Origin of the sequence: Streptomyces barkulensis (genome assembly GCF_002843305.1) — a bacterium.
Taxonomy (GTDB): domain Bacteria; phylum Actinomycetota; class Actinomycetes; order Streptomycetales; family Streptomycetaceae; genus Streptomyces; species Streptomyces barkulensis.
On sequence record NZ_PGSG01000091.1, the window covers coordinates 1 to 56,268 of the forward strand.

A 56,268-nucleotide genomic window follows, 5' to 3' on the forward strand; every position below is an offset into this window, starting at 1 on the left:
GAGCTGGGCCCCGGCGAGGCCCTGGTGGCGGTCATGGCCTCCTCGGTGAACTACAACTCGGTGTGGACCTCGATCTTCGAACCGGTGCCCACCTTCGGCTTCCTGGAGCGCTACGGCCGCACCTCGGAGCTGGCCAAGCGCCACGACCTGCCGTACCACATCATCGGCTCCGACCTGGCCGGCGTGGTGCTGCGCACCGGCCCCGGCGTCAACGCCTGGCAGCCCGGCGCCGAGGTCGTCGCCCACTGCCTGTCGGTGGAACTGGAGAACGCCGACGGCCACAACGACACCATGCTCGACCCCGAACAGCGCATCTGGGGCTTCGAGACCAACTTCGGCGGCCTGGCCGAGATCGCCCTGGTCAAATCCAACCAGCTCATGCCCAAGCCCGCCCACCTGTCCTGGGAGGAAGCCGCCGCCCCCGGCCTGGTCAACTCCACCGCCTACCGGCAACTGGTCTCCCGCAACGGCGCCGCCATGAAACAGGGCGACAACGTCCTCATCTGGGGCGCGAGCGGCGGCCTGGGCTCCTACGCCACCCAGATGGCCCTGGCCGGCGGCGCCCACCCCATCTGCGTGGTCTCCTCCCCTCAGAAGGCCGACATCTGCCGCGCCATGGGCGCCGAGTCGATCATCGACCGCAACGCCGAGGACTACCGCTTCTGGAAGGACGAGCACACCCAGGACCCCCGCGAATGGAAGCGCTTCGGCAAGCGCATCCGCGAACTCACCGGCGGCGAGGACGTGGACATCGTCTTCGAGCACCCGGGCCGCGAGACCTTCGGCGCCTCCGTCTACGTCACCCGCAAGGGCGGCACCATCACCACCTGCGCCTCAACTTCCGGCTACATGCACAGCTACGACAACCGCTACCTGTGGATGAGCCTCAAGCGCATCATCGGCTCCCACTTCGCCAACTACCGCGAGGCCTGGGAGGCCAACCGCCTGATCGCCAAGGGCAAGATCCACCCCACCCTGTCCAGGACGTACTCCCTGGCCGAGACCGGCCAGGCCGCCCACGACGTGCACCGCAACGCCCACCAGGGCAAGGTCGGCGTGCTGTGCCTGGCCCCCCAGGAGGGCATGGGCGTGCGCGACACCGAGACGCGGGCCGAGCACCTCGACGCCATCAACCGCTTCCGGAACGTGTAGAGGTCATCCCCATGGCTGAGCGCCAGAAAGACCGTCCGTGGCTGATGCGGACGTACGCCGGGCACTCCACGGCCGAGGCGTCCAACGAGCTGTACCGGCGCAACCTCGCCAAGGGGCAGACCGGCCTGTCGGTCGCCTTCGACCTGCCCACCCAGACCGGCTACGACCCCGACCACGTCCTCGCCCGCGGCGAGGTCGGCCGGGTCGGGGTCCCGGTCTGCCACCTCGGTGACATGCGCCGGCTGTTCCAGGACATCCCCCTGGAGCGGATGAACACCTCGATGACCATCAACGCCACCGCCATGTGGCTGCTGGCGCTGTACCAGGTGGTCGCCGAGGAACAGGGTGCGGACATCTCCGGGCTGTCGGGGACGACGCAGAACGACATCGTCAAGGAGTACCTCTCGCGCGGGACGCACGTCTTCCCGCCGGGGCCCTCCCTGCGTCTGACCACCGACACGATCGCCTACACCGTGGCGCACATGCCCAGGTGGAACCCGATCAACATCTGCAGCTACCACCTGCAGGAGGCCGGGGCCACCCCGGTGCAGGAGATCGCCTACGCCATGTCCACCGCCATCGCGGTGCTGGACGCGGTGCGCGACTCCGGGCAGGTCCCCGCCGAGCGGATGGGCGACGTCGTCGGGCGCATCTCCTTCTTCGTCAACGCGGGCGTCCGCTTCGTCGAGGAGATGTGCAAGATGCGGGCCTTCACCCGCATCTGGGACAAGATCACCCGCGAGCGGTACGGGATCGAGAACCCCAGGCACCGCCGCTTCCGCTACGGCGTCCAGGTCAACTCCCTGGGGCTGACCGAGGCGCAGCCGGAGAACAACGTCCAGCGCATCGTGCTGGAGATGCTGGCGGTCACCCTCTCCAAGGACGCCCGCGCCCGCGCCGTGCAGCTGCCGGCCTGGAACGAGGCGCTCGGCCTGCCCAGGCCCTGGGACCAGCAGTGGTCGCTGCGCATCCAGCAGGTCCTCGCCCACGAGAGCGACCTGCTGGAGTACGACGACCTGTTCGCCGGGTCGCACGTGGTCGAGGCCAGGACCGCCGAGCTGGCCGAGGGCGCGCTCGCCGAGATCGAGCGCATCCAGGAGATGGGCGGCGCGATGGCGGCGGTGGAGTCCGGCTACCTGAAGTCGCGGCTGGTCGCCTCGCACGCCGAGCGCCGGGCCCGCATCGAGTCCGGCGAGGAGAGGATCGTCGGGGTCAACTGCTTCGAGTCCACCGAGCCCAACCCGCTCACCGCCGACCTGGACACGGCCATCATGACCGTGGACCCGGCGGTGGAGCGCAACGTCGTCACCGCCCTCCAGCGGTGGCGCGGCGAGCGGGACGAGGACCGCGCCCACCGGGCGCTCGCCGAGCTGAAGCGGGCCGCGGCGGGCAGGGACAACCTGATGCCGGCCACCCTGGAGTGCGCCCGGGCCGGAGTGACCACCGGCGAGTGGGCCTGGGCCCTGCGCGACGTCTTCGGCGAGTACCGGGCCCCCACCGGCGTGAGCTCCGCGCCCGTGGCGACCCCCGCCGAGGAGGGCTCACAGCTGGCCGAGGTCCGCCGGAAGGTGGCGGCCACCGCCGCCGAGCTGGGCTCGGGCAAGCTGCGCCTGCTGGTGGGCAAGCCCGGTCTGGACGGGCACAGCAACGGGGCCGAGCAGATCGCCGTACGGGCCCGCGACGCGGGCTTCGAGGTGGTCTACCAGGGCATCCGGCTCACCCCCGAGCAGATCGTCTCGGCGGCCGTCGCCGAGGACGTGCACTGCGTGGGGCTGTCGATCCTCTCCGGCTCGCACGCCGAGCTGGTGCCCGACGTGCTGGACCGGCTGCACCGGGCCGGCGTCGACGACGTGCCCGTCATCGTCGGCGGCATCATCCCGAACGCGGACGCCGAGGCGCTGCGTACCGCCGGGGTGGCGGCGGTCTTCACCCCGAAGGACTTCGGCATCACGGAGATCATCGGCCGTATCGTCGACGAGATCCGTACCGCGAACAAGCTCGATCCCCTGGAGGTCCCCGCATGACCACGCCCGTCAACCGGCTGCGCCCCCGCCGCTCCTGCCTCGCGGTCCCGGGCAGCAACCCCCGCTTCCTGGAGAAGGCCCAGGGCCTGGCCGCCGACCAGGTCTTCCTGGACCTGGAGGACGCCTGCGCCCCGCTGGCCAAGCCCGAGGCCCGGCACACCATCGTGAAGTTCCTCAACGAGGGCGACTGGACGGGCAAGACCCGGGTGGTGCGCGTCAACGACTGGACCACCCACTGGACGTACCGCGACGTGATCACGGTCGTCGAGGGCGCGGGCCCCAACCTGGACTGCATCATGCTGCCGAAGGTGCAGGACGCCGCCCAGGTCAGGGCGCTGGACATGCTGCTGACGCAGATCGAGACCACGATGGGCTTCGAGGTCGGCCGCATCGGCATCGAGGCGCAGATCGAGAACGCCAAGGGCCTGGTGAACATCGACGAGATCGCCGCCGCCTCGCCCCGGCTGGAGACCATCATCTTCGGCCCGGCCGACTTCATGGCCTCCATCAACATGAAGTCCCTGGTCGTGGGCGAGCAGCCGCCCGGCTACCCGGCCGACGCCTACCACTACATCCTGATGCGGATCCTGATGGCCGCCCGCACCCACAACCTGCAGGCCATCGACGGCCCCTACCTGCAGATCAAGAACGTGGACGGCTTCCGGGCCGTCGCCGAGCGCGCCGCGGCCCTCGGCTTCGACGGCAAGTGGGTGCTGCACCCCGGCCAGGTCGAGGCGGCCAACGAGGTCTTCTCCCCCTCCCAGGAGGACTACGACCACGCGGAGCTGATCCTGGACGCCTACGAGTACTTCACCTCCGAGGCGGGCGGCAAGAAGGGCTCGGCGATGCTCGGCGACGAGATGATCGACGAGGCCAGCCGCAAGATGGCGCTGGTCATCGCGGGCAAGGGCCGGGCCGCCGGCATGGAGCGGACCTCGAAGTTCGAGCCGCCGGCCGCCTGAGCCCCACCACCGCGGGCCGCTCCCGGCTCCCCGCCCCTCCTCCCGCGCCGCCCTCCCGGGGCGGGGGAAGGGGCCGGGGAGGGGGGCGGCCCGGTCCGGTACCCCCTCCTTCCACCACACCACGGAGAGTCACACCATGCAGTTCGGCCGCACCTACGAGGAGTTCGAGGTCGGGGACGTCTACCGGCACTGGCCCGGCAAGACGGTCACGGAGTACGACGACCACCTGTTCTGCCTGCTGACCATGAACCACCACCCGCTCCACATGGACACCAACTACGCCGAGAAGACGACGGACTTCGGCAGGAACGTGGTGGTCGGCAACTACATCTACTCGCTGCTGCTGGGCATGTCCGTGCCGGACGTCTCCGGCAAGGCGATCGCCAACCTGGAGATCGAGTCGCTGCGGCACGTGGCGCCGACCTTCCACGGCGACACCGTCTACGGCGAGACCACCGTCCTGGACAAGACGCCGTCGCGCTCGAAGTCCGACCGCGGCATCGTCCACGTCGAGACCAAGGGCTACAAGCAGGACGGCACCCTGGTGTGCGTCTTCCGCCGCAAGGTGATGGTGCCCACCGCCGAGTACACCGAGGCGCGCGGAGGTGAGCAGCCCGGCCGCCCCGAGCTGCGCACGGACGGGCGGGACTCCGGAAAGGGAGGCAAGTGACATGGGGCGCCTGGCGCAGACCGAGGGCCTGACGGACATCCAGCGGGAGATCGTCTCCACCGTCCGCGACTTCGTCGACAAGGAGATCATCCCGGTCGCCACCGAGCTGGAGCACCGGGACGAGTACCCGACCCAGATCGTGGAGGGCCTCAAGGAGCTGGGGATCTTCGGTCTGATGATCCCGGAGGAGTACGGCGGTCTCGGGGAGTCGCTGCTCACCTACGCCCTGTGCGTGGAGGAGATCGCCCGCGGCTGGATGAGCGTGTCCGGCATCATCAACACGCACTTCATCGTCGCGTACATGCTCAAGCAGCACGGCACTCGCGAGCAGAAGGAGTACTTCCTGCCGAGGATGGCGGCCGGCGAGGTCCGCGGCGCCTTCTCGATGTCCGAGCCGGGCCTGGGCTCGGACGTGTCGGCCATCACCACCAAGGGTGTGCGCGACGGCGACGAGTACGTCCTGACCGGCCAGAAGATGTGGCTGACCAACGGCGGCACCTCCTCGCTGGTGGCGGTGCTGTGCCGCACCGACGAGGGCCACCCCGAGGGCACCGCGCCGCACAGGTCGATGACCACCTTCCTGGTCGAGAAGGAGCCGGGATTCGGCGAGGTCAAGCCGGGTCTGACGATCCCCGGCAAGATCGACAAGATGGGCTACAAGGGCGTCGACACCACCGAGCTGATCCTGGACGGCCTGCGCGTCCCGGAGAACCGGGTCCTGGGGGGCGCGACCGGCCGCGGCTTCTACCAGATGATGGACGGCGTCGAGGTCGGCCGGGTGAACGTGGCCGCGCGCGGCTGCGGAGTCGCCCAGCGCGCCTTCGAGCTGGGCGTCTCCTACGCCCAGCAGCGGCACACCTTCGGCAAGCCGATCGCCCAGCACCAGGCAATTCAGTTCAAGTTGGCCGAAATGGCCACCAAGGTGGAGGCCGCGCACGCCCTGATGGTCGGCGCCGCACGGAAGAAGGACTCCGGGCAGCGCAACGACCTGGAGGCGGGGATGGCCAAATACCTCGCCTCGGAGTACTGCAAGGAGGTCGTGGAGGACGCGTTCCGCATCCACGGCGGTTACGGTTTCTCCAAGGAGTACGAGATCGAACGGCTGTACCGTGAGGCCCCGATGCTCCTGATCGGCGAGGGCACCGCCGAGATCCAGAAGATGATCGTGGGACGCCGACTCCTGGAGGAGTACAAGATCCAGGGGTAGAATGCCTCATTCGGGGTGTTTTCCCTCCAGGGGGACGACACCCCGAACCGAGGCCTTCCGGGGAGCCCGCGGTCCCGACAGGTGCTCTGGCTTGCCCAGTTGCCACCGGTAACCGATAGCATCCCGGGAAAGCCGCCGTCCCCCGTGTTTACGCGGCACCCTCCGCTACGAAGGTCATCCATGCCCCACAGCCCATCCTCTGCACAACGCGGCCGCGTCCGTCTCGCGCGCGGAGCGTCGCCGTGGCTCCTCCCGACCGTCGCCACCGCCGCCCTCAGCCTGGCCCGCGCCAGGCGCTCGAGAGGCGCCGCGGTGGCGGCAGTGCCCGCCACCGCCCTGGCGGCGGGCATGCTGTGGTTCTTCCGCGACCCCGAGCGAGAGATCGCCCAGGGTCGCGTCATCTCCCCGGCCGACGGCGTGGTACAGAGCATCATGCCGTGGAAGGACGGGCGCACCCGCGTCGCGATCTTCATGAGCCCGCTGAACGTCCACGTCAACCGCGCCCCGCTGGCGGGCACGGTGACGTCCGTCGAGCATGTGCCCGGCGGCTTCGTTCCGGCGTTCAACAAGGAGAGCGAGAACAACGAGCGGGTCGTCTGGCACTTCGACACCGAGCTGGGCGACATCGAGATGGTCCAGATCGCCGGCGCCGTGGCCCGGCGGATCGTTCCGTACACCGAGCAGGGCGCCAAGGTCGAGCAGGGTGAGCGGATCGGTCTGATCCGCTTCGGCTCCCGCGTCGACCTCTACCTCCCGGAGGGCGTCGAGGTCGACGTCGAGGTCGGCCAGCCCACGACCGCGGGGGTGACTCGCCTTGACCGTGATTGACCCCAAGACCCAGTGGGTCCCCGAGGCCGGCCCGGAGGACGACGGCGACGAGATGGGCGACATGCCGCTGTCCATGCGGCTGTCGATAGCCGACGCGCTCACCCTGGGCAACGCCACCTGCGGCTTCCTGGCGGTGTACTTCACCACCACCGGCGTCCTGATCCCGCATCTGACGGGCAACGGCGACGGCGGCATGGCCCGGCACAGCGCCGCGACCGCCGTGATGCTGATGCTGCTGGCCTCGGTCTTCGACCTCTTCGACGGGCTCGTGGCCCGCAAGCTGCGCAGCTCGGCGATGGGCGCGGAGCTGGACAACCTCTCCGACCTGATCAGCTTCGGGCTGGCGCCGGCGTACTTCGTGCTGGTCTGGGGGATGGTGGCCAACGACGCGCACCAGGGGGTCTCGGCGCTCGCCGGGATCGTGGTGGTGCTGGCGGTGGTGCTGCGGCTCGCCCGGTTCTCCTGCGTCACCCTGCCCAACGGGGTGTTCCAGGGCATGCCCAGCCCCTTCGGGGCGCTGACGGTCGTCTCGATCGTGCTGCTGGAGCTGCCGTTCGTCCCGACGCTGCTGGCCATCGTCGGGGTGGCCTGGCTGATGGTGAGCCGGGTGGAGTACCCCAAGCCGCGCGGGCTGCTGGCCGTGGCGATGCTCGGCTGGATCGTGCTGAGCATGGGTCTGCTGACGGCCTGGGCCTTCGACGCCCCCGGTGGTGAGCTGCTGCTGCAGACCGGCTGCGCGCTGCAGCTGGTGCTGGGCGCGGTGATCCCGCTGTTCGCCACCGCGCGCCGGGTCAACACCTTCCGCGACAACCGCCGTGAGGCACGGGCGGCGGCCCAGCCCTAGCCGGCGGCGGCCGGTTCGCACCTCGGGCGCCGGACGGATTCCATGGAATCCGTCCGGCGCCCGAGTTTTTCCCGCCTTCTCCTCCTGGTCCGCGTCTTCCCGGTCCGCGCCGGGATACACCAGCGGATCTGTCGAGAGACACCGGCGGGTCGTGCCGGGGTCCGGCACGACCCGCCGGAAGGGACAGGGCGCCGCGGGAGCGCTCCGGGCAGGGCGCGGGCACGGTGCCGGCGGGCGAGCGGGACACGGTGCGGGCGGCCCCGCGCCGTGGAACGCCTCGGGGCCCGGACTCGTACGAGCCCGGGCCCCGTCCTCATCGTCCCGCCGCCCCCGTCACGGCGGGCACGGAAGCCTGGTCAGCCCGCGGTCACTCCTCGAAGGAGAACGCCTGCGCGTTCTCGGAGGTCCCCGCCTCGCGGTGCACCTTCAGTCCGCCCTTGGTCTTCCCGTCCGGCTTGAGGATGAAGGTCTCCCGCGTGGAGGGCAGGTTCGGGTCGGTGAAGTCGTGCCGGATACCGAAGCCCCCGTCGTGGTCCTCCATGGACGTCAGCGCCTTGACCACACCCTCCCGGGTGAGGTCCTTGTCGTCGCACGCCTGCTTCAGCGCCGCGCCGAAGACGGAGGCGGCGCTCCAGCCCGCGGCCACGCCGTTGTCGAGGATGTCGTCGGGGTAGGCCTTGGCGTACTCCCGGGCCAGCCTGGCCGGCTCCGGCTCCTCGGATCCGATGGGCAGGGTCGAGGCGGCAACGTAGTAGTCCTTCTGCAGGACCGGGCCGGCCTGGGTCTTCAGCAGCTGCGGCGCGAACGCCGAGTTGTTGCCGATGATCGGCACGTTCAGACCGCCGGCGGCCGACACACCGACCAGGGAGGCGGCCTGGCGCGGCCCGGCGCTGATCACGATGGCCTTCACACCGGCCTTCTTGAACGCCGCCACCTGGGCGGACATGTCCTCGTCGGTCGGCTTGATCTTCTGCTCCACCAGGGTCAGCCCGGCCTTCTCGGCCGCGTACTGGGCGCCCTCCAGGGCGTTCTCGCCGTAGTCGCCCTCGAAGTAGACGTGGCCGATCTTGTCGCCCTCGGCGATCTTCCCCTCCTTCAGCAGGAAGTCGATCGCGTTGACCGTCTCCACGTCGTAGGTGGCTCCGATGACCCGGATGTACTCGCTGCCCAGCAGGTCGGCGGACCAGGCCTGCGGCAGCACCAGCACCTTGTGCTGACCGTCGATGCGCTCCTTGACCGCGCTGACGAACGGCGAGCCGAGGAACTGCACGAAGCCCACCACCTTGGGCTGCAGCTCGGTGTAGGCGGGGATGGCCTTGCCCGCGTCGTAGCCGTGGTCGCGGACGGTCAGCTCCAGCTTCCGCCCGCAGATCCCGCCGTCGTCGTTGATCTTGTCGATGTAGAGCTGCTGGGCCTGGGTGACGCTCTTGCCCAGGGAGGCGTAGACACCGGTCATGTCGGTGAGGGCGCCGATCCGGATGGTGTCGTCCGTCACGCCCTTGTCGGTCCGCACGCCGTCGGCGCCGGTGCCGCCGGAGTCGCCGCCGCCCGCCTTGGAGCTGCACCCGGTGGCGATGAGGGCGAGGGCGGTCGCGGCGACCACCGCGGCGGCGCGCGCCGTGTGCTTCTTCTGCGTCTTCACAGTCTTCATGCCTCGTCTTTCTTGGTGTGACCGCGGCGGGCGGCGAGCCGCACCAGGCCGCCCGGCAGGAACAGCACGATCGCCACGATCGCGGCGCCGTACAGGTAGCGGGACATCTCGCCCGGTGCGACCCCGCCCGTTCCGGGGGCGGAGACCAGGGGCAGTGCCTCGCTGTAGCGGGTGAGGATCTGGGGCAGCAGGGTGACGAACACCGCCCCCGTGACGGCTCCGGAGACCGAGCCCAGACCGCCGATGACGATCATGGCCAGGTACTCCAGGGCCAGGACGATGCCGAAGTACTCGGGCACGGTCTGCTGGAAGACCAGCGCCAGCAGCACCCCGGCCAGGCCCGCGTACATCGAGGACAGGACGAACACCCCCGCCCGCTGGCGGGCCACCGGCACGCCCATCACCCCGGCCGCGATCCGGTGGTCGCGGATGGCGTTCAGCGCCCGGCCGGGGCGGTCGCGCAGCACGCCGTGCGCGAAGAAGGCGCACACCGCCAGCAGGACCAGCCCGGCGTACCAGAGCTTCTCCATCGACTGGAACGGCACGGCGGCGACCACGGTCTCGGTGTCGTCGAAGGTGACGCCCAGCAGCGACAGCGGCGGGACCGGGCGGCCGTTGTAGCCGCCGGTCAGGTCGTGTGCGTTGAGCAGCACGTGCTGGCCGACGAAGACCAGTGCCAGGGTGGCGATGCCCAGGTAGGCGCCCCGCAGCCGTCCGGCGATCGGGCTGAACAGCCCGCCCGCCGCACCGGCCAGGGCCACCGCGCCGGTCACGGCCAGCCAGCCGGGCAGGCCCAGGCCGGTCAGCTCCCCGCCGGTGTCGCCGGCCAGTACGCAGTAGCCGTACGCGCCGACGGCGAGGAAGAAGGAGTGGCCCAGGGAGAGCTGGCCGGTGGCGCCGGTCAGCAGGTTCAGCCCGATCGCGCCGATGGCGGCGGCCATGGCCAGCAGCCCGGCCTGGAGCCAGAAGCGGTCGAGGTAGAAGGGCAGGGCGAGCAGCAGCAGGCCCGCCGCGGCCACCGTGTAAGCGGCGGCGCGGCGCGGCGGCCGGACGCGGGCGCGTGCGCGGCGGCCTCGCCCGGTGGCGGATCCGGTGGCGGAGCCGGCCCCGGACGCCCCGGACGTCTTGGCCGTCCCGGCGGGCCCGGTGGTCGCGGCGGTGGTGGACTCAGACACGGGACAGCTCCCTCGTTCCGAACAGGCCCGCCGGGCGCACCAGCAGGACCAGGAGCATCACCAGATAGGGGGCGAGGTCGCCGATGCCCCGGCCCAGGAAGGCCAGGTCGCTCTGGTAGCCGGCGGCCATGGACTGGGTGACGCCGATGACCAGCCCGCCGACCAGGGCCCCGGTGGTGGAGTCCAGCCCGCCTAGGATCGCGGCGGGGAAGGCCTTGAGCGCCACCAGGGAGGTGCCGCGCTCCAGGCCGGGGGTGGGGAAGACGGTCAGGAACAGGGCGGCGACCGTGGCCAGCGCTCCCGCCACCGCCCAGGCCGAGGAGGAGACCCGGCCCAGCCGGATGCCCATCAGCGCCGCGGTCTCGGGGTGTTCGGCCACCGCCCGCATCGCCACACCCCAGGAGGTGAAGCGGAAGGCCAGCAGGAAGGCGCCGATGATGAGGGCGGCGGTGACGAAGGCGGCCACCCGGGTCTGCGGGATGCTGACCGATCCGAGGGTGAGCACCTGAGCGCCCCACGGGTCGCCCATGGGCAGGACGCGGGCGCCGATCTGCCGGGTCAGCTCGGTGACCAGCACGATGTCGACGCCGATGGTGACGATGGCCAGCACGCTGTGGTCGTGTCCGCGGTAACGGCGGATCACCAGGAACTCCACCAGCGCGCCCACCGCCGCCGCGCCCGCGACGCCCACCAGCAGGGCCGCCCAGAACCCGATGTCGTCCCGGAGCACGGCGGTCAGATAGCCGCCGGCCAGCAGCAGCGAGGCGTGGGCGAAGTTCACCACCTCGGTCGCCTTGAAGATGATCACGAAGCCGAGGGCGATCAGCGCGTAGACCGAGCCGATGGACAGCCCGCTCAGCAGCAGTTCGACGAAGGTCGTCATGCGCTCGCCGCCTCCTGTCCCAGATAGGCGCGGACGACCGCGGGGTCGCGCTGGACCTCGTCGGGTGTGCCGTCGGCGATCCTGCGGCCGAAGTCGAGTACGGTCACCGCGTCGGCGAGCCGCATCACCATTCCCATGTCGTGCTCCACCAGGACGATCGAGATGCCGAGTCCCTCGCGCACGCCCGCGATCAGGGAGGCGGTGCGGCGGCGTTCGTCGGCGGTCATGCCGGCCACGGGCTCGTCCAGGAGCAGCAGCCGGGGTTCCATGCACAGCGCGCGGCCGAGTTCGACGAGTTTCTGCAGCCCGTACGGCAGTGCGCCGGCGGGCTGGTTCAGATAGGGCTCCAGACCGGTGAACTCGGCTATCTCCCGCACCCGTTCGCGGTGCCGGGCCGCCTCGCGCGCGGCCCGCGGCAGGCGGAGCCCGGCGGCCAGGTAGCCGGTGCGGGTCAGCCGGTGGCGGCCGAGCATCAGCGTGTCGGCGACCGTGGCGTACGGGGAGAGCGCGATGTTCTGGAAGGTGCGGGCCACGCCGAGGGAGGCGATCGCGTGCGGCGCCAGCCCGGTCAGTTCCTCGTCGCCGAAGCGGACGCTGCCCCCGGTCGCGCGGTAGACGCCGGACAGGACGTTGAAGGTGGTGGACTTGCCCGCGCCGTTGGGGCCGATGACGGCGTGGACGCTGCCCGGCTCGACGGTGAAGGAGACCGCGTCCAGCGCGGTGAGCCCGGCGAAGCGGACGGTCAGGTCTTCCACCCGCAGCGCGGGGACGTCCTCCCCGGCGGGTGCCGGTGCCGGTGCCTGTTCCCGGGTGTCGGAGGTCTTCACGCCGACCACCTGCGCAGGGTCGCGGCCGGGCGCGGGGCTCCCTCGGACACGCTCCCGGGCACGTCCTCGGCGCCGGCGCCCTCCGGGGCGCCGGGGTGCCCGGCTTCGTCGGTGATGCCCAGATAGCGGCGGCGTACCTCGTCGGAGGCGGCGAGTTCGTCCGCGTCCCCGGCCAGGACCACCTCCCCCACCTCCAGGACCACCGCCGAGGAGGCCAGCCGCAGCGCGATCGCCGCGTTCTGCTCGACCAGCAGTACCGAGGTGCCCTGGGCGTTGATCTCCCGCACGGTCTCGGCGATCCGGTCGGCCATCAGGGGGGCCAGGCCGAGGGAGGGTTCGTCCAGGAGCAGCAGCCTGGGGCGGGCCATCAGGGCGCGGCCCATGGCGAGCATCTGCTGCTCGCCGCCGGAGAGCAGCCCGGCCCGCTGGTGCGCCCGCTCGGCCAGCACCGGGAACAGTTCGTGGACCCGCGCCTGCGCCCCGGCGGCCGCCCGGCGGCCGCCGGCCGCGCCCAGCGCGCCGGCGCGGAGGTTGTCGGCCACGGTCATCCGGGCGAACACCTGCCGCCCCTCGGGCACCTGCACCACCCCGGCGGCCACCACCTGAGCGGGGGTCAGTCCGTCCAGCCGCCGTCCGGCGAAGGAGACCGTGCCGGAGGCGATCGTCCCGCCGTGGAAGCGCAGGGTGCGCGAGACGGCGCGCAGCAGGGTGGTCTTGCCGGCGCCGTTGCCGCCGAGGACGGCGACCACCGCGCCCTCGGGTACATCAACGGAGACCGAGTTCAGCGCCCGTACCGGGCCGTAGCCCACGGACACCTCCCGGACCTCCAGCGAAGCGGCCGTCATCGGCCCTCCTCTTCTTCCGTCCTGTCCCCCGGTGGGCTCCACCGGGATCACGGCGCTCACCCCAGCACCGGCCGTGAAGGGCCGTCCACGGCCGGTGGGCGAATCGCTGCCGGTGACCAGAGGTGCCCGGGCCCGGCTGTGCACGGGCACAGCGGACCCGCGGCCTCCGCTCCCGGGCGGACGGCGGGGTGTCACGGAAGGGCCCGGGGGACGGCCGCGCCGGGCAGGCCGAAGGCCCGGACCGCGCGGTCCGGGCCTTCGGTGTGCCGCGAGAGCGGCGTCGTGCGCCCTACGGGCAGGTCACAGGCGGTCGGCCGCCAGTGTCTCGGCCACCCGCTCCAGCAGCGGCCCGGCCTGCGCCATACAGACGGCCGGGTCCGGTTCGAGGTCGGTCAGGGCGTACGCCGCCTCGATCCCGGCGGCCCGCATCTCCTCCTCGCCGATGGCCAGGCGCCCGCACACCGCGACCACCGGCCGGCCCGCCCGGCGGGCGGCGGCGGCCACCCCGGCGGGGGCCTTGCCGCGCAGGGTCTGGGCGTCCAGGGAGCCCTCGCCGGTGATCACCAGATCGGCGCGCTCCAGGGCCTCGGCGAAGCCCAGCACCTCCAGCAGCACCTCGATGCCGGGCCGGAAGGAGGCGTCGAGCGCGGCCAGGGCGGCGTAACCGACACCGCCGGCCGCGCCCGCGCCGGGCCGCTGTGCCAGATGCGCGGCGCGTGGGCCGAGAACGGTCTCCAGTACGCGGGCGTAGTGGGCGAGCGCGGCGTCCAGAAGCTCCACGTCCGCCTCCCGCGCCCCCTTCTGGGGGCCGTAGACGGCCGCGGCTCCGTGCGGACCGGTGAGCGGGTTGTCGACATCGCTCGCCAGGACGATCTCCACGTCCTTCAGTCTCGGGTCAAGACCCGACAGGTCGGCCGTCTCCAGATGGCGCAGCGGTCCGCCGCCGGGCTGCAGCGGCCTGCCGCCGGCGTCGAGGAATCGGGCGCCGAGCGCGGTGAGCATGCCCGCGCCCCCGTCGGTGGTGGCGGAGCCGCCCACGCCCAGGACGATCGTGCGCGCTCCGGCTTCCAGCGCCGCCAGCAGCGTCTCGCCGGTGCCGTAGGTGGTGGCCGACAGCGGGGCGAGGACGCCCTCCGGCATCTTCTGAAGTCCGGAGGCCTGGGCCATCTCCACCACGGCGGTGTCGCCGCGCAGCGCGTAGGAGGCGGTGACCGCCTTGCCCAGCGGCCCGGTGACCGCCGTCTGGCGCAGCGCGAACCCGGCGGCGACCGCCGCGTCGACGGTGCCGTCGCCGCCGTCCGCGACGGGCAGCGCCTCGACCCCGGTGCCGGGGCGGGCCCGGCGGATCCCGGCCGCGGTGTGCTCGGCCACCTGGGCGGCGGTGAGCGACCCCTTGAACTTGTCCGCGGCGATCAGCACGCGGCCTGTCTCGGTGTGTGTCGTTTCCACGCGGTCTCTCTCGTGTCTCGAACAGGCTGTCGCGCCGTCTAGACCCTATCGATGACGGGCATGCGGGACCACGATGCGCCGTCGGACGGCCCGTGACCGCTCGGCGCGCCCGTCCGGCGAACCGGAAGAACCATTTCATAGTTGGGTGATATGAGCACCGATATGAGCAATCCGCCCCGGGAACCCGCCCCGGAGACGGCCCGTGAGGACTCGCCCCCGGACACCGGGGTGATCGCCATCGGAGTGGTGACCGTGCTGGCCGTGGTGGCCTGGGCGGCCATCGGCACGGACGGTTTCTCCTCCGTCTCCACCACCGCGCTGAACTGGGTGCTGGGCAACTTCGGCTGGCTGTTCACCCTGGCCGCCGACCTCTTCCTGGCGCTGTGCCTGGTGATCGCGATCAGCCGCTTCGGCCGGATCAGGCTCGGCAGGGACTCCGACGAGCCGGAGTTCTCCAACCTGGCGTGGATCGCGATGATGTTCAGCGCCGGCATGGGCATCGGCCTGATGTTCTACGGCGTCGGCGAGCCGCTGACGTACTACCTCGACCCGCCGCCCTTCGGCGACGTCCAGAGCGGCAGCGGCGCCGCCGAGCGCGTCGCGCTGGAGTACTCCTTCTTCCACTGGACGCTGCACCCCTGGGCGATCTACGGCGTGGCCGGCCTCGCCCTGGCCTACGTCACCTTCCGCAAGGGCCGCGGCAACCGCATCAGTTCGGTCTTCGTCCCGCTGCTGGGCGAGCGCCGCGCGAACGGCTGGCCCGGCCGGGTCATCGACCTGCTGGCCGTGTTCGCCACGGTCTTCGGCACCGCCACCAGCCTGGGCCTGGGCGCCCTCCAGGTGGCCAAGGGCCTGAACCTGACGGTCGGCTGGGACGACAGCCGGGAGCTGCAACTGCTCGTCATCCTGGTGCTGTCGGCCGCGTTCGTCATCTCGGCGTTCTCCGGACTGCACCGGGGCATCAAGTGGCTCAGCAGCATGAACGTGGTACTCGCGGCCCTGCTGATGCTCTTCGTCTTTCTCCTGGGCCCGACCGTGTTCATCCTGGACGCGATCCCGGCCGGAGTCGGCGCCTACCTCCAGGACCTCGTCGTGCTCTCCTCCCGGACCGGCGCCTTCGGTAACAAGGAGTGGCTGGGCACCTGGACGATCTTCTACTGGGCCTGGTGGCTGTCGTGGGCACCGTTCGTGGGCACCTTCATCGCCCGCATCTCCCGCGGCCGCACCATCCGCGAGTTCCTCACCGGCGTCCTGCTGGTGCCCAGCGGCGCCACGGTCGTCTGGTTCTGCGTGATGGGCGGCAGCGCCATGCGGCTGGACGCCACCGGCGAGGCGGACATGGCCGGGCGGCTGGAGGACGGCGTGGAGGCCTCGCTGTTCGGCCTGCTGGACGCACTGCCGCTGGGCACGGTCACCTCGGTGATCGCGATGATCCTGGTGATGACCTACTTCGTCACCAGCGCCGACTCCGCCTCCCTGGTGATGGGCTCGCTCACCTCCCGCGGCGCGCTGCACCCGCGCGAGTGGCTGGTCGTCACCTGGGGTGTGCTGATGGCCTCGGTGGCCGCCGTGCTGCTGCTCGCCGGCGGCCTGGAGGGGCTGAAGACGGGGACGATCCTGGTGGCGCTGCCCTTCGTGGTGGTGATGCTGGCGCTGTGCTGGTCGCTGGTGAAGGAGCTGCGCGAGGACCCGGGCGCCGGGCCGCCCCGCCACCATCCGCTGCACGGGGCGCGCGAGGCCATCCGGGCGATGGTCGGCGAGGCCGTCAGCGAACAGCAGGGCGCCCGCCGCCATCCGCGGCTGCGGCGGGCGGCCGAGGGCGGCAAGGCGTCCGCGCGGGACGGGGAGGACCCGCAGGGTTCCTGACGTCTCCGGGCGCCTCTTCCGGCGGGTCCGCCCCCGCCGGGAGGGGCCGGCGTGCGCGCCCCCGGCCGGTACGGCCGGGGGCGCGGCTCCTTCGCGGGGGGGCTCAGCCCTCCTGGATCCTGGGCGTTGTGTCGATCTCCCGCAGCCGGGCCTCCGCCTCCTCGCCCGTGCGCGTCTCCGTGCGGTGGCCGCGCGCGACGTAGTCGCGCACCACCGCCTCGATCGCGTCGCGGGGGTTGCCGATCCCGCTCAACACCATGACCTCGACGACCAGTTCGGTGTCGAGTGAGATCTCCGTCTTCGCCATGGCGGCACTCTAGCCCTCGCCAGGCCGGGCGGGGAGTCCGTCGCACGGACCCGGCGGGTTCCGTGCGCCCGGCCCCCTCCGGCCCCCCTCCGGGCGGGTCCGGGCGGGTCCGGGCGGCGCGCTAGGCGCGCGCCCGCAGGCGGCGCCAGACCGCCTTGGCCGCGTTGTGGCCGGACATGCCGTGGACGCCCGGGCCCGGCCAGGTGGCCGACGAGCACAGGAAGACGGCCGGGTGGGCGGTGGCGTACGGGATACGGGCGAGGCCCGGCCGCAGCAGTGTCTGGAGCCCGGTGAAGGCGCCGCAGGCGATGTCGCCGCCGACGTAGTTGGCGTTGCGGGTGGCCAGCTCCGGCGGGCCCGCGGTGGCGCGGGCCAGCACCCGGTCGCGGAAGCCGGGCGCGAAGCGCTCGATCTGCCGCTCGATCGCCTCGGTGGCGTCCCCGCTCCAGCCGCGCGGCACATGGCCGTACGCCCAGAAGACGTGTCTGCCCTCCGGCGCCCGGCCCGGGTCGACCACGGTGGGCTGGGCGGTGATCAGGAACGGCGGGTCCGGCTGGACGCCCTCGGTGGAGGCGGCGCGCAGCGCGGCGGCGATCTCGCCGCTGGAGGGGCCGATGTGGACGGTCCCGGCCCGGCGGGCGGCCTCGGAGGTCCACGGGACCGGTCCGTCCAGGGCATAGTCGATCTTGAAGACCCCGGCGCCGTAGCGGAAGTGCCGGTAGGCGTCGCCCAGCCCGGCGATCCGGGCCAGTGCGGTGGGCGAGGTGTCGAAGACGTAGGCGCGGGCGGGCGGCAGCTCGTCCAGCCGCCGCACCTCCACCCCGGTGTGGACCTGCCCGCCCAGGTCGCGCAGGTAGGCGGCGAGCGCGTCGGACAGGGACTGCGAGCCGCCGCGCGGCATCGGCCAGCCGACCTCGTGCGCGGCCAGCGCGAAGACCAGGGCGATGCCGCCGGTGGCGGGCGAGGTGGTCGGGCCGATGGCGTGGGCGGCCAGTCCGAACATCAGCGCGCGGGCGGTGTCGTCGCGGAAGCGGCGCGCCAGCCAGTCCACCGGCCGCAGCCCCAGCAGCCCGAAGCGGGCCAGGGTGACCGGATCGCGGGGCAGCCCGTCCCACGGCACCTTGAAGAAGTCCCCGACCAGGGTCGCCCAGCGGCCCAGGAACGGCGCCACCAGCCGGCGGTACGTCCCCGCGTCGCGCGGCCCGAAGGAGGCGGCCGTCTCGGCCGGCGAGCGGGCCAGCACGCCGGCCGTGCCGTCGGGGAAGGGGTGGGCCAGGGGCAGTTCGGGGTGGAGCCATTCGAGCCCGTACCGCTCGGTGAGCGGCATCGCGGAGAAGGCGGGCGAACCGACGCCCAGCGGGTGTACGGCCGAGCAGGGGTCGTGCCGGAAGCCGGGCAGTGTCAGCTCCTCGGTGCGCGCCCCTCCTCCGACCGACTCCATCGCCTCGAACAGCTCGACGGAGAAACCCCGCCGGGCCAGCTCCACCGCGGCGGTCAGCCCGTTCGGACCGGCTCCCACCACGACCACGTCCCGCATCGACGCCACGTCGGATTCTCCCCTCGGCGCTGAGGTCTGACCGGCTCAGGCCAGCAGGGAGAGGATACGACGCACCGTCAGCGCGTCCCGGGCGGCGGTGAAGGGCAGCGCGTTGCCGCCCGCCAGGCGGAACGGCTGCCCGGTGAGCGTGGCGTGGCCGCCGCCCGCCTCGGCCACCAGCAGCAGCCCGGCGGCGTGGTCCCAGGCGTTCTCCCAGGTGAAGGCCACCGCGTCGAGCGCACCGCGCGCCACGTTCAGGTACTCCAGCCCCGCCGAGCCGCACGGCCGGGGCCTGACCCCGTCGGTGTACAGGCCCTCCAGGGAGCGCTTCTGCGCGTCGGTGGTGAAGTCCGGGTGCGAGTGGGCGACCTCCAGGGGCGCGTCCGGCGCGGGGCCGCCGGAGCGGATCTCCTCGCCGTTGAGCCGTGCGCCCTCGCCGCGCACGGCGACGGCCAGCTCCTCTCGGGCCGGCGCGTACGTCCAGGAGGCCAGCAGCTCATCGCCGCGGGCCAGGGCCACCAGGGTGCAGAAGCCGGGGTCGCCGTGGACGAACTGGCGCGTGCCGTCCACCGGGTCCACGATCCACACCGGCGCCTCGCCGCCCAGCGCCCCGTAGACCGCCGGGTTGTCGTGCACCGCCTCCTCGCCGACGACCACCGAGCCGGGCAGCAGCGCGGTCAGGGCCCCGGTCAGGTACTCCTCGGCGCGCCGGTCGGCGATGGTCACCAGGTCGTGCGGGCCGCTCTTCTCGGTCACCTCGTGCTCGGCAAGCTGCCGCCAGCGCGGCATGACCTCGGCCGCGGCGGCCTTGCGCACGGCCTCCTCGACACCCGTCAGCAGTTCGTCGTCGATCATCCGTCCATGGAAACACGGCGCCGGGGGCTCCCGCCGGACGGCGGATGGCCGCGGGGTGAACGGACCACGCCTCCGCGGCCCGGCCCCGCGGACCGCCCGCCCGGCCACCCGGCCCGGTTCCGCGCCGTCAGCGGCCGACCGCGTAACCCTGCATCCCGCGCGGGTTGGCCGCCGCCGACAGCACGCCCGTCTCCGGGTCGCGGGCGACCGCGCACAGCCGCCCCTCCGTCCAGGGGCCGCCGACGGTCACCGGATGCCCGCGCCGCCGCAGCTCGCGGACGGCCGCCTCCCCGACGCGGGACTCGACCGTGACGGCCCCCGGCCGCATGGCGCGCGGCCAGAACGAGCCGGGGAAGCCCTCGTGGTGCCAGTTCGGGGCGTCGACGGCGCCCTGGAGGTCGTAGCCGCCGCGCACCGGCTCGCGCAGGGCGACGGCGAGGAGGAAGTGGGTCTGCCACTGGTCCTGCTGGTCGCCGCCGGGCGTGCCGAAGGCCAGGACGGGCTCCCCGTCGCGCAGTGCGAGGGAGGGGGTGAGGGTGGTGCGCGGGCGGCGGCCGGGGGTGAGGGTGTTGGGCAGTCCGGGCTCCAGCCAGGCCATCTGGAGCCGGGTGCCGAGCGGGAAGCCGAGAGCGGGGACGGTGGGGTTGGACTGGAGCCAGCCGCCGCTGGGCGTGGCGCTGACCATGTTGCCCCAGCGGTCCACGACGTCCAGGTGGCAGGTGTCGCCGGAGGTCGCGCCGTCGCGGGCCACGGTGGGCTCGCCGGTGCCGGCCGCGCTGCCCTCCGCCCGTGCTGCGGCCCCGGCGGCGTGGGCTCCGAGCCGGGGGGTGCGTCCGCCGGGGCTGCCGGGGCGCAGCTCGTGGGAGGCGCTCCCGCCGATGAGAGCCCGGTGCCGCGCGGTGTAGGCATCGGAGAGCAGGTCCTCCAGCGGTACGGTGGCGGCCCCCCGCGCGTCGCCGTACCAGGCCTCGCGGTCGGCGAAGGCCAGCTTGCTCGCCTCGATCACGGTGTGGAGGTACTCCCCCGTGCCGTACTCGGGTCCGCCCGCAGGCAGGTCCGCCAGGAGGGCTAGCTGCTGGAGCATCACCGGGCCCTGCGACCAGGGCCCGGCCTTGCAGACCGTCCAGCCGTTCCAGTCGTGGGTGACGGGCTCCTCGTAGGCGGCCGACCAGGAGGCGATGTCGTCGCCGGTGAGGGTGCCGGCGTGGCGCTCGCCGGAGGTGTCCATGGCGGGGCGGGCGGCGAAGTCGGCGAGCGCCTCGGCCACGAAGCCCTCGCGCCACACCCGCCGGGCGGCCTCGATACGCCCCTCGCGTCCCGTCCCGGCCGCCTCCGCCTCGGCCAGCAGTCGCCGCCAGGTGGCGGCGAGGACGGGGTTGCGCAGCAGGGCGCCGGGCGCCGGGGAGCGTCCGCCGGGCAGGTACAGCTCGGCGGAGGTCGTCCACTCCGTCTCGAACAGTCCGCGCACCCGCTCCACCGTCGCCCCGATCCCGGGTACGGCCGGGTGGCCGTGCTCGGCGTAGCCGACGGCGTACTTCAGCACGTCGGCGGGCTCGCGGGTCCCGTGGTCGCGCAGCAGTGTCATCCAGGCGTCGAACGCGCCGGGGACGGCGGCGGCCAGCGGGCCGGTGCCGGGCACCAGCTCCAGACCGAGCGAGGTGTAGTGCTCCACCGTCGCGCCGCGCGGCGCGGGCCCCTGCCCGCACAGCACCCGCACCGGGCCTCCGGCGGGCGCCAGGATGATCGGCACCTCCCCGGCGGGGCCGTTGAGGTGCGGCTCGACGACCTGGAGAACGAAGCCCGCCGCGACGGCCGCGTCGAAGGCGTTGCCGCCGTCCTCCAGAACGGCCATGGCGGAGGCGGAGGCCAGCCAGTGGGTGCTGGAGACCATCCCGAAGGTGCCCTGCAGGGTCGGACGGGTGGTGAAGGTCATCGGCTCGGCTCCCGGGGGCAGGCGGTCGGCGGAAGTGCGGCACGGCCGGCGGGCGCGGGCGTGTCCGGCCGCAGTGTGCCACCACCGCGGCCGGGCGGAAACGCGGTCGAGGCCCGGGGCCCGGCTGCGTAGGCTCGGAAGCATGAGCACGCAGGGCAGGCCGGGCGCACAGGACCCTGGCGGGAGGATCCGGGGCGGGGAGGCCGGGACGGGCCGCAGGCCGCTGGTGGCCCTTCTCAGCGGCGCGGGGATCTCCACCGACTCCGGGATCCCCGACTACCGCGGCCCGAACGGGGTGTGGCGCAGGGACCCCGAGGCCGAGAAGCTCGTCACCTACGAGCACTACATGAACGATCCGGAGATCCGCCGCCGATCCTGGCGGATGCGGCTGGAGAGCCCGGCGCTGCGGGCCGGGCCGAACGCCGCGCACGAGGCCGTGGCGCGCCTGGAACGCTCCGGGGTGCCGGTGCGGGTGATCACCCAGAACGTGGACGGGCTGCACCAGATGGCCGGGATGCCCGAGCGCAAGGTGCTGGAGCTGCACGGGACCGCGCGGGCCGTGGTGTGCACCGGATGCCATGCGCGTTCGGAGATGGAGCGGGCGCTGGAGCGGGTGCGGGCCGGGGTCGCGGACCCCGAGTGCCAGCGGTGCGGCGGCATCCTGAAGTCGGCCACCGTGATGTTCGGCGAGGCGCTGGACCCGCAGGTACTGGGCGAGGCGCTGGCGATCGCCAGGGCGTGCGAGGTGTTCGTCGCGGTCGGCACCAGCCTGCAGGTGCAGCCCGCCGCCTCGCTGGCCGGGATCGCCGCCGAGCACGGTGCGCGGCTGGTGATCGTCAACGCCGAGCCCACGCCGTACGACCCGCTGGCCGACCGGGTGGTGCGCGAGCCGATCGGGCGGGCGCTGCCGGCCCTCCTGGAGGAGCTGGCGGCGGGCTGAGGCGGGCGGCGCGACCGCGCCGGGTGTGCGGGCGTGCGGGTTCGGGCGGGCGGGCCGGTCACCGGCCGGCGGCGGGGCGCCCCCGGGCCAGCACCCCCTCGATGTCCCTGCGGCGGCGGTCGGAGACCCGTGCCGCGGCCGCCAGCAGCAGGGGCGTCAGGGCGGCCGGGTCGGCCGCCACGGCCTCGGCCGCCTCCTCCGGTCGCCGGGCCCGGACCACCGCCGACAGCAGTTCGACGGCCCCGGAGCCGAGGCCCGCCCCGCGCAGGGCGAGCGCGGCGGAGGCCACCTCCCCCGCCGGGCGCGCGGCCGCCTGCCGCAGCAGCCGCCCGCAGTCCTCGGCGCGGCCCGCGGCGGCGAGCGCCTCGGCGGCCTCGGCCAGGGGGGCGGGCGGCAGGTTCGCGGCCTCCCACAGCAGGTCCGCGACATCCGCGCCCATACCGGCCCGCTCCAGACGTTCGACCAGTACCGGCAGCCAGGAGGCGGGACGGCACGCGGCCTCGCACAGCAGGGCGTGCGCCTCCCCGGTGCGGCCACGGGCACGCAGCCCGGCCAGCCGGGCGACGGTCTCGTCGCACCGCCTTCGGAGGCGGGCCGCCCGGGCCGCGTCCCCGGCCGGGTCCTCGGGGCGCGCCGCCCTCTCGTCCCCCTCGCTCTCCGCCCCGGCGAACCGGGCCCCTCGCGGGGCGGGTACGGCCGGGGCCGCGGGGGGTACGGGACCGGCGGCCGGATCGGCCCGCGCCCCGGTCTCCAGCCCGGCGAACCGGGCCCCTCGCGGCCGGGCGCGCACCGGGCCGGACGGCGCCGGGGACGAGGGGACGTGTCCGGATCCGGGGCCGCGCCCGGGCTCACGGCCCGGATCCGCCCCGCCGCGGGCCACCAGGACGGCCAGGCGCTCGCGCAGTTCCCGGCAGCGGGCCGTGGCGCGGGCCCGGTCGTCGCGCGCCCAGGCGAGGTCTGCGGCCAGGCGGCCGGCGCCGGCCGGGTGGCCGCCCGCCGTCAGCGCGCTGGCCAGGGCCTGTTCGCGTTGGGCCGCGTGCCACTGCTCGCGCAGTGTCCGCGTCAGCATCTCCCGCAGTTCGGCGGCTCGCCGCCGCGGGTCGCCGGCCGCCTCGTCGCAGGCCGTGAGCGACGCCAGGTACAGCGTCCTCAGCCATGCGGCCCGGGGGCGTGCCCGCCGGGGGCCCCGGCGCACGGTGAGGTCGTCCAGCAGGGAGGCGACCACGTCCCACGGCGGTATCCGGCGGCCCGCCAGGCAGGCGGCCAGCCCTTCGGGGTCGCGCCGGGCGAAGACCCCGTACCATCCGGCGGCCGGGTCGAGTTCGGCGGTGAGCGCGGTGAGCGCGGCAGTGAACTCGGCGGCCTCGGGCAGGTCCGGACCGCCGGGTACGTCGAGGCCGGCAGCGGCCCGGTGGGTGCTGCCGGTCGGTTGCGGCACTGGCATGGGGCCATGGCACACCGGCCGTGTTTCATCGACCGTCACCGCCGTGCTACGAACAGTTTTCACGCCCCCCGCCCCGCCCCCCGCTCCCTTGTCATGTTTCGAACAGACGCGGCATCCGGCGATACGCTTCCGCCCCATGGACGACAACCTGCGCGACATCGTGCTGGGCGTGCTCGCGGCCGGCATCACCACCTCGCTCGGCTGGTTCGGCCGCACCTACCTGTGGCGCCGCGCGCTCCGCCGCAAACAGCGCTTCTTCGGGATGCCGGAGCACTCCGAGTGCCTGCTGGTGGTCGGCCGCAAGGCCGCCACGGGGGAGGGCGCCGTCTCCCGCGACGACGTGTTCGCCCTGCTGGAACTGTCCGCACTGGTCAAGGAGTGCCGCGCGAACGCGCAGGTGCTGTCGCACGAGAACGTCCGCCAGGGCTTCGGCGAGCGGACCGAGTTCTGCGTCGGAGGGCCTGCGGCGAACCGGCGGACGGCGGCCCACCTCCACTCCCTGCTGCCGGGGGTGCGGATCGACACCACCCCCGAACCCGGCCCGGACCAGGCCGCGTTCACCATCGGCGGCGAGCGCTACCGGATGGAGCGGGGATCGGTGGAGTACGTCCTGCTCGCCCGGCTCACCGCGGGCGAGGGCTCCCACCCGGTGTTCGTCCTGTGCGGCCAGCGGGCCGTCACCAACCAGGCGGCCGCGCGCCATCTCGCCCGCCACCACGCCCGGCTGGCCCGCAAGTACGGCACCGGCGGCGACTTCTGCCTGCTGCTGAAGGTGGTCAACTCCCAGGCGTACGGCCCCGATGTCGTCGAACTGGTCGCGGACGTCACCCGGGACGCCACCACCGCGCCGTCCGCACCCGCCTCCGTGCCCCCGCCCGCCCGCCGCCAGCACCGGGCGAGGAGCCGAACGGAGAACTGACCCGGTCAAGCACCGGATTGCGCAAGGAGTTCGCGGAACCGGGTATCGATGTCGCCGAGGTGTTCCCGATGATGTTGCCCACGACGCCTCATGCGGCACAGGCCCCCCTCCTACCCTGTTGACCCAGGTACGGAGACCGTTCCCACCCCGCAGGCGGCAGTACGGAGAGGAGTCCCGGATGGGCGACAGCAGACCGGTCTACCAGCGGATCGCCGACGATCTGCGGCAGCAGATCGACGAGGGGGCCCTGGCCGTGGGCTCCCGCATCCCCTCGCGTTCGGAGCTGAAGCGCACCTACGCCGCCAGCGACCAGACCGTGGACCGGGCGGTGCGCGTGCTGAAGGCCGCCGGCTACGCGGAGGGGCAGTTCGGGCGGGGGGTCTTCGTCACCGACCGCAGCCCCGTCGGCAGCCTGCTGCGCACCGGCGAGGCGGTGGACTCGCCGTTCGCGGCCCGGCTGCTCACCGGCTCCCCGGCCGCCCCCGCACTGCTGTGGGAGGCCACCTCCACCGCCACCGGGGCCCCGCCGCGGATAGCCGAACGGCTGGGCATCGGCGCGGGCGACCGGGTGATGTGCACGCGGTACGAGTACCTCGCCGACCGGCGCCCGCTCCAGCTCGCCACCAGCTGGGAGCCGCTGGCTCTCACCGAGGGCACCGAGGTGGTCTTCCCCGAGCGCGGCCCGTACGCCCGGCGCGGGGTGCGCGAGCGGTTCGCGGCCATCGGCCTCCCCGTGGTGCGGGCCACCGAACTGGTCGGCTCGCGGTCGGCCACCAGCGCGGAGTCACAGGCCCTGGGATGCTCTCCCGGGCAGTGCGTGACGGTCATCGAGCGCACCCACCACACGGCGGACGGCCGGGCCGTGGAGACCTCCGACATCGTGGTGCGCGCGGACCGGTGGCGGCTGGAGTACCGCATCGACTTCCCCGGCTGACGGCCCGCTCCCCGGCCACGACCGGGCTCCCCGGCCCGGGCGCGTCCCGGCCGGCGCCCGTCCCGCGCTCACCGCCGGTCCGGCCGGCGCCCGTCACGCCTCGGATGCCTCCGCGTACACCTGCGACAGCTCCGGCGTGCCGCTGAGCGCCCACTCGTGGCCCGCCGCCACCACGTCCAGCTCCCGCCCGGAGGCCAGCCGCACCACCGGCCGGCCGCTCGGCCACACCTGCCACTCCGCCCCCGGCACCGTGCGGACGACGACGGTGCCCAGATACAGGCCCGCGTCGTTGCCCAGCCAGGTCAGCGCCTCGGGGTCCTCGTCGCGCCAGCGCGGCAGGAGCTGGTCGAGGGCGGCCAGCGAGCCGGGCGTGTCCTCCAGCTCGATCCCCGCCGACCCGGCCTGCCTGCGCAGCAGTTCGCACTCGGACAGCAGCTGCGCCACTCCCTCGGCGTCGTGGGGGGCGGGCTGCATCACCGCCACCCCGCGGGACATGCCGTGCCTCTTGCGCCAGTTGTCCAGGAAGGGGATGTTCATACGCCTCAGCGTGACATCACCGGCGCGGCGGACGGCACTAGGCACGCGGGCGGGCCCTCACACCTCCAGATCGACGACGACCGGGGCGTGGTCCGAGGCGCCCTTGCCCTTGCGCTCCTCGCGGTCGACGTAGGCGTCCTTCACCGCCGACTCGAAGGCCGGGTCGCCGTAGACCAGGTCGATGCGCATGCCCTTGTTCTTGGGGAAGCCGAGCTGGCGGTAGTCCCAGTAGGTGTAGGGGCGGTCGTACTTCAGCGGGCGCGGCACGACGTCGGCCAGGCCCGCCGCGCGCAGCGCGGCCAGCGCCTCGCGCTCGGCCGGGGTGACGTGCGTGGCGCCCTCGAAGACGGCGAGGTCGTAGACGTCCTCGTCGGTCGGCGCGACGTTGTAGTCGCCGAGGATGGCGAAGGGCCGTCCTCCCGCCTCCCCCGCCGTCTCCCGTACCGCCAGCTCGCGCAGCGCGGCGAACCACCGGAGCTTGTACTCGAAGTGCGGGTGGCCCACCTCGCGGCCGTTGGGCACGTACACCGACCACACCCGCACCCCGCCGCAGGTGGCGCCCGCCGCACGGGGCTCGGTGACGCCCTCGTAGTCGGGCCCCCCGGGCAGGCCGATCACCGGATCCTCCAGGCCCACCCGGGACAGCACCGCCACCCCGTTCCACCGGCCCGAGGCGTTGACCGCGGCCTCGTAGCCCAGCTCGCGCAGCGGTTCGGCCGGGAACGCCTCCGCCGTGCACTTCAGCTCCTGCAGGCACAGCACGTCCGTGCCGCTGCTCTCCAGCCAGGCCAGCAGCCGCTCGAGCCGTGAGGTGATCGAGTTGACGTTCCAGGTGGCGATACGCATGGCAGCGAATCTACCGCCCGGCACCGACAGCCGGCGGACGGCGGGCGGCAGCCGGCCGCCGGCGGGGCGCTCCCTCCGGCGGGGCTCAGCCCTCCCGCAGTACGACGCCCTGCCCGGGCTCCAGCCGGGTGTGCTCCGCACCGGCGGTGCCGGGGCCGTTCGGGCCGAGGAGGCGGCCGTAGACCAGATGCCCGAAGTCCGACAGCAGTCCGTCGTGGACGTCGTACGCCACGCGCGGCCCTACCTCGCGCACGTAGTCGACGACCTCGGCGACCTTGCTCCAGGGGGCGTGCACCGGCAGCAGCAGGGTGTCCACCGGGCGGCCGGGGACGGTCAGGGCGTCGCCGGGGTGGAAGACGGTGCCGGCGCCGGGGGCGGTGACGGCGTAGCCGACGTTGGTGACGCGCGGGATGTCGGGGTGGATGACGGCGTGCAGCTCGCCGTGCACCTCCACCTCGAAGCCGGCGGCGGTGAAGGCGTCCCCGTCGCCGACGGTGTGGACGCGCCCGGGGAAGGCGGCCGAGATCCGTTCGGCGACGCTGCGCAGGGTCCAGATCCCGGCGGCCGGGTTCGCCTCCAGCGCGGCGCGCAGCCGGCTCTCGTCGAAGTGGTCGGGGTGCTCGTGGGTGACCAGGATCGCGTCGGCGCCGACGGCCGCGTCCGCCTCGCTGAAGCCGCCCGGGTCGATGACGAGCGTGCGTCCTTCGCGGTGCAGGGCGACGCAGGCGTGGCCCTTCTTGGTGAGCTCCATGGGGCCATTGTGCTGCCCGCCCGCGATCCTCGCCGCGAAGTCCCGCCACCGCCACGGAGCCTGTCACGGGGTTCGGTCGCACGGGTTCGGTCGCGGGGGGTCAGTCGCGGGGGGTCAGTCGCGGGGGGTGGTCTCCTCCGCTATGACGCGCCGGGCGACGGCGAACGCGGCTCCGGCGGCGGGCATTCCGCAGTAGACGGCCGTGTGCAGCAGCACCTCCCTGATCTCCTGCGGGGTGAGCCCGTTGCGCAGCGCGGCGCGGGTGTGGGCGGCCAGCTCCTCCAGGTGCCCGCCGGCGGTGAGCGCGGTGAGGGTGACCACCGAGCGGGTGCGGCGGTCGATGCCGGTGCGGGCCCACACCTCGCCCCAGGCGTAGCGGGTCAGGAGGTCCTGGAAGTCGCCGGTGAAGTCGTCGGTCTCCTCGGCCACGCGGTCGACGTGGGCGTCGCCGAGCACATCGCGGCGGAGCCTCAGACCGGTGTCGTACGCGGCGCCGGGGTCCCCCTGGCTCTGCTCTCCGGCGGTCAGGGCGGCGACCGCGGCACGGGTGGGCAGGGCGTCCGGCGCGCGGCCCGTGCCGCCGGCGGGCGCCTGGGCGGGAACCGGGACGGCCGCCGGGGCGTCCCGCCGGCCGGAGGGGAGGGCGGCCGAGAAGTGTCCGGCCAGCAGTTCGGTGATCTCGCCGGGCCGCTCCACGGGGGCCATGTGGCAGGCGTCGGGGACGAGGGCGAGCCGGGCGTCGGGGATGCCCGCGACCAGGGCGCGGGCGTCGGCGGGCGGGGTGACCCGGTCCTCGGCCCCGGCGACGACCAGGGTGGGCACGCCGACGCGGGCCAGCTCCTGGCGTATGTCGAAGGATGCCAGCGCCTCGCACGCGGCTATGTAGCAGCCGGGGTCGGTGGTGCGGACCATCTGGACGGCCCACTCCACGATGGCGGGCTGGGCGGCGGCGAAGGCGGGCGTGAACCAGCGCTCGGGGATGGAGCGGGCGATGGGGTCCAGTCCGTTGGTGCGCACCACCACGCCACGCTGCCGCCAGGTGTCGGGGGTGGCGTAGCGGGGAGCGGAGGAGATCAGCGCCAGGGAGGTGAGCCGGCCGGGTGCGTCCAGCGCGATCCGGGCGCCCACGGCGCCGCCCAGGGAGCAGCCCGCGTAGGCGAAGCGGTCGGCGCCCGCGGCGTCGGCGGTGGCCAGCAGCCGGGCGGCGAGGTCGCCGACGGAGGTGGTGGGGCGGGCGGGCGCGCCGCCGTGGCCGGGCAGGTCGTAGCGGAGCACCCGCCAGTGGCGGCTGAGTTCGGGGACCTGGCGGTCCCACATGTGCCATGTGGCGCCGAGGGCCGGTCCCAGGACCAGGACCGGGGCGTGTTCCGGCCCGTCAACGCGGTACTGCAGGGTGTCGACGTTCTTCTCGCTCACCCGCTCACGCTCCCACATCCGCCGGTTCCTCACAGCCGGGGGTGTCGGCGAGGCGCGCGAGGCGACCGGTCGCCCTGTCGTCCGATCGTCCGATCGTCCGGTCGCCCTGTCGTTCGGTCGTCCGGTCTCGCGCGGCCGGGCACCCGGCCCCCGGGTTTCGCGGGCGGTGTTGACACGACCGGCCGCCTCTCTAGGATCCGTGGCATCCCGGTCTTCCGAACGACGTTCGGTATTTCGTACGTCTGGACGGGCGGCCGCTGCGGCCGCTCCCGTTCCACCGCCACGTCCGCCGGCCCGGGACGACCCCCCACACCGAGAAGGAGTCTCACGATGACAAGGACGGCAAGGGCAAGGTCCCTGTTATGGACAGCCGTCATCGCCGTACTGCTCGTCCTGGGCATGGACGGCATCGCGCTGGGCCACGGCCGGGGGGAGAGCACCCCGCTCACGACCCCCCGCGCGGCTGCTGACACCGCCACCACCGCCGGCACCGCCGCCGCGAGCTCCGGATGCGGCAGGGCCCCCACCCTGACGAGCGGTACCCACACGATCCAGAGCGGCGGCAGAGACCGGAGTTTCATCCTCCGGATCCCCGCCGGCTACGACCGCGACCGCCCCTACCGGCTGGTCTTCGGGTTCCACTGGCTGGGCGGCTCCTCCACGGACGTCGCCACCGGCCGCACCGTGGACACGGGCACCTGGGCCTACTACGGGCTCCAGCGGCTGGCGGACGAGAGCGCCGTCTTCGTCGCGCCCCAGGGCCTCGACAACGGCTGGGCCAACACCGGTGGGAGGGACACCGCCTTCGTCGACGACATGATCCGGCTGATCGAGGCGGACCTGTGCGTCGACCAGGAGCAGCGCTTCGCCCTGGGGTTCAGCTACGGGGGCGCGATGTCGTACTCGCTGGCGTGTTCGCGCGCCACGGTCTTCCGCGCGGTCGCGGTCCAGAGCGGCGGGGTGCTCAGCGGATGCGACGACGGCACCAGGCCCATCGCCTACTTCGGAGTGCACGGCCTCAGGGACAGCGTCCTCGGCATCTCCGGCGGCCGGGCGATGCGGGACAGGTTCGTCGGGAACAACGGCTGCACCCCCCAGAACCCGCCGGAGCCGGCCCAGGGCAGCCTGAGCCACCGGATCACCGCCTACTCGGGCTGCTCGGCCGGGCACCCGGTCGTCTGGGCCGCTTTCGACGAGGGGCACATCGCCGCCCCGCAGGACGGGGCGCCGGGTGACAGCGGCCCCAGGACCTGGCTGCCGGCGGAGATATGGAAGTTCTTCTCCCAGTTCGACACCTCCGAGCCGGGCCCGGACCCGGACCCGGAGCCGGAACCGGAGCCGGCGACCTGCCGGGTCACCGCCACCGTCAACGCCTGGAACACCGGTCTGACTTCGAGCATCACCATCACCAACACCGGCACCACCGCGATCGAGGGCTGGTCGCTGGCCCTCACCCTGCCCGACGGGCAGACCATCACCTCCGGCTGGAACGCGCAGTACTCCCCCGCCTCCGGCCGGGTGACGGCCAGGAACGTCTCCTACAACGCCACCATCGCCCCGGGCGCGTCGGTCGACATCGGCTTCCAGGCCACCCACACCGGCGACACCGCCCCACCAAGCTCCTACGCCCTCAACGGCACCGCCTGCGCCACCGCGGGCGGCTCGCGGAGCTGACCGGACGGGCCGCATTCCTGAGGTGAGGCCCCGCCGGAGCGCTCCGGCGGGGCCGGCCGTCAGAACTCGACCGTGGAGACCGCGTAGACCCGCAGGCGGTCCTCGCTGGTGACGTCCACGGTGACCGCCAGATCGGGCCGCTCCCCGGGCCGCTCGATCCTGGCGCCCGCGTAGCGGCGGCCGGGGGCGTCCAGCTCCCAGCCCACCGTCTCGGCCTGCCGCCCGGTGACCCCGGAGACACCCTCACGCAGGGCGCCCGGATCACCGCCGGCCTCCTCGACGAACCTCTCCAGGCCCCGCCGGGAGGTACGGAACTGCACGTAGAAGGAGCTGCGCTGCCAGCTGTTGGTCTCGTAGTGCGCCACATAGCTGGACCCGCCGGGCACGGGCACCTCGTAGATGCGGCTCTCCAGCTTGCTGGGCCACTTCCACACCAGGCCGGTGGCGGCGGCGGCGCGCTGTTTGTCCTTGCCGCTGTCGCGGCTCTGGTAGGCGGAGAGCACCAGGTAGCCGGCGGGGACGGCGATCAGCAGCACCACGATGATCGCGACCAGCCAGCGGTGTCTGGGCCGGTGCGGCGGGGTCCCGGGCTGCGGCAGGGGCACGGTGGCGGTCAACGGCCCGCCCCCCATCCGCGCGAGGGCAGCAGGCCGATCCCGGCGCGCTCGTACCGCTCCACCCGGCGGCGGTTGGCGCGGCGGAAGCGGCGGGCGACCAGCCGGGCGAGGTCGGCGGCGCCGACCATGCCGGCCTCCGGGCCGAGTTCGGCGCGCGCGATACGGGCCTCGGGACGGTAGCCGCGGCCGGTGAGGTGGCGGCGGAAGGCGTCCCGCGCGGGGCCGATCAGCAGTTCGTCGGCGGCGCTGACCCCGCCGCCGACGACGAAGCAGGAGGGGTCCAGCGCGGCGGCCAGGTTGGCGATGCCGACGCCGAGCCACTCGCCGATCTCCTGGAGGAGCTCGGTGCACATCGCGTCGCCCTCGCGGGCCAGCTCGGTGATCAGCGGTCCGGTGATGTCGCGGACGTTGCCGCCGACGCGGTCGATGATCCCGTAGGCGACCGGCGACTCGGCCGCCGCCAGCTCGCGGGCCTCGCGGACCAGGGCGTTGCCGGAGCTGTACTGCTCCCAGCAGCCGCGGTTGCCGCAGGGACAGCGGTGGCCGCCGGGAACGACCTGCATATGGCCGAACTCCCCGGCCACCCCGTACCTGCCGCGCTTGACCTGGCCGTCCTCGAGTATGGCGCCGCCGATGCCGGTACCGAGGGTGATCATGACGAGGTGGTCCTCGCCTCGGCCGGCGCCGAAGCGCCACTCGCCCCAGGCCGCGGTGTTGGCGTCGTTGTCGACCATGACGGGCACGGCCAGACGGGCGGTCAGCGCGTCGCGCAGCGGCTCGTCGCGCCAGGCCAGGTGGGGGGCGAACAGCACCCGGGAGCGGTCGGCGTCCACCCAGCCGGCCGCCCCGATGCCGACGGCGTGCACGTCGTGGCGGTCGGAGAGGTCCAGGACCAGCTCGGCGATGGTGTCCTCGACGGCCTGCGGGCTCTTGGACTTGTCGGGGGTCTCGGCCCGGACCTTCTCCAGGATGCGGCCGTCTGCGTCGACGACGCCCGCCATCACCTTGGTGCCGCCGATGTCGATGCCCACCGTGGGCACGCGCGGCGCGGAGACGTAGGAGCGCCGTTCGCGCATGGCCACGGCCCTGAACACCGTCGCTCTGGCGGTCGCCCTGGCGCTCGTTCCGGCGGCCGTTCCGGCGGCCGTTCCGGCGGTCGCTCGAACAGAGCCTCGGTGCGCCCGGTCACGGTACGTACTCATCACCGTCGATTGTGCCCTACAAAGCCTTGCGGTCCGGCCCCGAGGGACGGGTGCGCGCCAGTTCGTGGCCGAGCCGGTCCAGATCGCTGCCGCCCGCCATCTGGCGGGTCAGCTCGTCCAGGCCGATCTCCTCGCGGGCGTGGCTACCGGCCATGGAGCCGCGCCTGAGCAGCACGAACCGGTCGCCGACCAGATGGGCGTGGTGGGGGTTGTGGGTGACCAGGACGACGCCCAGCCCCTGGTCGCGGGCGGCGGCGACGTAGCGCAGGACCACCCCGGCCTGCTTGACGCCGAGGGCGGCGGTCGGCTCGTCCAGGACGATCACCCGGGCGCCGAAGTGGACGGCGCGGGCGATGGCGACCGACTGCCGCTCGCCGCCGGAGAGGGTGCCGATGGGCTGGTCCACGTCGCGCAGGTCGATGCCCATCCGCAGCAGGGCCTCGCGGGTGGTGCGGCGCATGGCGGCGGTGTCCAGGCGGCGGAGGGGGCCTCGCCCGGTGACGGGCTCGGAGCCGAGGAAGAAGTTGCGCCACACCGGCATCAGCGGGACGACGGCCAGGTCCTGGTAGACGGTGGCGATGCCGCGGTCGAGGGCCTCGCGGGGGGAGGCGAGGCGGACCTCCTCGCCGTCGATGCGGAAGGCTCCGTCGTCGTGCCGGTGCAGCCCGGAGACGATCTTGATGAGGGTCGACTTGCCGGCGCCGTTGTCGCCGAGCACGCAGACGACCTCGCCGGGGCGGACCGCCAGCGACACGCCCTCCAGCGCGGTCACGTTGCCGTAGCGCTTGCCGACGCCGGCCAGCTCCACCAGTGCCGTGGGGGAGCCGGCCGTCGCCGTGGGTGTCCCGTTCACGAGGATGCCTCCGCCCGCTTGCGGATCCATGCGTTGAGCAGCGTGGCGAGCAGCAGCATCGCCCCGAGGAAGAACTTGAACCAGCTGGGGTCCCACTGGGCGTAGACGATGCCCTTGCTGGTCATGCCGAAGATCAGGGCGCCGACGGCGGCGCCGGCCGCCGAGCCGTGGCCGCCGGTGAGCAGGCAGCCGCCGATGACGGCCGCGGCGATGTAGATCAGCTCGTTGCCCACGCCCTCGCCGGACTGCACGACGTCGTAGCTGAACAGCAGGTGCTGGCCGGAGATCCAGGCGGCCAGGGCCACGCCCATGTAGAGGCCGATCCGGACGCGGTCGACGGGGACGCCGACCGCGCGGGCGGCCTCCGCGTTGCCGCCGGTGGCGAAGATCCAGTTGCCCGCCCTGGTCCGCAGCAGGATCCAGGTGGCCGCGGCGACCAGCGCGAGCCACCACACGATGGTGATCCTCAGCTGGAAGCCGCCGACGGTGATGCCGGAGGCGAAGACCGCGCGGGCGGAGTCGAAGCCCTCCATGTCGCCGATCGCCTTGGTGGAGACCGTGCCGCCGACCAGCTTGGTGAGGCCGAGGTTGAGGCCGGTGAGCATCAGGAAGGTGCCCAGGGTGATGATGAAGCTCGGCAGGCGGGTGCGGGTGAGCGTCCAGCCGTTGAAGAAGCCGATCGCGAGGGTGACCGGCAGGGACACCGCGACGCCGGCCCAGGTGTTCGCCGTCATCTGGTAGCTGAACATCGAGGACACCAGCGCCGAGCTGGTCACCATCACGCCCGCCGACAGGTCGAACTCCCCGCCGATCATCAGCAGCGCCACCGGCACCGCCATGATGCCGATCGTGGATGCGGCGTACAGGACGGTGCCCAGGCCGGCGGGGCGCAGGAAGCCGTCGGCGGCGAGGGCGAAGAAGGCCAGGACGGCGGCGGCCCCGACCACCGCGCCCAGCTCGGGGCGGGCCAGCAGGCGCCGCGCCACCGGGCCGCGCTCGGCGGCGTCCTTCGCCAGGGCCGCGGGGGTGGCGGTCACCGGGTGCCCCGCTCGGTGTACTTCTCCAGGTCTGCGGCGTCGTCCCCGGTCACCAGCTGCGGGCCGGTGAGGACCGGCCGTCCGCCGCCGAGCATGTTGCCGTTGTAGCGGTGCAGCCACAGCAGGTCGACGGCCTCGTAGCCCTGGAGGTAGGGCTGCTGGTCGACGGCGAAGCCGATCGTGCCGTCCCGCAGTCCGGCGGCGACCTGGGCGTTGAGATCGAAGGTGTTGACCTCAACGCCGCCGCCCGCCCGCTTCACGGCCTTGGCGGCGGTGGCGGCGAAGGGCGCGCCGAGGGTGACGACGGTGTCCACGTCCCGGTCGGACTGGAGCTCGGCCTCGACGGAGGACTCCACGGAGGGCATGTTGGTGCCGTCCACGTAGAGGTTCTCCACCTCGCCGTCGAAGGCCTCGCGCACTCCGTCGCAGCGCTCCTCGTGGCCGACGTTGCCCTGCTCGTGGACGACGCACAGGGCCTTGTCGTGCCCGCGTTCGTTCAACTCCTCGCCGACCGCCTCGCCGGCGACGGACTCGTCCTGGCCGATGTGGGCGAGGGCGCCGAGGCCGGCGGACTCGTCCTGGCCGGAGTTGATCGTGACCACCGGAATGCCGGCCTTCACCGCCTTGCGCACCACCGCCTCCATCGCCTCGGGCTTGGCGAGGGTGACGATCAGCCCGTCCACCTTCCGGTCGATGGCGGTCTGGACGAGCTGGGCCTGGCGGCCGGCCTCCTTGTCGTGGGAGTAGACGAACTCCACGTTGTCCTTGACGGCCGCCTGCTCGGCGCCGCTGCGGACGATGTCCCAGTAGGTGTCGCCGTCTCCCGAGTGGGTGACCATCGCGAACGTCCAGCGCGGGGTGTCCACCGCCGCGCGGCCTCCGGCGCGCTCGCGCTCCTCCTCGGCCCGCTTCCCGCCGGTGCTGCTGCATCCGGCCAGGGCGAGCGCGAGGACCGCCGCCGACGCCGTGGCCCTCGTCCGTATGCCGGCCCGTATGCCGGCCCGTATGCCGGTCCGTATGCCGGTCCGTATGCCGGTCCGGGCACCGGTCCGTACGCCCCTGCGTACCCCTCCTGCCGTGGTCACGCGGTTTCCGCCCTCTCGCTGCGTGAGTGCCGGCCCGGCGGCCGGCTTTCGTGCCGTGCCGGGGCGCGGACGGTTCCGGCCCCGGCCGCACAAGTATCCGTCACCGCAGCTCGCACGGGGATCGGGGGTGGCGCGGGAGGGAACGGACGGTGCGGGTGGGGTGAACGGGACGGAGGGGGCTGAGGAGGCGGAGAGAGCGGCTCCTCAGAAGCGCACCGGCAGGCGGTGCGGGCCGCGGATGAGCATGCCCTGCCGCCAGGAGACGGCCGCCGGGTGGATGTCGAGGGCCAGGTCCGGGCAGCGCTCCAGCAGCGCGCGAACGGCGACACGGCCCTCCAGCCGGGCCAGCGGGGCGCCCAGGCAGTGGTGGATGCCGTGCCCGAAGGCGAGGTGGCCGCGGGATTCACGGCGGATGTCGAAACGGCCGGGGTCCGCGAAGCGCCCCGGGTCGCGGTTGGCGTCGGCGAGGACCGCCAGCACCAGCTCCCCTCCGCCGGGGATCACCGTCCCGCCGATCTCGACGGGCTCGGTGGTGAAGCGGTAGGTGGGCGTCTCGACCGGGCCGTCGTAGCGCAGCATCTCCTCGACCGCGCCCTCGGCCAGGGAGGGGTCCGAGCGCAGCAGCGCGAGCTGGTCGGGGTGGGTGAGCAGGGCGAGGGTGCCGTTCGCGATCAGGTTGACGGTGGTCTCGTGGCCCGCGATGAGCAGCAGCCAGGCCATGCCGAGCAGTTCCTCGGCCGACAGCCGGTCGCCGTCCTCGTCGGCGGTGTGCAGCAGGGCGCTCAGCAGGTCCTCGCCCGGCTGCCGCCGCTTCTCCTCCAGCAGCTCGGTGAGGTACGCGGTGACGGCCTCGTTCGCGGCCTGCTTCTCCTCGAAGCCCGCGTCCCCGACGACGGTGGCCGACCAGGCCCGGAAGGCGTCCCGGTCCAGGAACGGCACACCCAGCAGCTCGCAGATGACCGTGATGGGCAGTGGGAAGGCGTAGGCGTCCACCAGATCGGCCCGCCGCTCCGGCTCCTTCAGCATCGCATCCAGCAGCCCGTCGGCGATCTCCCGCACCCTCGGCTCCAGGGAGGCCGTGCGCCGCGCGGTGAACTCGCGGGCGACCAGCCTGCGCAGTCTGGTGTGGTCCGGCGGGTCGGAGCTGAGCATGCTGACCCCGGCCGCCGGAGGGCCCACCGGCAGGGCGGGCGAGGCGTTGCTCCAGTGCTTGGACAGCCGCGGGTCGGCCAGGACGGCCCGCGCCTGCTCGTATCCGACGACCAGCCACGCCTCGGCGCCCTCGGGTATCCGCACCCGGTGCACCGGGCCGCGGGCCCGCAGCTCGGCGTAGACGGGATAGGGGTCGCGGACGAAGTCCTCACCCAGGGACGCCAGATCGACCGGTGTCCGTTCGTCGGTGCTCATCCGCGCCTCCCCTGTGTGGCCGTCCGCCGCCGATGATGCCAGCGGGAGGTCCTGCGGCGACATCGTTATCCGGCCAGGTGGTCCGGCGGGCCGCAGGTGGGCCGAAACGGTCCGTACGGGACCTCCCGGCGGCGCCGGCCCGCGCGCCCGGCCGGCGGAACACGGGGGCGTCCCCCTCAGGGCGTCGGCGCGCCGAACAGCTCCACGGCCTTGCACACCTCCGCCAGTGCCCCGGACAGCGCGCTCACCGAACCGACCGCCCCCGCGATCAGCAGCAGCGAGTGGCGCAGCCCGCCGACCTCGGGAGCGCCCGCGCGGAGCGCGGCTTCCATGGCGGCCAGTTCCTCCTCGGCTATCTGCCGGTCCGCCAGTTGTGCACGGTAACCGGCGAGTTCCCGGTGCAGGCGGGATACGGCCCGCCGCAGTGCGATGACCCGCGGGTCGTCCTGTCCGTGGACGACCGCCCGGTGTCCTACCGCTTCCTTCCGCAACGCAGCTCCCCCCACACGGATGCTGTGTTCCTCGTCGTCCGTCGCCGTCTGCCGTCGTGCTCCGTCTTGCCGTTCCCGGTTCTCCGCGGCGCTCCCGCACCGTCTTGCCGCCGCTCGGCGGCCGTACGGGCCCGCCGCCCGGCCCCTCCCGGCGGCGTACGGCCGGAGAAGGGGTGCGCACAGTAAACGCCACTCTCCGCACATCGCGCTATACGGAGGGCGAGACTCGGGGCATGGTTCAGGCCATGGGGGCCGGGGCCCGGCGGGCTCCGGCCCGCCGCGGTGGGGACACTGGTCCCCGGCGGCGGAACGTGCCGGTGGAAGCGGCCCCCTGCCCGCCGCCCCGACGAAGGAGTGACACGCCATGTCCGCAGCAGTGCCGCCCCCGCCCGCCGTCGTCACCGGCGCCGGTCCCGCCCGGACGCCCGACGAGCACCGAGGGCGCCACGGGGAGGTCCTCACCGATGCCGCCCTCGCCTTCCTCGGCGAGCTGCACCACCGGTTCACCCCGCGCCGCGACGAACTGCTGGTCCGCCGGGCCGAGCGCCGCGCCGAGATCGCCCGCACCGGCACCCTGGACTTCCAGCCCTCCACCGCCCACGTCCGCGAGGGCGACTGGCGGGTGGCGCCGGCCCCCGAGGCGCTCCGGGACCGCCGGGTGGAGATCACCGGTCCGGTCGACCGCAGGATGACGGTCAACGCCCTCAACTCCGGCGCCCGCGTCTGGCTCGCCGACTTCGAGGACGCCTCCGCCCCCACCTGGGGCAACATGGTCGGCGGCCAGATCAACCTGATGGACGCCCACCGCCGCCGCATCGACTTCACCGCTCCCGGGGGCAGGCGCTACGAGCTGCGGCCCGACGAGGAGCTGGCCACCGTCGTGGTACGGCCGCGCGGCTGGCACCTGGACGAGCGCCGTCTGCGGGTCGGCGACCGCGCCGTGCCCGGCGCGCTGGCCGACTTCGGGCTGTACTTCTTCCACAACGCCCGCCTGCTGCTGGAGACGGGCCGGGGCCCGTACTTCTACCTGCCCAAGCTGGAGTCGCACCTGGAGGCGCGGCTGTGGAACGACGTCTTCGTCTTCGCCCAGGACTACTGCGGCATCCCCCGGGGCACCGTCCGCGCCACCGTGCTGATCGAGACGATCACCGCCGCGTTCGAGATGGAGGAGATCCTCCACGAGCTGCGCGACCACGCCTCCGGTCTCAACGCGGGCCGCTGGGACTACCTGTTCTCCATCGTCAAGAACTTCCGGGGCGCCGGTGAGCGGTTCGTGCTGCCCGACCGCGACGCGGTGACCATGACCGCGCCCTTCATGCGCGCCTACACCGAGCTGCTGGTGCGCACCTGCCACAGGCGCGGGGCCCACGCCATCGGCGGCATGTCCGCCTTCATCCCCGACCGCCGCGACCCGCAGGCCAACGAGCGGGCCTTCGCGAAGGTCAGGGCCGACAAGGACCGCGAGGCGGGGGACGGGTTCGACGGCTCCTGGGTGGCCCACCCCGATCTGGTGCCCGTCGCGCGGGCGTCCTTCGACGCGGTGCTCGGCTCCCGGCCGCACCAGAAGGACCGGCTGCGCGAGGACGTGCGCGTCACCGCCGCCGACCTGCTCGCCGTCGACTCCCTGGAGGCCGTACCCACCCGCGAGGGGCTGGTGGGCGCCGTCCGGGTCGGTATCCGGTACATCGAGGCATGGCTGCGGGGCCAGGGCGCCGTGGCGATCTTCGGGCTGATGGAGGACGCCGCCACCGCCGAGATCTCACGCTCCCAGATCCGGCAGTGGGTCGACGCCGGTGTGGTGCTGGACACCGGGGAGGAGGTCACCCCCGAGCTGGTGCGCTCGCTGGCCGCCGAGGACCTGGCGGACATCCGCGCCGGGCTGGGCGAGGAGGCGTACGCGGCGGGCAGGTGGCGGCAGGCGCACGACCTGCTGCTGCGGGTGGCGCTGGACGAGGACTTCGCGGAGTTCCTGACCCTGCCCGCGTACGAGCTGCTGGGCTGAGCGGCACCGGGTGCCGGGACGCGGAGCTGCCGGGGGAATATGACCGGAAGTCGCCCCTCCGGTCCGCCGCGGGACGCCGCGGCCGTGCGAACCCGTTCCCGGCGGGCGTGTCCGTCGGGGACGATGAGCCCGCGAACCCCTCGCCCCCGCGGCCCTTGGAGCCTTAGGCCCTTGGACCCGACCGACCGACCGTCCGACCGTCCGACCGTCCGACCGTCCGACTGGAGCCGAGATTGGCAGAGACCGTGCCGGTGCGGTGCCCCCAGTGCCGTCGTGAGCACCCCTACATCGTCCCCTCCTATCCGTGCCGCTGCGGCGCCCCCGTGGCGCCCGCGCTGCTGCGCGGCGGGATTCCCGTACGGATCCGGCACCGTGTGTGGGCCGACTCCTGGCTGACGCTGCGCTGCTCCGCCTGCGGGCGGTACGACGAGTGGCCCCGGCCGGAACTGGGCTGCCCGTGCGGCGCGCTGCTGCGGCCTCCCCTCGCCGAGCCCCCCGCCGAGCCCCCCGCCCAGTCCTCCGGTGCGGCCTTCCCCTCCGCCGTGGCCGCCGGCGGGGAGGCGGCGGACGCGCCTTCGCCGGGGGCGGCCCGCGGGCGGCCCGACTTCCAGCCGGTCGCCATCCGCACCGCCCGGGACGTGGTGACGGCCGCCGCGCTCTTTCTGGACTGGCTGGGCTTCGAGCGGGTGCGCCCCGTGGCCGGTGCCCATCCGGTCCCGGGTGTCGATCTGCGCGGGCCCGAGGTCCTGGCCCGGGTGGATCCCACCACCGCGCCGACCGGGCCGGACGCCGTCGAGACGCTGTGGCTGCACGGCCTCAACGAGTCGGCGGTGGCCGTCTGCTTCTCCCTGGCCGGCTACACCCGCCAGGCCCTCGACCGCGCGGAAAGCCTCGGCCTGCCGCTCTTCACGCTGGATCTGGCGGGCACTCCGCAGCCGGTCGGCGAGGCGGCGCACGCACTGCTGGGCACCGGCGGCCCGCGCCGGCCTCCGACGGAGTCGAGCTAATCAAGTTTGACCACCAAGGTGGCGGGCGCTACTCTTCCCGCAACTAGTCAAATTTGATGAATGGAGAGTCTTGCCGAAGAACACCGAGATCGCCGCGGCCCTGACCGGCTACACCCCGACCGAGGAGGAACTGCGGAGCGTGGAGGAGTGGTTCGCCTCCTACGACGAGCTCGCCTCCCGCCCCACCCCGGAGAACATCGAGCGCATGGCCGACATGGCCGTCTTCCCGCTCAACCTGGTGACCGACGGCTCCGACGGCGACGCCCGGACGGACCAGTGGGACCGGCGGCGTTACACCGGGACGATGAGCGCGGTGATGGGCGGCGCGGAGGACGAGGGGGTCCGCTTCGAGTCGGCACGCACCCCGTTCTTCCTCTCCTCCTGCCTCGTCGTGGTGTTCACCGACTCGGTGATGACGGCGGGAGGCGAGGAGCACCGCATGCGCTACGCCGACGTCCTGGTGCGCCGGGGCGGCGTCTGGCGCTTCCAGACGATGATCCAGAGCGGCTGGGCCGAGATGATGGAGGAGCGACGGGACTGACGGCGCCCCCTCGGCGCCGGGCCGGTGCCGGACCGGACGGTCGTCCGGCCCGGCACCGGCCGGCTCGCCTACGCCCCTCCCGTGCCGCCCACCGCGAAGTGGACGAGGAACACCGCCGTCAGCAGCCACATGAGCACCCCCGGTTCGCGCCAGCGCCCCACCGCCGTGCGCACGGCCGTGTAGGCGATGACGCCGGCGCCGATGCCGGTGGTGATCGAATAGGTGAAGGGCATCAGGACGACGGTGAGGAAGACGGGGATCGCCGTCGTGCGGTCGGTCCAGTCCACGTACCGGGAGTTCTGCATCATCATCGCGCCGATGACGACCAGCGCGGCGGAGGCCACCTGGCCGGGCACGATCAGCGCCAGCGGGGTGAACAGCAGCGCCGCCGCGAACAGCAGCCCGGTGACGACGGCGGACAGCCCCGTACGCGCGCCCTCGCCCACGCCCGTGGCCGACTCGATGAAGACCGTCTGGCCCGACGCGCTCGCCACTCCGCCCACCACCCCGCCCGCGCCGTCCACCAGCAGTGCCCGGCCCAGCCCCGGCATCCGCTCCCGCTCGTCGGTGAGGCCCGCCTCGTGGCCGACGGCGATGATGGTGGCCATCGCGTCGAAGAACCCGGCCAGCACCAGAGTGAAGACGATCATGGTGAAGCCGGTGACGCCCAGTCCCGCCAGACCGCCGATCTCCACGTTCCCCAGCAGGCCGAAGTCGGGGGCGGAGACCAGTCGTTCGGGGAGCTCGGGCACGGCGCCGCCCCACTCCTGGCCGCCGATGCCGAAGGAGGCGGTGACGGCCATCGAGAAGGCGGTGCCGACGGCGATGCCGATCAGGAGGGCGCCGGGCACCCCGCGGGCCAGCAGCATGAAGATCAGCAGCAGGGTGACGCAGAAGGCCAGCACCGGCCAGCCGGCCAGTCGGCCGCCCTGGCCGAGGGTGACCGGGGAGCCCGGTTCGCCCAGACCGACGAAGCCCGCGTTGACCAGGCCGACCATCGCGATGAACAGGCCGATGCCGATGGTGATGGCGTGTTTGAGCGCCGTCGGGATGGCGTTCATGATCCGCTCGCGCATCCCGGTGACCACCAGCAGGATGATCACCGATCCGTAGACCACGCACATCCCCATCGCCTGTGGCCAGCTCACCTCGGGGGCGACCTGGGTGGCCAGCACGCCCGAGACGCCCAGCCCGGCGGCCAGCGCCAGCGGAGCACGGCCGACCACGCCCATGGCGACGGTGGTGACGGCCGCGGCCAGCGCGGTCGCGGTGATCACCTCGGCGGCCTCCAGCCGGTTCCCGTAGCGGTCGGGGACGGACAGCAGCACGGGGTTGAGCAGCAGGATGTACGCCATCGCCATGAAGGTGGTGACACCGCCGCGCACCTCCCGCGCGACCGTGGACCCGCGCCGGGAGATGTGGAACCAGCGGTCCACGCGCGACCCCCCGGAGGGCGGGGGGCCGACCGCCCGGGGGTCCTCGGGCGGCTCGGGCGGCCCGGGCGGCCCGGGGCCTTCGGGGCCTCTCCGGCTCATGGGGCGCTCAGGCGCTCGGCGCCGGCGGCGAGCGCCGCCTCCCGGTCGGCGGGGCACGGGAAGTCCACGTCGTCGGCTCTTCTCGGTCGGTCGCGGGGTCCCCCCGTCGGCCCCCGGCGGGGTCCGGTGCCGGGCGGGAGTGCGAGGGATCGGGCGGCTACACCCGTGTTACACCGCACTCCCCGGGCGGAACGACTCGTCGCCCGGCCGGTGCGGTCACCGGCGGCACGAAGCACCCGTACGGCCCACGCGCGGGTCTTGTAGATTCGAACGAAGGCCCGTGCGGTCCGGGACGCGGTACGCGCGCCCCGCACACCGGCGGTACGGCACCAGCGGTACGGAAGAGATCGGCGGAAGACGACGATGCGGTTGCGCGCACTCCTGGACAGCCCCTGGCTGGGGCTGCGGCTCCTGAGCGGCGAGGAGGGGCTCGACCGACCGGTGCGGGGCGTGATGACCACCGACCTGCGCGACCCGAGCCGCTATCTGTCGGGCGGTGAGCTGGTCCTGACGGGGCTGGCCTGGCGGCGCGGGCCCGAGGACTCCGAGCCGTTCGTCCGCATCCTGGCCGCCGCGGGCGTGGCCGCGCTGGCGGCGGGCGAGGCTGAGCTGGGCCCGGTGCCCGGGGATCTGGTGGCGGCCTGCGCACGGCACCGGATGCCGCTGTTCTCGGTGGACGAGAAGGTCGCCTTCGCCACCGTCACCGAGCATGTGGTGCGGCAGGTGTCCGGCGAGCGGGCCGGCGATCTGGCCGCCGTGGTGGAGCGGCACCGGCGGCTGATGTCCCCGGACCCGGCGGGCGGCGGTCCGGACGCGGTGCTGGACCTGCTGGGCTCCGATCTGGACCTGCGGGCGTGGGTGCTCTCCCCCGCCGGCCGCCCGGTCGCAGGGGACGGCGCGGAGCGGCTGCCGGCCGCCGTCCGCACCCGTCTGGCGGGCGAGCACCTGGCGGCGGTGCGGGCGGGGCGCCCCGGCCCGTACCGCGCGGTGGCCGGCGAGACGGTGTACTCGCTGTTCCCGGTGGGCGGCCCGTCGGCCGGTGCGGGGGCCGACCCCCGCCAGGCGGTGCTGTCTGCGCTGTCGGGCTGGCTGCTGGCGGTGGAGGCCGACGCGGACGAGTGGCCGGCCGAGCGGCTGGACCTGCTGCACGGCGTCACCCAGCTGATCGCGGCCGAGCGCGAGCGGCGGGACGCCGCCCGCTCGGTGGGCCGCCGCCTGGCCGGGGAGGTGCTGGAACTGCTGCGCTCCGGCGCGCCGTCGGCCGAGGTCGCCGCCCGGCTGCGGATGACGGCCCCCGCGCTGCTGCCCGGGGCCGGGGCCGCGTCCCTGTGGCAGGTGGTCGTCGCCCGGCTGGACTGGGAGGGTGGCCCCGGCCTGTCCGAGGACGAACGGGCCCGGGCCGCCGGGGCCCTGCTGGAGGAGGCGCTGGCCGGCCCGGCCGGCGGCCGGGACGCGGCGGACCGGGTCGCGGTGGTGACGGCCGGCGGGGAGGCCGTCGCGCTCGTCCCGCTCGCGGCGGCTCCCCGGCAGGAGACCGCCGAGGAGACCGGTGGGGAGACCGGGCCGCCCGCCGGGACCGAGGGCGCGTTCGCGGCCACCCCCCTGCTGGATGCCCTGCGGGCCCCGCTGGAGCGCGGCCTGGGCGGCCTCGGCGGACCCGAGGGACGGCTGACCCTGGGCGTCAGCGCCGCCGTCCACTCGGCCGAGGGTCTGCACGGGGCGCTGGAGGAGGCCCGCCACGCCCGGCGCGTGGCCGCCGCCCGGCCGGGGCGGGTCTGCGCGGCCGGGCACGAGGAGCTGGCCTCGCACGTCCTGCTGCTGCCCTTCGTGCCCGACGACGTGCGCCGCGCCTTCACCGCCCGGCTGCTGGACCCGCTGTACGAGTACGACCGGCGCCACCGCGCCGAACTGGTGCCCACCCTGGAGGCGTTCCTCGCCTCCGACGGCTCCTGGACGCGCTGCGCCGCCCACCTCGGCCTGCACGTCAACACCCTGCGCTACCGGGTGGGCCGCATCGAGCGGCTCACCGGCCGCGACCTGTCCCGGCTGGAGGACAAGGTGGACTTCTTCCTCGCCCTGCGCATGCGCTGAGCACCCGCCCGAGCCGACCCGGCCAGGTCCCCCGTCCTACGCTGTAAGGGTGTACGCGCGCAGGCGGCGCCGCTATTTCGCGCTGATGGGGCTGTGCCTGGCCCTCTTCGTCGGCGCGTGGGCCTTCGTGCGCCTGTGGTCGGTCCCGCTGGCGATCGCGATGTGTGTGGTGGCCATGGTCATCCCGCCGGTCGCGGCGGTCGTCGCCAACCGGCGGGAGCCGGACGACCGCTGGTGGGACGAGTGACCGCGACGGTCGGCGACGCATGCCGTCCGGGGTGTGTCAAGAGCTGACCAAGATTGTGAAACCGTTCACACTTACCTCTTGGCGGGGCCCCGGTGTTCGTGCTGGGATTCGCTCACATCCGGCTCGACGGCGCGCTTGGTTGGGGAGGGCACTGTGGCGGAGACCGCCATGTCACGTTCGGTACGGCTGGAGGGTTCGGGATCGGGTGCGGGGTCGGGGCCGGGCGCTGACGCGGAGGGCGGTCCGCTCGACCACGCGGTGTGGCGGCTGAGGTCGCGCGGCTGCTGGGAGGACGCGGCGGCGCTGCTGGAGCCGGGAGTGGCGCGGGACGACGCCTCGGCGGCGCTGCGGCGGGCGGGACTGCTGGTGGAGCGCTGCATGTTCACCGCCGACGGCTGGGAGCGCGCCGAGGAGGCGCTGCGGGTGGCCGAGGCCCTGGCGGCGACGGACGAGGAGCGGGGTGCGGCCGCCTGCGAGCGCGGTCATCTGGCCTACGCCGCGACGGTGCTGGCCGTACGCGACCGGGCCGACGAGGCCCGTGCCGCGCTGGGCCGGGCCGCCGCCCTGCTGCCGCCCGACTCCTCCCGGCGGGCGATGCTGGACTTCCGGCGGGGCCTGATGACCGAGCGCTTCGGGGACAGCCCCCAGGCTGCGCGGGCGGCGTACCGCCGGGCGCACGCCGCCGCCACCGCCCAGGGGGACGCGCTGCTGTGCTCCTTCACCTGGCGGCATCTGGCCGGGCTGGCCCTGCGCGGCGGTGAGCTCACCGAGGCGCGGCACGGTTTCGCCGAGTCGCTGCGGCTGCGGGAGGAGCTGGGTTACCTGGTGGGCATGGCGCCGGCCCTGGTGTCCCTGGCGGACGTCCGGCCGGAGCCGGAGGCGGAGCGGCTGCGGGCCGAGGCACGGCGGCTGTTCCGCCTGCTGGGCGGGGTGCCGAGCTGGCTGGCCGGCCGGCTGGCCGAGGAGGGCGGTCAGCGGTCCCCGGCTCCTGCTCCTGCTCCTGCTCCTGCTCCTGCTCCTGCTCCTGCTCCTGCTCCTGCTCCACCCTCGGCGGGGGATCGCACGGAGTGACGCGCGCCACTCGTGCGGACGGGCATTGCACCGGCACCGATCATGTGAGCTAAGGTAAGCCTTACCTGTTATAGCCGTCGATTCGGTGGTACCCGCATGGCCATGTGCACCCTCGCCCCCGCGCCCGAGACGCCCGCCGCGTCGCCGCTGGCCGCGGCCTACGACCGTCTGGCCGAGGTCTTCCCCGGCCTGCGGGTCACCGAGGTGCGGGAGGCCGGTGAACTGCCGCGCGGCGGCGGCTGGGTGCGGGCCGCGGAGCTGGCCGAGGGCGGGGCCGTTCTGGACGCCTTCCTGGCCTGGGACGACGAGCAGGTACGGCGCGACTACGGCGAGCGGGCCCGGCCCGATGTGGTCGCCGGTTTCGGTCTGCACCGCTACGCCTGGTCGGTCTGCCTGCTGGTGACGCTCCCCTGGTTCCTGCACCGCCGGGTGCCGCGCCTCCCGGTGGGCTCGGTGGCCTACGACCGCGCCTCGGGCCGGATGGCGGTGTGCGCCGAGGAGTTCTCCTGCCTGCCCGGCGATCCGGCCGCCGCCCTGCCCGGCGCCCGTGTCGTCCACGGCGATGAGGCGCTGCGGGCGGCCGTGCGGGAGTCGGTGGCCGAGCACCTCGGCCCCCTCCTGGAGGCGTTCGGGCCGCGCATGCGCCGCGGACCGCGCGCGCTGTGGGGCATGGCGACGGACGAGATCACCGAGGGCCTGTGGTACATCGGTCATCTGCTGGGCGAGGAGCGGCGCGCGATGGCCGAGACCGAGCTGCTGCTGCCGGGCTCGGTCGCCCCGTTCCCCCGGGGCGCCGCCTTCCGTGAGCTGTCCGGGCCGGACGGCGAGAGGTACCCCACCCGGGACCGGGCGAGCTGCTGCATGTTCTACACGCTGCGCCCGCGGGACACCTGCGTCACCTGCCCGCGCACCTGCGACGCCGACCGGGTGGAGCGGCTGAGCGCCGCGCGCGCCTGATCCACCGCCCCTCCTCGCGCCGGGGAGCACCCGGTCCGGGCGGGCGGGGCGGGCGGAGTGGACTCCCTTCGGGATTCGAGCATCCGGCCGGTAACCGGCAGCGATTGCGGCTCGCTACACTCCTGTTCGCACGTTCTGGCCACCATCGGCGGTTTTTTGGGCCCAAAGGGCCTGCCACACAATCTTTTTTCCGCCAGGATGCTGCGGGTCAACGAAGCCAACGCGAGCACGGCGGGGCCGTCTTGACGGCATGCCGCCAGGCAGGGGACACCCCCGGATGAGACTGACGGACATATCGATGAACTGGGTGCTGGCGGGTGCCGTACTGCTCGTCGGCGCCCTGGTCGCGGTCGTGCTGATGGGCCGCGGAAGCGGACGCCACAGGACCGACGAGGACCAGGGGGCGGACTCCTGGGAGCGCATGGAGGAGCGCCGCCGCCGCAAGGAGACGGTCTACGCCATCGCCTCCTACGTGCTGCTGTTCTGCTGCGCGGGCGTCGCCGCCGCGCTCTCCTTCCACGGCCTGGTGGGATTCGGCCGGGAGAACCTCGGTTTGTCGGGGGGCTGGGAGTTCCTGGTCCCCTTCGGCCTGGACGGCGCGGCGATGTTCTCCGCCGTCATCGCCGTGCGCGAGGCCAGCCACGGTGACGCCTCCCTCGGCTCGCGGCTGCTGGTGTGGCTCTTCGCGGGCGCCGCGGCGTGGTTCAACTGGGTGCACGCCCCGCGCGGCGACGAGCACGCGGGCGCCCCGCAGTTCTTCGCGGGCATGTCGATCGCGGCGGCCATCCTCTTCGACCGGGCGCTCAAGCAGACCCGGCGCGCCGCCCTGCGCGAACAGGGCCTGGTGCCGCGTCCGCTGCCGCAGATCCGGGTGGTGCGCTGGCTGCGCGCCCCGCGCGAGACCTACGCCGCCTGGTCGCTGATGCTGCTGGAGGGCGTGCGGACGCTGGACGAGGCGGTCGACGAGGTCCGCGAGGACCGCCGCCGCAAGGAGGAGGAGCGCGCCCGCAAGCGCGAGCAGCGGAAGCTGGAGCGGGCCCGGCTGCGGGCGATCAGCCGGCTGGGCCGCGGCGCCGACGCGCAGCAGGTGGAGCTGGAGGTCAGCGCGGGCTCCCCGCAGCCCGCGCGGCCGCGCGCCGCGCTGGGGGCCGCCTCGGACGACGCCGGCGGCGGCACGCTGGGCGCGGACGGACTGGGCGCGGACGGACTGCGCAAGGTGGACCCGCCCCGCCCGGCGGACGCGTTCGGCTCCGAGGAGAGTCTGACCAGCCCCCGGCTGGACTCGCTGGAGGCCAAACTCGCCGCCATCGAGAAGCAGTTCGGCTGACCTTCCCGGCTCTCCCCCCGCGGCCGCCGCGGCCGGTTCCCACCGGCCGCGGCGGCCGTCCCCGTCGGCGCCCCCGGCGGCTCGCGGCGGCACGGCCGCTCACGGCACGGAGGCCCGCAGCGCCCTCACGGTGCTCTCAGCACCCCTTCGAGGGTCAGCAGCAGCTTCTTGCGCTCCAGCCCGCCCGCGTATCCCGTCAGCGATCCGCTCGCGCCGATGACGCGGTGGCAGGGACGCACCACCATCAGCGGGTTGGCGCCCACCGCTCCCCCGACGGCCCGCACCGAGCGCGGCTCCAGGCCCGCCATGGCGGCCAGTTCGCCGTAGGTGACGGTGGCTCCGTAGGGGATGCGCTCCAGGGCGGCCCACACCCGCTCGCGGAACTCCGACCCCTCGGTGGCCACGGTGAGGTCGAACTTCTTCAGCTCCCCGGCGAAGTAGGCGTCGAACTGCCGCACCACATCGGCGAAGGCCGCGTCGTCGCGCCGCCGGCCGGGCGGCACACGGGCACCGCCCTTCTGGCCGGGCACGCTGACCGAGGCCACCACGCCGGGCCCGGGGCCGGCGATCAGCAGCTCGCCCAGCGGGCTGGGGCAGGTGGTGTAGAGGGTGGTCATCGCTTCTCCGCGTTCTCGGTCTCGGTCTCGGTCCCGGTCCCGGTCCCGGTCTCGGCCGGGGGCGGGGCCGGGGGCGGGGGCGGGGGCGGGGTGAGGGTGGCGTTCCACAGGTGGTGCAGGGCGTAGGAGCGCCAGGGGCGCCAGCGTCCGGCGTCCGGCACGCGGGCTCCGATCCGCTCCAGCCCGTGCCGCACTCCCGCGTCGCCGGCCAGGAAGACGTCGGGGTCGCCCAGCGCGCGCATCCGGACGTAGCCGGCCGTCCACGGGCCGATGCCGGGCAAGGCGAGCAGGGCCCGCTCGGCCTCGTCCCGGTCGGCTCCGGGGTCGAGGACGAGGGCGCCGTCGGCGAGGGCGGCGGCGACCGCACGCACCGCCCGGCGGCGGGAGCCGGGCATGCGCAACTCCTCCAGGGGCGCCCCGGCGAGGGTTCCGGGGTCGGGGAAGAGGTGGGTGAGGCTGCCGTCGGGGGCGGGCAGCGGCTTGCCGTACGCCGCCACGAGCACGCCCGTCAGCGTACGGGCCGCGCCCACGGTGACCTGCTGGCCGAGTACGGCGCGCACCGCCGCCTCGTGCGGGTCGGACGCGCCCGGCGAGCGCAGCCCCGGCAGCCGGTGGACCAGGGGGCCGAGCAGCGGGTCGCAGCCCAGCCGGTCGGCGACGGCGTACGGGTCGGCGTCCAGGTCGAACAGCCGCCGCATCCGCTGCACGGCGGTGGTCAGGTCCCGCAGGTCGGCCAGGCGCAGCCGGCACGGCAGCCAGCCGCCGCACCCGCCGCCGCCCGCCTCGTCCGCCCTCTCCCGGACCTCCGCGACGCCGTGGCCGTGGGGCAGGGCGAGGGTGCGCCGGTAGGTGCGGGCGCCGGTCTCCCCGGTGACCTCCTCGACGCCGGGGACGGCCCGCCGCTGGAGGAAGCCGAAGACCTCCGCGGCGGCGTACGGGCCCCGGTGGGCCAGCCGCAACTCCACTCCCCCGCCCCCGGCCGCCTCCCCGGCCGCCGCCCGGGGCCGGGTCGCCGCCCTGGCGCGGCCGCGGGCGCGCAATTCGCGCGGGGTGCAGGCGTGGGCCTCGCGGATGGTGTCGTTGAACTGCCGCACGCTGGCGAAGCCGGAGGCGAAGGCGATCTCGGTGACCGGCAGCGCGGTCGTCTGGAGCAGCACCCTGGCGGTGTGCGTCCGCTGGGCGCGGGCCAGGGCGACGGGGCCGGCGCCCAGGTCCGCGGTGAGCCGCCGGTGTATCTGGCGGGCGCTGTAGCCCAGCCGGCGGGCGAGCCCCTCGACGCCCTCGCGGTCCACGACACCGTCGGCGATCATCCGCATCGCGCGGCCGGTGAGATCGGCCCGCGCGTTCCACTCGGCCGATCCCGGCACGGCGTCGGGCCGACAGCGGCGGCACGCCCGCAGACCGGCCCGCTGGGCGGCGGCGGCCGAGGGGAAGAACCGCACGTTGCCCCGCTTGGGGGTGACCGCCGGGCAGCTGGGGCGGCAGTAGATGCCGGTGGTGAGCACACCGGTGAAGAAGACGCCGTCGAACCGCTCGTCACGGCTGCGGACCGCCTCGTACCTGGCCTCGTCGTCCATCACGCGATCCAGTGTGCGCCGCGCGGCCGTCCGCCACTGGCGGAAATCGGACGCGGCGGTGAAGCCTGCCCTCACCTTCCAGGGGCGCGGACCTCCCATCCCAGTGCCCGCGCGGCGCCCTGGCGCCGCGCGGGCACGGCGGCCGTCGGTGTCACGGGAGGCGCTGGAGCAGGCCCCAGGTGAACTCCGCGATCACCTCGTGCCGCCTTCCCGCCCGGTCCGGGGCGGTGAAGGCCAGCCGCCACCGGGTGGGCGCCGAGCCCTCCATCGGGCGGGCGGGCGCGAAGGCGCGGGCGACCTCGTCCACCGTGCACGTCCACGGCAGCAGGTCCTCCACCGTGCGCGGCTCGGGGCCGGGTGCCCCCGGAGCGCGCACCAGCCACTCGTTCCACACCGATCCGCCCGGCGCGGTCAGCACCTCCAGACGCAGGTCCGGCCACAGCGGCAGCGGCCAGCGCAGCGCCCGGCAGTCCAGGTCGCCCACCCGGCGCGGCTCGTCCGTCTCCGGCTCGCCGAGCACCGAGCGGTACCGGGCCGCCGCGCCGCGGGAGCGCGGTGAGCGGCCGGCGGCCTGCCAGCGGCGGTTGGCCTCGCGCATCTCGGCTCGGTCGGCGCCCAGCGCGCGCAGCGCGTCGAGCACCAGGTCCGGCTGGAAGTCGGCCATCCGGCGCAGCAGGACGAGCTGGAACTGCCGGGGGCCGAACGGCTGGGCGGGGGCGTCGCTGCGGGTGGGCACGGGGCGACGTTAGCAACCGGCTTCCGCCGCCCCGTGCCCGCAGTGCCCGCAGTGCCCGCCTCGTGCGGGGCGGCGAGGGTCAGCGCGGGCCGCGTTTGCGCTCCGCCATGTGGCGGCCCAGCGCCTGCTTCCGCTTCCAGTCGCGCCGCAGCTCCGCCCGCAGCCGGGCGTCGGTGCGGGCCGCGAGGTACTGGTTCTCGCGCAGCAGCTTGCGGTAGCTGTCCAGTCGGCGCGGCGACAGGGCTCCGTCGTCGACGGCGGCCAGAACGGCGCAGCCCGGCTCGGCGGTGTGCGCGCAGTCGTGGAAGCGGCAGGCGCGCGCCAGCTCCTCGACGTCCGCGAAGGCCCGGCCGACGCCCTCCTCGGCGTCCCACAGCCCGACGCCGCGCAGCCCCGGGGTGTCGATGACGACTCCGCCGCCGGGCAGCGCGAACAGCTCGCGGGTGGTCGTGGTGTGCCGGCCCTTGCCGTCGCTCGCGCGGGTCTCGCGCACCTCCAGCGCATCCTGCCCGATCAGCGCGTTGACCAGGGTGGACTTGCCTGCCCCGGACTGCCCGAGCAGCACGGCGGTGCCTCCGCCGAGCACGGCGGCGAGCACGTCCAGCCCTTCGCCGGTGAGCGCGCTGACGGGCAGCACCGTCACGCCGGGCGCCGAGGCCTCGGCGTCGGCCGCGGCATGGGCGGCGTCCGGGGCCAGATCGGTCTTGGTGAGGGCCACCAGCGGCTGGGCCCCGCTCTCCCAGGCCAGCGCGAGGAAGCGCTCCAGCCTTCCGGGATCGAGCGGGACGGCCAGTGAGACGGCGACGACGGCGTGGTCGACGTTGGCGGCCAGCACCTGCCCCTCGGATCGCCTGGAGGAGGTGGAGCGCACGAAGGCGGTACGGCGGGGCAGCAGGGCCCGGACCGTCCACGGCGTCCGGCGCCCGCCGGGTTCGAGGGCGGCCCAGTCACCGGTGCAGACGGTGAGCAGCGGGTCCGGGGAGACGACGGGCGCGATGCCGGCCCGTACGGGGCCGTCGGCGGTGAAGGCGTCGCACCGCCCGCGGTCCACGCGGACCACGCGGGCGGGGGTCAGGCCCCGGCGCCCGTACGGGGCGAAGGCCTCGGCGGTGTGCTCGTCCCAGCCGTAGGGGGCGAGCGGGTGTTCGGAGTGTGCGGGGTGTTCGGGGTGTGCGGGTACGTCGAGAGGACTCAACGCGGATGCCCTTCCGGGAAGGGCGGCCCCGGGGCGGTGGCCCGGAGGACGGGCCGGATGTGGTCAGCCGGAGGCCGCGGAGGTGGAACGGACGGACTCGTTGCCGCGGGTCGCGCCCGCGGCGGCGGCGTCGGCAGCCATGGGGCCCACCTCCCGTTCCCGGATCGTCGACGGCTTCCCCGGGGCCGTGTCGATCAAGGTCGATCAGGCCCCTCCAGGGCCTTTCGGGCCCTCGCGGCGACGACCCTAGGGCGGCGGGCGGCCCCCGCGCCACCGGTTTTCCCGGCCGTCCTCACCCGTCTGGAGGAATCTCACGGGTCACAGAGACAGAAGCGCCCCCCGGGGAGACATACGCGGTCATTTGGTGGAAAATTGCAGCATAAGGGTGAAAGTGTCCTAGAGGAGGTGGCTCAGATGGCCACACCGACGTCACGCATCGAGGAACACCCTGACCTCATCGGAATGCGTGCACGCTACGCGGAGGCGTCGGCGACACCGACGGCGCAGGGGATGGAGGCGCTGACCGTGCTGGGCGGCGTCTTCCTGCTGGCCTCGCCATGGATCGTGGGGTTCAGCCAGTTCAACGCGCTGACCATCAACAACTTCGTCACCGGCATCGCGCTCGCCGTGATCGGGCTGACGCTCGCGGTCGCCTTCGAGCGGGCGTACGGCCTGAGCATGGCCGTGTGCGTGCTGGGCGCCTGGACGGTGATATCCCCCTGGCTGGTGACCGGTGACGTGGCCACCACCAGGACGGTCCTCACCAACGTGATCACCGGAGGAATCATCTTCCTGCTGGGGCTGGCCCTGCTGGCCGTCGGCAGGAAGGGCGGCAAGGGCAGCCGCGCGCACAAGAGGGGGTGACCCGACCGCACACACGGCACACACGGCGCCCGTCCCCGCGCGGAAGCGGGGACGGGCGCCGCGTCGCGTTTTCCCGGGCCCGTGCGGCTGCGGAGCCGGGCTCAGGGACGGCGGGAACGGCTTTCACCGTCGGCGGCGGCACGCAGCCGCCCGTCGGCGTCCCTGTGGAGCTCGCGGCGTGCCAGCCCGGTGCGGACCGCGTGGCGGTACCGGCCCGGCCCCCAGTAGCGGGCCCGGACCCGGCGTGCCAGTTCGCGCGGACGCGCCGGCCCGTCCTCCCGCAGCGCCCGGGACAGGACCCCGATCTCGCGGTCGACCACAGCGCTGTCGTCGATGACCGTGCGGCTGGTGGTCGGCGGCAGCGTGGACCAGCTTCGCGGGTACAGCGCGGGGTGGCCGGGAGGCGCCGAAGGGCTCGCGGGCCCTCCGGCGCGCTCCTCCCCGGCCGTCGCCTTCCCCGCCTCGTCCTTCCCGGTCCCTTCCTTCCCGGGCTCCTCCCGCGGTCCCCCGCCCTCCTGCGTCCTCTGCTCCTTGGCGTCCTCGACGGACAGCGGCATGGCGATGTCCTCCAGGGCGCGCTGCTCGGCGCGCACCCCGAACAGCGCCTGCACCACTCCGGCCAGCAGCATCACCGCTCCGGCGAGCAGATAGCCGTAGAACACGTTGGTGCGGGATTCGGTGGCGATCAGGTTGCCGAAGAACCAGGGGCCGAAGATCCCCCCGATGGCCGTGGCGATGGCGTAGAAGAACGCGATGACCATGGCGCGGATCTCCAGCGGGAAGGTCTCGCTGACGGTGAGGTAGCCGGAGCTGGCCGCGGCCGAGGCGAAGAAGAAGATGAACACCCAGGCGACGGTCTGCCACACCGCGTTCAGGGTGCCCTCGGCGAACAGCCACCCGGTGCCGACGGTGAGGAGGCCGGAGAGCAGGAACGTGCCGGCGATCATGGGACGGCGGCCGACCCGGTCGAAGAGGCGGCCCAGCAGGACGGGGCCGAGGAAGTTGCCGAGCGCGAAGGGCAGCAGGAACAGGCCCACGTTCTGCGCCTTGACGCCGTAGAACGTGGTGAGCATCAGCCCGTAGGTGAAGAAGACCGCGTTGTACAGGAACGCCTGGGATCCCATCAGGGAGAAACCCACGACGGCCCGTTTGGGGTAGACCTTGAACACCGTCCGGGCGATCTCCACGAAGCCGGTGCTGCGGCGGGCCCGGATCTCCACCGGGTCGCCCTCCGGCTCCTCCAGCCGCTCGCCGGTGTACTTCTCGACCTTCTCCTCGATGCCGGCGACGACGCGTTCGGCCTCGTCCTTCTTCCCGTGGATGATGAGCCAGCGCGGACTCTCGGGGACGAACAGCCGCAGCAGCAGGATGCCCACGGCCAGGATCGCGCCCATGCCGAAGGCCACGCGCCAGCCGATGTCCGACGGGAGCTCCCGCAGGTAGAGGTAGCCCAGTGCGGCGGCGACCCCGGCTCCCAGCCAGTAGGAACCGTTGACCACGAGGGCGACGGTGCCGCGCACCCGGGCCGGCATCAGCTCGTCGATGGCCGAGTTGATCGCCGAGTACTCGCCGCCGATGCCCAGGCCGGTGATGAAGCGGGAGACGGCGAACCAGACGAAGGTGGGAGTGCCGTCGGGCACCCACAGGCCCGCCAGTGAGGTTCCGGTCACGCCCACCAGGTACACGCCCAGGGTGATCAGGAACAGCTTCTTGCGTCCGAAGCGGTCGGTCAGGTAGCCCCACACCAGGGCCCCGGAGATGGCGCCGAAGATGTAGATGGAGGCGGAGCCGGCGACCTGGACGGTGGAGAAGCCGATCGACTCCTTCAGTGAGGCCCCGACGGCACCCTTGACCGTCACCTCCAGTCCGTCGAGGATCCACACCGTTCCCAGGGACAGCACGATGAGCCAGTGCCAGCGGCTCCACGGCAGTCGGTCCATACGCGCCGGAATGCGCGTCTTCACCACTTCGGTGGTGGGAGTGGTCATGTACAAGCCTCCCGGATCGGTCGAAACCGTGTCCGGGTTTCCCCGAGTGCCGGGAATGATGCGGGCGGCGACGGCTCCGGCCCCGCCCCGTGCCGGACGGGGCCGGAGCCGTCGCCGCCCGCCGCCGGGCGTTCACTCCCGGCGGCGGGAGCGCAGCCGGGAGCGTATGTCGGACGGCGGCAGGAACTTCGTCCAGCGCTCGGGGAACTCCGCGGGCGGCTCGACGGCCCCCGCCTCCTCCCCCTCGCCCCCGTCGCCGCCCTCGGCCCCCCGCATCGCGCGCCGTGCCGCCGCCGCGGCGACGACCTCGGCGGCGGCCTGCTCGCGGGCCCGCTCGCTGGCGCGGCGGGCGGCGGCGGTGGTGACCGAGGGCCACACATGGTCGATGGCGGCGTTGACGGCCGCGCCCACCAGGACCGCGAAGGCCGAGACGCCGATCCACAGCAGTACGGCCACGGGCGCGGCCAGTGACCCGTACAGCGTCGGCCCGTCCACCGTGCGCGTGAGGTACAGGCGCAGCGTGAAGCTGCCGGCGATCCACATCAGCAGGGCGACCAGCGCGCCGGGGACGTCCTCCACCCAGGGGGAGCGCACCGGTACCGAGACGTGGTAGAGCGTGGTGAGGAAGGCGATGGAGACGACCACCACCACGGGCCAGTAGAAGATCTCGACCAGCAGCTCCAGTTGCGGCACCCAGCCGACCACCGCGTCCGGCCCGACGATCAGCAGCGGCAGGGCGACCGCGCCCAGCGGCAGCGCGACCAGATACAGCCCGAAGGCCAGCAGCCGGGTGGCGACGATGCCCCGGTGGCCGTCGAGGCCGTACATGACGGTGATGGTGTCTATGAAGACGTTCATCGTGCGCGAGCCGGACCACAGCGCCAGCGCGAAACCGACGGAGATCACGTCGGGCCGCCCGCCCTCGATCACGTCGTCGATCAGCGGTTCCGCGATCTGGCTGACGCCCCGGTCGGACAGGACGGCGGCGGAGGCGTTCAGGATGTTGGCGCGGACGCTGTCGATGGTGTCGGTGCCGATCCAGGCGTCGAGGTAGCCGAGCAGCCCGATCAGGCCCAGCAGCAGCGGCGGCAGCGACAGCAGGGTGAAGAAGGCCGCCTCGGCGGCCAGCCCCAGGATCCGGTACTCCATCGCGGAGTTGACGGTGTCCTTCAGCAGCAGCCAGGCGAGCTTCCGCTTGGGGACGTTGCGGTACAGGGCACGCGCCCTGCGCAGCGGGTTCGAGGAGCTCTTCGGGGGTGAGGGGGCCGGTTGCACGCCCATAACGTATCCGGCCCGGTGACCGCGGCTCACACCGTGGCCTGCCGGTCTCCCGGCGGACCACGCG

The 56,268-nt window shown here is 73.9% G+C and carries 51 protein-coding genes; 21 read left to right on the forward strand and 30 right to left on the reverse strand.

Going from position 1 to position 56,268, the window contains the following annotated elements; genetic code table 11:
* The 7 genes from ccrA to pssA all read left to right on the forward strand — a co-directional run.
* The coding region (gene ccrA, locus CUT83_RS18600) for a crotonyl-CoA carboxylase/reductase (protein ID WP_101256991.1) at positions 1-1,152 on the forward strand (1,152 nt) is incomplete at its 5' end.
* Between the two features lie 11 nt (positions 1,153-1,163).
* Complete coding sequence (locus CUT83_RS18605) at positions 1,164-3,176, forward strand: protein meaA (RefSeq protein ID WP_101256992.1); 2,013 nt, start codon at positions 1,164-1,166, stop codon at positions 3,174-3,176.
* A complete protein-coding gene (locus CUT83_RS18610; protein ID WP_101256993.1) occupies positions 3,173-4,138 on the forward strand; it encodes an HpcH/HpaI aldolase/citrate lyase family protein in 966 nt (321 codons plus the stop codon). Before CUT83_RS18605 ends, CUT83_RS18610 begins: the two co-directional genes overlap by 4 nt.
* Before the next feature lie 136 nt (positions 4,139-4,274).
* Positions 4,275-4,808, forward strand: coding sequence for a MaoC family dehydratase (locus tag CUT83_RS18615; protein ID WP_101256994.1), 534 nt, complete (start codon positions 4,275-4,277; stop codon positions 4,806-4,808).
* A 1-nt stretch (position 4,809) separates the two neighbouring features.
* The gene (locus CUT83_RS18620; RefSeq protein ID WP_101256995.1) at positions 4,810-6,015 is read left to right on the forward strand and encodes an acyl-CoA dehydrogenase family protein; all 1,206 of its coding nucleotides are present in this window, start codon (positions 4,810-4,812) and stop codon (positions 6,013-6,015) included.
* A gap of 180 nt (positions 6,016-6,195) precedes the next feature.
* Positions 6,196-6,843 (forward strand): phosphatidylserine decarboxylase, encoded by a 648-nt coding sequence (locus CUT83_RS18625; RefSeq protein ID WP_101256996.1) that lies wholly within the window; start codon positions 6,196-6,198, stop codon positions 6,841-6,843.
* Positions 6,830-7,687 (forward strand): CDP-diacylglycerol--serine O-phosphatidyltransferase, encoded by an 858-nt coding sequence (pssA, locus tag CUT83_RS18630; RefSeq protein ID WP_240957517.1) that lies wholly within the window; start codon positions 6,830-6,832, stop codon positions 7,685-7,687. Before CUT83_RS18625 ends, pssA begins: the two co-directional genes overlap by 14 nt.
* Before the next feature lie 367 nt (positions 7,688-8,054).
* On the opposite strand, the gene CUT83_RS18635 is transcribed toward pssA, so the two are convergent.
* The 6 genes from CUT83_RS18635 to CUT83_RS18660 all read right to left on the reverse strand — a co-directional run bounded on the left by CUT83_RS18635 (position 8,055) and on the right by CUT83_RS18660 (position 14,517).
* Positions 8,055-9,338 carry an ABC transporter substrate-binding protein gene (locus tag CUT83_RS18635; RefSeq protein WP_101256997.1) on the reverse strand — a complete coding sequence of 428 codons (1,284 nt, stop codon included), beginning with the start codon at positions 9,336-9,338 and terminating at the stop codon, positions 8,055-8,057.
* Entirely contained in the window at positions 9,335-10,513 is a 1,179-nt protein-coding gene (locus CUT83_RS18640; protein WP_101256998.1) for a branched-chain amino acid ABC transporter permease, read from the reverse strand. Before CUT83_RS18640 ends, CUT83_RS18635 begins: the two co-directional genes overlap by 4 nt.
* Positions 10,506-11,396, reverse strand: coding sequence for a branched-chain amino acid ABC transporter permease (locus CUT83_RS18645; RefSeq protein ID WP_101256999.1), 891 nt, complete (start codon positions 11,394-11,396; stop codon positions 10,506-10,508). Before CUT83_RS18645 ends, CUT83_RS18640 begins: the two co-directional genes overlap by 8 nt.
* A complete protein-coding gene (locus CUT83_RS18650) occupies positions 11,393-12,157 on the reverse strand; it encodes an ABC transporter ATP-binding protein (RefSeq protein WP_101257080.1) in 765 nt (254 codons plus the stop codon). The genes CUT83_RS18645 and CUT83_RS18650 overlap by 4 nt, the downstream gene beginning before the upstream one ends.
* 62 nt (positions 12,158-12,219) lie before the next feature.
* Entirely contained in the window at positions 12,220-13,068 is an 849-nt protein-coding gene (locus CUT83_RS18655) for an ABC transporter ATP-binding protein (protein WP_101257000.1), read from the reverse strand.
* Between the two features lie 300 nt (positions 13,069-13,368).
* On the reverse strand, positions 13,369-14,517 hold the full coding sequence (locus CUT83_RS18660; protein WP_240957518.1) for a glycerate kinase: 1,149 nt from the start codon (positions 14,515-14,517) through the stop codon (positions 13,369-13,371).
* 150 nt (positions 14,518-14,667) lie between these two features.
* On the opposite strand from CUT83_RS18660, the gene CUT83_RS18665 reads away from it, so the two are divergent.
* Complete coding sequence (locus CUT83_RS18665; protein WP_101257002.1) at positions 14,668-16,383, forward strand: BCCT family transporter; 1,716 nt, start codon at positions 14,668-14,670, stop codon at positions 16,381-16,383.
* Positions 16,384-16,486: 103 nt separating this feature from the next.
* Here the strand turns inward: CUT83_RS18665 and CUT83_RS18670 are convergent, their stop codons facing one another.
* The 4 genes from CUT83_RS18670 to CUT83_RS18685 form a co-directional block, all read right to left on the reverse strand.
* The gene (locus CUT83_RS18670; protein ID WP_101257003.1) at positions 16,487-16,690 is read right to left on the reverse strand and encodes a type II toxin-antitoxin system VapB family antitoxin; all 204 of its coding nucleotides are present in this window, start codon (positions 16,688-16,690) and stop codon (positions 16,487-16,489) included.
* 121 nt (positions 16,691-16,811) lie between these two features.
* The gene (locus tag CUT83_RS18675) at positions 16,812-18,227 is read right to left on the reverse strand and encodes a phytoene desaturase family protein (protein WP_173915110.1); all 1,416 of its coding nucleotides are present in this window, start codon (positions 18,225-18,227) and stop codon (positions 16,812-16,814) included.
* Positions 18,228-18,272: 45 nt separating this feature from the next.
* Positions 18,273-19,082: an inositol monophosphatase family protein gene (locus CUT83_RS18680; protein ID WP_101257005.1), complete on the reverse strand. Its 810-nt coding sequence runs from the start codon at positions 19,080-19,082 to the stop codon at positions 18,273-18,275.
* A 127-nt stretch (positions 19,083-19,209) separates the two neighbouring features.
* Positions 19,210-21,015, reverse strand: a complete 1,806-nt coding sequence (locus CUT83_RS18685) for a gamma-glutamyltransferase family protein (RefSeq protein ID WP_101257006.1) — start codon at positions 21,013-21,015, stop codon at positions 19,210-19,212.
* Positions 21,016-21,157: 142 nt separating this feature from the next.
* Here CUT83_RS18685 and CUT83_RS18690 point away from each other — a divergent pair, with 142 nt between their 5' ends.
* Positions 21,158-21,955 carry an SIR2 family NAD-dependent protein deacylase gene (locus CUT83_RS18690; protein ID WP_101257007.1) on the forward strand — a complete coding sequence of 266 codons (798 nt, stop codon included), beginning with the start codon at positions 21,158-21,160 and terminating at the stop codon, positions 21,953-21,955.
* Positions 21,956-22,013: 58 nt separating this feature from the next.
* On the opposite strand, the gene CUT83_RS18695 is transcribed toward CUT83_RS18690, so the two are convergent.
* The gene (locus tag CUT83_RS18695; RefSeq protein ID WP_241524807.1) at positions 22,014-23,399 is read right to left on the reverse strand and encodes a hypothetical protein; all 1,386 of its coding nucleotides are present in this window, start codon (positions 23,397-23,399) and stop codon (positions 22,014-22,016) included.
* A 136-nt stretch (positions 23,400-23,535) separates the two neighbouring features.
* Here CUT83_RS18695 and CUT83_RS18700 point away from each other — a divergent pair, with 136 nt between their 5' ends.
* On the forward strand, positions 23,536-24,318 hold the full coding sequence (locus tag CUT83_RS18700) for a hypothetical protein (protein ID WP_093850450.1): 783 nt from the start codon (positions 23,536-23,538) through the stop codon (positions 24,316-24,318).
* A 178-nt stretch (positions 24,319-24,496) separates the two neighbouring features.
* Entirely contained in the window at positions 24,497-25,252 is a 756-nt protein-coding gene (locus CUT83_RS18705; RefSeq protein WP_101257008.1) for a GntR family transcriptional regulator, read from the forward strand.
* A 93-nt stretch (positions 25,253-25,345) separates the two neighbouring features.
* Here the strand turns inward: CUT83_RS18705 and CUT83_RS18710 are convergent, their stop codons facing one another.
* The 4 genes from CUT83_RS18710 to pcaDC all read right to left on the reverse strand — a co-directional run bounded on the left by CUT83_RS18710 (position 25,346) and on the right by pcaDC (position 28,820).
* Entirely contained in the window at positions 25,346-25,789 is a 444-nt protein-coding gene (locus CUT83_RS18710; protein WP_101257009.1) for a DUF6278 family protein, read from the reverse strand.
* 57 nt (positions 25,790-25,846) lie between these two features.
* A complete protein-coding gene (locus CUT83_RS18715; RefSeq protein ID WP_101257010.1) occupies positions 25,847-26,635 on the reverse strand; it encodes an exodeoxyribonuclease III in 789 nt (262 codons plus the stop codon).
* 85 nt (positions 26,636-26,720) lie between these two features.
* On the reverse strand, positions 26,721-27,386 hold the full coding sequence (locus CUT83_RS18720; RefSeq protein WP_101257011.1) for an MBL fold metallo-hydrolase: 666 nt from the start codon (positions 27,384-27,386) through the stop codon (positions 26,721-26,723).
* Between the two features lie 114 nt (positions 27,387-27,500).
* A complete protein-coding gene (pcaDC, locus tag CUT83_RS18725) occupies positions 27,501-28,820 on the reverse strand; it encodes a bifunctional 3-oxoadipate enol-lactonase/4-carboxymuconolactone decarboxylase PcaDC (RefSeq protein WP_173915107.1) in 1,320 nt (439 codons plus the stop codon).
* A gap of 312 nt (positions 28,821-29,132) precedes the next feature.
* Between pcaDC and CUT83_RS18730 the strand changes: the two genes are divergently transcribed.
* Positions 29,133-30,476, forward strand: coding sequence for a CE1 family esterase (locus CUT83_RS18730; RefSeq protein ID WP_206282558.1), 1,344 nt, complete (start codon positions 29,133-29,135; stop codon positions 30,474-30,476).
* Positions 30,477-30,535: 59 nt separating this feature from the next.
* On the opposite strand, the gene CUT83_RS18735 is transcribed toward CUT83_RS18730, so the two are convergent.
* The 7 genes from CUT83_RS18735 to CUT83_RS18765 form a co-directional block, all read right to left on the reverse strand.
* A complete protein-coding gene (locus CUT83_RS18735; protein WP_240957520.1) occupies positions 30,536-31,093 on the reverse strand; it encodes a hypothetical protein in 558 nt (185 codons plus the stop codon).
* On the reverse strand, positions 31,090-32,295 hold the full coding sequence (locus tag CUT83_RS18740; RefSeq protein WP_101257014.1) for an ROK family glucokinase: 1,206 nt from the start codon (positions 32,293-32,295) through the stop codon (positions 31,090-31,092). The genes CUT83_RS18735 and CUT83_RS18740 overlap by 4 nt, the downstream gene beginning before the upstream one ends.
* Positions 32,296-32,311: 16 nt before the next feature.
* A complete protein-coding gene (locus CUT83_RS18745; RefSeq protein ID WP_101257015.1) occupies positions 32,312-33,178 on the reverse strand; it encodes an ATP-binding cassette domain-containing protein in 867 nt (288 codons plus the stop codon).
* Entirely contained in the window at positions 33,145-34,185 is a 1,041-nt protein-coding gene (locus tag CUT83_RS18750; protein ID WP_101257016.1) for an ABC transporter permease, read from the reverse strand. Before CUT83_RS18750 ends, CUT83_RS18745 begins: the two co-directional genes overlap by 34 nt.
* Positions 34,182-35,180, reverse strand: coding sequence for a sugar ABC transporter substrate-binding protein (locus CUT83_RS18755; protein ID WP_101257083.1), 999 nt, complete (start codon positions 35,178-35,180; stop codon positions 34,182-34,184). The genes CUT83_RS18750 and CUT83_RS18755 overlap by 4 nt, the downstream gene beginning before the upstream one ends.
* Positions 35,181-35,474: 294 nt before the next feature.
* Positions 35,475-36,677: a cytochrome P450 family protein gene (locus CUT83_RS18760; RefSeq protein WP_101257017.1), complete on the reverse strand. Its 1,203-nt coding sequence runs from the start codon at positions 36,675-36,677 to the stop codon at positions 35,475-35,477.
* Between the two features lie 176 nt (positions 36,678-36,853).
* A complete protein-coding gene (locus tag CUT83_RS18765) occupies positions 36,854-37,168 on the reverse strand; it encodes a DUF5955 family protein (RefSeq protein WP_101257018.1) in 315 nt (104 codons plus the stop codon).
* Positions 37,169-37,532: 364 nt separating this feature from the next.
* Between CUT83_RS18765 and aceB the strand changes: the two genes are divergently transcribed.
* The 3 genes from aceB to CUT83_RS18780 all read left to right on the forward strand — a co-directional run bounded on the left by aceB (position 37,533) and on the right by CUT83_RS18780 (position 40,718).
* A complete protein-coding gene (gene aceB / locus CUT83_RS18770; RefSeq protein ID WP_101257019.1) occupies positions 37,533-39,170 on the forward strand; it encodes a malate synthase A in 1,638 nt (545 codons plus the stop codon).
* 233 nt (positions 39,171-39,403) lie between these two features.
* A complete protein-coding gene (locus tag CUT83_RS18775; RefSeq protein ID WP_101257020.1) occupies positions 39,404-40,177 on the forward strand; it encodes a hypothetical protein in 774 nt (257 codons plus the stop codon).
* A 70-nt stretch (positions 40,178-40,247) separates the two neighbouring features.
* Positions 40,248-40,718: a nuclear transport factor 2 family protein gene (locus CUT83_RS18780; protein WP_240957522.1), complete on the forward strand. Its 471-nt coding sequence runs from the start codon at positions 40,248-40,250 to the stop codon at positions 40,716-40,718.
* Between the two features lie 68 nt (positions 40,719-40,786).
* Here the strand turns inward: CUT83_RS18780 and CUT83_RS18785 are convergent, their stop codons facing one another.
* Positions 40,787-42,253 (reverse strand): NCS2 family permease, encoded by a 1,467-nt coding sequence (locus CUT83_RS18785; RefSeq protein WP_101257021.1) that lies wholly within the window; start codon positions 42,251-42,253, stop codon positions 40,787-40,789.
* Between the two features lie 363 nt (positions 42,254-42,616).
* Between CUT83_RS18785 and CUT83_RS18790 the strand changes: the two genes are divergently transcribed.
* The 5 genes from CUT83_RS18790 (at position 42,617) to CUT83_RS18810 (ending at position 47,946) form a co-directional block, all read left to right on the forward strand.
* The gene (locus tag CUT83_RS18790) at positions 42,617-44,344 is read left to right on the forward strand and encodes a PucR family transcriptional regulator ligand-binding domain-containing protein (RefSeq protein ID WP_101257022.1); all 1,728 of its coding nucleotides are present in this window, start codon (positions 42,617-42,619) and stop codon (positions 44,342-44,344) included.
* A gap of 49 nt (positions 44,345-44,393) precedes the next feature.
* Positions 44,394-44,591: a DUF3099 domain-containing protein gene (locus CUT83_RS18795; RefSeq protein ID WP_101257023.1), complete on the forward strand. Its 198-nt coding sequence runs from the start codon at positions 44,394-44,396 to the stop codon at positions 44,589-44,591.
* Between the two features lie 168 nt (positions 44,592-44,759).
* Entirely contained in the window at positions 44,760-45,662 is a 903-nt protein-coding gene (locus tag CUT83_RS18800; RefSeq protein WP_240957524.1) for a hypothetical protein, read from the forward strand.
* Positions 45,663-45,764: 102 nt separating this feature from the next.
* Positions 45,765-46,619, forward strand: a complete 855-nt coding sequence (locus CUT83_RS18805) for a (2Fe-2S)-binding protein (RefSeq protein ID WP_420882378.1) — start codon at positions 45,765-45,767, stop codon at positions 46,617-46,619.
* Between the two features lie 277 nt (positions 46,620-46,896).
* Complete coding sequence (locus tag CUT83_RS18810) at positions 46,897-47,946, forward strand: DUF2637 domain-containing protein (RefSeq protein ID WP_101257025.1); 1,050 nt, start codon at positions 46,897-46,899, stop codon at positions 47,944-47,946.
* A gap of 125 nt (positions 47,947-48,071) precedes the next feature.
* Here CUT83_RS18810 and CUT83_RS18815 read toward each other — a convergent pair whose 3' ends face one another.
* The 5 genes from CUT83_RS18815 to CUT83_RS31395 all read right to left on the reverse strand — a co-directional run bounded on the left by CUT83_RS18815 (position 48,072) and on the right by CUT83_RS31395 (position 52,269).
* Positions 48,072-48,563: a methylated-DNA--[protein]-cysteine S-methyltransferase gene (locus CUT83_RS18815; RefSeq protein WP_101257026.1), complete on the reverse strand. Its 492-nt coding sequence runs from the start codon at positions 48,561-48,563 to the stop codon at positions 48,072-48,074.
* The gene (locus tag CUT83_RS18820) at positions 48,560-50,140 is read right to left on the reverse strand and encodes an AlkA N-terminal domain-containing protein (RefSeq protein WP_101257027.1); all 1,581 of its coding nucleotides are present in this window, start codon (positions 50,138-50,140) and stop codon (positions 48,560-48,562) included. Before CUT83_RS18820 ends, CUT83_RS18815 begins: the two co-directional genes overlap by 4 nt.
* A 151-nt stretch (positions 50,141-50,291) precedes the next feature.
* Positions 50,292-50,804, reverse strand: a complete 513-nt coding sequence (locus CUT83_RS18825) for a hypothetical protein (RefSeq protein ID WP_240957533.1) — start codon at positions 50,802-50,804, stop codon at positions 50,292-50,294.
* A 151-nt stretch (positions 50,805-50,955) separates the two neighbouring features.
* Positions 50,956-52,071, reverse strand: a complete 1,116-nt coding sequence (gene rsgA / locus CUT83_RS18830) for a ribosome small subunit-dependent GTPase A (protein ID WP_101257029.1) — start codon at positions 52,069-52,071, stop codon at positions 50,956-50,958.
* A 63-nt stretch (positions 52,072-52,134) separates the two neighbouring features.
* Positions 52,135-52,269 (reverse strand): hypothetical protein, encoded by a 135-nt coding sequence (locus CUT83_RS31395; RefSeq protein ID WP_277347699.1) that lies wholly within the window; start codon positions 52,267-52,269, stop codon positions 52,135-52,137.
* Between the two features lie 216 nt (positions 52,270-52,485).
* On the opposite strand from CUT83_RS31395, the gene CUT83_RS18835 reads away from it, so the two are divergent.
* Entirely contained in the window at positions 52,486-52,935 is a 450-nt protein-coding gene (locus CUT83_RS18835) for an SPW repeat protein (protein ID WP_101257030.1), read from the forward strand.
* Between the two features lie 101 nt (positions 52,936-53,036).
* On the opposite strand, the gene CUT83_RS18840 is transcribed toward CUT83_RS18835, so the two are convergent.
* Both CUT83_RS18840 and CUT83_RS18845 read right to left on the reverse strand, forming a co-directional pair.
* Positions 53,037-54,923, reverse strand: a complete 1,887-nt coding sequence (locus tag CUT83_RS18840; RefSeq protein ID WP_101257031.1) for an MFS transporter — start codon at positions 54,921-54,923, stop codon at positions 53,037-53,039.
* Positions 54,924-55,055: 132 nt separating this feature from the next.
* Positions 55,056-56,198, reverse strand: a complete 1,143-nt coding sequence (locus tag CUT83_RS18845; protein WP_241524808.1) for a YihY/virulence factor BrkB family protein — start codon at positions 56,196-56,198, stop codon at positions 55,056-55,058.
* Between the last annotated feature and the right edge of the window lie 70 nt (positions 56,199-56,268).

Excerpts from the sequence above, each read along its gene's own strand:
- CUT83_RS18730 (WP_206282558.1), top strand. The coding sequence starts at position 29,133 with ATGACAAGGACGGCAAGGGCAAGGTCCCTGTTATGGACAGCCGTCATC.
- CUT83_RS18720 (WP_101257011.1), bottom strand. The coding sequence starts at position 27,386 with ATGGAGCTCACCAAGAAGGGCCACGCCTGCGTCGCCCTGCACCGCGAA.
- CUT83_RS18685 (WP_101257006.1), bottom strand. The coding sequence starts at position 21,015 with ATGACCTTCACCACCCGTCCGACCCTGCAGGGCACCTTCGGGATGGTC.
- CUT83_RS18805 (WP_420882378.1), top strand. The coding sequence starts at position 45,765 with ATGTGCACCCTCGCCCCCGCGCCCGAGACGCCCGCCGCGTCGCCGCTG.
- CUT83_RS18625 (WP_101256996.1), top strand. The coding sequence starts at position 6,196 with ATGCCCCACAGCCCATCCTCTGCACAACGCGGCCGCGTCCGTCTCGCG.
- CUT83_RS18605 (WP_101256992.1), top strand. The coding sequence starts at position 1,164 with ATGGCTGAGCGCCAGAAAGACCGTCCGTGGCTGATGCGGACGTACGCC.
- CUT83_RS18715 (WP_101257010.1), bottom strand. The coding sequence starts at position 26,635 with ATGCGTATCGCCACCTGGAACGTCAACTCGATCACCTCACGGCTCGAG.
- CUT83_RS18690 (WP_101257007.1), top strand. The coding sequence starts at position 21,158 with ATGAGCACGCAGGGCAGGCCGGGCGCACAGGACCCTGGCGGGAGGATC.
- CUT83_RS18790 (WP_101257022.1), top strand. The coding sequence starts at position 42,617 with ATGCGGTTGCGCGCACTCCTGGACAGCCCCTGGCTGGGGCTGCGGCTC.
- CUT83_RS18615 (WP_101256994.1), top strand. The coding sequence starts at position 4,275 with ATGCAGTTCGGCCGCACCTACGAGGAGTTCGAGGTCGGGGACGTCTAC.
- CUT83_RS18740 (WP_101257014.1), bottom strand. The coding sequence starts at position 32,295 with ATGAGTACGTACCGTGACCGGGCGCACCGAGGCTCTGTTCGAGCGACC.
- CUT83_RS18645 (WP_101256999.1), bottom strand. The coding sequence starts at position 11,396 with ATGACGACCTTCGTCGAACTGCTGCTGAGCGGGCTGTCCATCGGCTCG.
- CUT83_RS18800 (WP_240957524.1), top strand. The coding sequence starts at position 44,760 with ATGTCACGTTCGGTACGGCTGGAGGGTTCGGGATCGGGTGCGGGGTCG.
- CUT83_RS18835 (WP_101257030.1), top strand. The coding sequence starts at position 52,486 with ATGGCCACACCGACGTCACGCATCGAGGAACACCCTGACCTCATCGGA.
- CUT83_RS18675 (WP_173915110.1), bottom strand. The coding sequence starts at position 18,227 with ATGCGGGACGTGGTCGTGGTGGGAGCCGGTCCGAACGGGCTGACCGCC.
- CUT83_RS18665 (WP_101257002.1), top strand. The coding sequence starts at position 14,668 with ATGAGCACCGATATGAGCAATCCGCCCCGGGAACCCGCCCCGGAGACG.
- CUT83_RS18620 (WP_101256995.1), top strand. The coding sequence starts at position 4,810 with ATGGGGCGCCTGGCGCAGACCGAGGGCCTGACGGACATCCAGCGGGAG.
- CUT83_RS18695 (WP_241524807.1), bottom strand. The coding sequence starts at position 23,399 with ATGCCAGTGCCGCAACCGACCGGCAGCACCCACCGGGCCGCTGCCGGC.
- CUT83_RS18745 (WP_101257015.1), bottom strand. The coding sequence starts at position 33,178 with ATGGATCCGCAAGCGGGCGGAGGCATCCTCGTGAACGGGACACCCACG.
- CUT83_RS18710 (WP_101257009.1), bottom strand. The coding sequence starts at position 25,789 with ATGAACATCCCCTTCCTGGACAACTGGCGCAAGAGGCACGGCATGTCC.
- CUT83_RS18700 (WP_093850450.1), top strand. The coding sequence starts at position 23,536 with ATGGACGACAACCTGCGCGACATCGTGCTGGGCGTGCTCGCGGCCGGC.
- CUT83_RS18840 (WP_101257031.1), bottom strand. The coding sequence starts at position 54,923 with ATGACCACTCCCACCACCGAAGTGGTGAAGACGCGCATTCCGGCGCGT.
- CUT83_RS18680 (WP_101257005.1), bottom strand. The coding sequence starts at position 19,082 with ATGATCGACGACGAACTGCTGACGGGTGTCGAGGAGGCCGTGCGCAAG.
- CUT83_RS18825 (WP_240957533.1), bottom strand. The coding sequence starts at position 50,804 with ATGGCCGACTTCCAGCCGGACCTGGTGCTCGACGCGCTGCGCGCGCTG.
- CUT83_RS18760 (WP_101257017.1), bottom strand. The coding sequence starts at position 36,677 with ATGAGCACCGACGAACGGACACCGGTCGATCTGGCGTCCCTGGGTGAG.
- CUT83_RS18610 (WP_101256993.1), top strand. The coding sequence starts at position 3,173 with ATGACCACGCCCGTCAACCGGCTGCGCCCCCGCCGCTCCTGCCTCGCG.
- CUT83_RS18705 (WP_101257008.1), top strand. The coding sequence starts at position 24,497 with ATGGGCGACAGCAGACCGGTCTACCAGCGGATCGCCGACGATCTGCGG.
- CUT83_RS18635 (WP_101256997.1), bottom strand. The coding sequence starts at position 9,338 with ATGAAGACTGTGAAGACGCAGAAGAAGCACACGGCGCGCGCCGCCGCG.
- CUT83_RS18785 (WP_101257021.1), bottom strand. The coding sequence starts at position 42,253 with ATGAGCCGGAGAGGCCCCGAAGGCCCCGGGCCGCCCGGGCCGCCCGAG.
- CUT83_RS18820 (WP_101257027.1), bottom strand. The coding sequence starts at position 50,140 with ATGGACGACGAGGCCAGGTACGAGGCGGTCCGCAGCCGTGACGAGCGG.
- CUT83_RS18655 (WP_101257000.1), bottom strand. The coding sequence starts at position 13,068 with ATGACGGCCGCTTCGCTGGAGGTCCGGGAGGTGTCCGTGGGCTACGGC.
- aceB (WP_101257019.1), top strand. The coding sequence starts at position 37,533 with ATGTCCGCAGCAGTGCCGCCCCCGCCCGCCGTCGTCACCGGCGCCGGT.
- CUT83_RS18815 (WP_101257026.1), bottom strand. The coding sequence starts at position 48,563 with ATGACCACCCTCTACACCACCTGCCCCAGCCCGCTGGGCGAGCTGCTG.
- pcaDC (WP_173915107.1), bottom strand. The coding sequence starts at position 28,820 with ATGTGGGAGCGTGAGCGGGTGAGCGAGAAGAACGTCGACACCCTGCAG.
- CUT83_RS18810 (WP_101257025.1), top strand. The coding sequence starts at position 46,897 with ATGAGACTGACGGACATATCGATGAACTGGGTGCTGGCGGGTGCCGTA.
- CUT83_RS18670 (WP_101257003.1), bottom strand. The coding sequence starts at position 16,690 with ATGGCGAAGACGGAGATCTCACTCGACACCGAACTGGTCGTCGAGGTC.